Here is a 56,863-nt window from a genome sequence, read left to right on the forward strand (position 1 = left end):
TCCCTTCGATTGGTGAAACGATTGTTTCATTTTCATCAACTTTTTGAGGAGCTTCTTCTACCTTTACTGCTTCTTCTTTTTCTACGTGAGGTGTACGACCTGACATAATATCATGAATTTGTGATTTTAATGTGTCAGATTTCGGTCCAAAGATTGCTTGAATGTTATTTCCAACTTCAAGTACACCGGCTGCACCAAGCTCTTTTAAACGATCTTTGTTTACATTTTTTTGTTCGTTAACTTGAACACGTAAACGAGTAATACAAGCATCTAATGACGCAATGTTTTCTTTACCACCAAGTGCTACTAATACTTCGCGAGGAAGTTCTCCTGCTTCTGTTTTCCCTGCACCGTCATTAGCATTTGCTACTTCACGACCAGGTGTTTTTAAATCCCATTTACGGATTGCAAAACGGAATCCGAAGTAGTAAATAACTGCTAGTACAAGACCAACAACAATTACCCACCACCATGCTGTACGGCCTGGTAGTACACCGAATAAGATAAAGTCGATTAAACCACCAGAGAATGTCATACCAATTTTAACACCTAAAATTTGCATTGTCATAAATGATAGACCCGCAAATACAGCGTGAATTCCGAATAGTACTGGCGCTACGAATAAGAATGAAAATTCAAGTGGTTCTGTAATACCTGTTAAGAAAGATGTTAATGCAGCAGATCCTAAAATACCAGCTGCTAATTTTTTATTTTCTGGACGTGCTTCATGGTACATTGCTAACGCTGCTGCTGGAAGACCGAACATCATGAACGGATACTTACCAGTTGTAAATGTACCAGCTGTTAATTCTACACCATCTTTTAACTGTGCCATAAAGATTTTTTGGTCACCACGGATTAATTCGCCAGCTGCATTTGTATACTGACCGAATTCGAACCAGAACGGTGAATAGAAAATGTGATGTAGTCCAAATGGAATTAATGAACGTTCAATTAAACCAAAAATAAATGCTGCTAACGTTCTATTTGCATCAATCATTTGATGTGAGAACGTATTTAAGCCACCTTGAATGTATGGCCAAACGAAACACATGATAATACCTACTACTAATGAGAATGTTGCAGTTGCGATCGGTACGAAACGCTTACCTGCAAAGAAACCTAAGTATGATGGTAATTCAATATTAAAGTATTTATTATAGCAATATGCCGCTACTATACCGATGATAATACCACCAAATACCCCGGTTTGCAGTGTTGGAATTCCTAATACATTGGCATATGCAGGATCTGCAAATCCAATTTTCACTGGATCTGTTCCAGTGCTTGTTACTTTCACTAACTTATCTACTTCTAAGAACACACTCATCGTTTTGTTCATAATTAAGTAACCAACGAATGCTGCTAAACCAGCTACTCCGTCACCGCCAGCTAAACCGATTGCTACCCCAACTGCGAATAGTAATGCAAGGTTAGCGAAAATAATATCACCAGATTGTTCCATAATTTTTGCAACCATTACGAACCAATCTGCTTTTAAAGCAGGAATAACATTTGTTAACTGTGGATTTTGAAATGCATTACCAAATCCAAGTAAAATACCTGCCGCCGGTAAAATCGCTACTGGAAGCATAAGCGCTTTTCCGACTTTTTGAAGAACACCAAAGATCTTCTTAAACATGGAAACCCTTCCTCTCTTATCTATATTGATACTTTTCGACAAACGCCAAAAAGGCATGAGGAAAAAAAGATAGAACGATAGCTATACAAAGGGTAGTATATCCCTTTCTCTAGCTTACATTCCTTACTTTTCTCCACTCATGCCTGATCGAATCAGTAACACGTGTCAAAAATAGGTTTACGTATAAGTTCACTATAACTAAGGCAAACGTTTTCGTTACTCACCTTAATGTGTTTGTCGAAATTTGTATAACTTTGCAATAGTTATTATACCTAACTATTGTAAGCGATTCAATGATTTTTTTTAACGTTTTCATTTTAGACAAAAATATATGTCTTTTTACACATGCTCCGCTTTTACTAATCGTTGCAAATGCATCGTTAAATATATGCTCTCCGCCTCATATACAGGAAGTTGCAACTCTTTTTGCATGACCTTAACTAGCTTCCAAGCTAAGTTATAACAGACTGGATATTCTGCTTTTAATAAATCAGCAAAACTTTGTGATTCCTCTACCTCTTCTCCTTTTTTCACCCGTTCAATAGCATATTGCAGATGACGAATAAGGCGTAAATAGTGAATACTTTCTTGATCTAATGTAATTTGTAAGTTTGTCTCAATTAAAGACACAAGCTGCGCAATGAGACGGGAGTTTTGATTAATCGAAGATAAATCCGAATTTGTAAGTGAACTGTAAATATGAAGTGCGATAAAACCAATTTCTCCTTCTGGCAATGTAATTTGCAAACGAGAATTTAAAAGGTCTACAACACCTTCAGCAATTTCATATTCCTCCGGATAGAGCATTTTCGTTTCAACTAAAAAAGGATTATCAATTGTAAGTCCTTGTTTTAACCGCTTAATTGCAAAAGAAATATGATCTGTTAAAGCGATATGAATATGTTCATTTAATGGAGATTTTGCCTTTTCTTGAATGTAGAACATAATGTCATTCATCAATTCAATTAATTTTTCACTCACATGTGGCACTAACAATTTGTATTGCTCACGATCACGTTCATTTTTTAATATAAACATTTTTTCAACTTGTTCTTGCTCTAGCACATCTTTCGCTTTTTTTCCAAAACCAATCCCTTTACCAATCACTACTACTTCCTCGTGTTCAGGATGGCTAGCAATGATGACATTATTATTTAAAACTTTTTTAATTTCTAGATAATTATTCATATAACACCACCCTCGTACTTAAATAGCCTACTTTTATGTTACAGAACATTCTTCTTTGTCGTCAATGTAAAACATCTACCATTTAATGAAAATTCATTTTTTAGACATGTTTGTATATGATGCGTATAATGTAAGGGCAACTGTACATAGAAAGGAGACCGCAATATGATAAAAATGTTTGTGAGTGATATCGATGGTACAATGATGCAACACGGAGGTCTAATTGACGAACAGGATATCGTCGCACTTCGTAGTCTGGCTGAGCAAAATGTGATTCTTTGTTTCGCTTCTGGCCGACTTGATAATGAAATTGCAAATTTAATGCAAGCTGTAAATACAAATTTCCATCGCATTAGTGTAAATGGCGTTTTCGTATATACACATGAAAATAAGCAGCTGTTATCTGCGACATTCGACTCGAGTATTCTACCTGATTTGTTAGCAATGACAAATGAAGATCCTTATTTCCGTTATATAAGTGATGAGCATAATTATTACATTGAAGAGAAAACACCGTTTATTCATGAACTGGAACAACAAGTAACAATGACTTCTGTTGAAGAACCTAATTTATTACAGAAAATAGATGATACAATTTTTCCAAATAAAATTTCTGTTGGCGGAACAAAAGAAAGCTTACAACTCCTTCAGAAAAAGATTGATGAAAAATTCCATGGAAAAGTTAGTACGTTCATTTCCGCAGAACAATGTTTAGATGTAATGCCACCAAATATTAGTAAAGGTTCTGCTATTTCTGTTTTATTAAAAGAATTTCAATTACAACCAGAGGAAATTGCTTGCATAGGGGATTCTTACAATGATATTCCAATGTTTTCTTTAACTCCTCACAGTTTTGCTATGTCTCAAGCAGATGACGCAGTAAAAAAACACGCTCACTATGTAGTAGATGCGGTTAAAGATGCCGTTAACCACGTGATTGCTCATAATAAAAATACGACTCACTCCTTATAAGGAGTGAGTCGTATTTTTATTTCTTTACATGTTAAACACTTTAAAATTCACTGTACTTCACAAACTGAAATATATTATTTGTTACGTGCGATATTTGTAATAAATTTATAACGATCTCCACGATAAATACATTTCACATACTCTAACGGTGTCTCACCTTCTGAATATGACCATTGACGCATTACAAGAACAGGCGCCTTTTTAGGAATATGCAGATGTTCAGCTTCATTATCCGTTGCAATTGAAGCCTCAATTGATTGAGTAGCGCTAACAAGCTTAAAGCCCAGTTTTTTCTCTAAATGTTCATATAAAGATTGTTGCAATATTTCTTCATTAATATCCTTTACAAGAGTTGGCGACAAATATGTCGTCTCAAAAGCAATCGGCTCATCATCAGCTAAGCGAATACGCCTCACTTCATAAACCGACTCTCCCTCTTGTATTCTAAGCCGGTCTGCTATTTTCACAGTAGCTGGAACGAGGCGGAAACTAAGTAATTGACTACTTGGATTCATCCCGCGAGATATCATATCTTCTGTGAATCCCGTCATTCCTTGCAATTTTTGCTCCACTTTCGGAAGTTGGACAAACGTTCCAATTCCACGTTTCCGATATAAATAGCCTTGTTCCACTAAATTATTAATCGCCTGTCTGATTGTCATACGACTCACTTCGAACTTATCACAAAGTTCATTCTCAGATGGGATTTTATCTCCCGGCTTCCATTCGCCGGCCTCAATTAGCTGTTTCACCCACTCTTGAATCTGATAATAGATCGGAAATGGTGAATACTTGTCGATGTTCATCAGCAATCGCCTCACTGCATAAAGTTAGAGCTTCTTGATCAGCAATTACGGTTACATTCGGATGACGTTGTAAAACTGTAGCAGGACACGCTTCATTATATTCGCCTTGTAATAACTCTTTAACAGCTTCTGCCTTTTTAGAACCCATAGCAACAAGTAGAATTTGTTTCGCTTTCATAATACTTCCGATTCCCATTGTGATCGCATGAGTTGGCACATCTTCTTCTTTTTCGAAGAAACGAAGGTTTGCTTGGCGTGTAGACTCTGTTAATTCAACAATATTCGTTGGAGAATTAAACGATGTTCCTGGCTCGTTAAATCCGATGTGACCGTTTTCACCGATTCCAAGAATCTGTAGGTCAACTGGGTTAGCAACTAGAGTGCTCTCGTAACGTTTGCACTCTTCCTCTAAATCACTTGCCATCCCGTTTGGTACATAAGTTTGTTTAAATGGAAGATGATTAAACAACTGTTCTTGCATGAAATAGTGATAGCTGTTTTTATCTTCGTGTGGTAAATTTACGTACTCATCTAAGTTTACAGTGGTTGTATGGCTTGTATCAAGTTTATTTTTTCGCATTTCTGCATAAATACCTAATGGAGAGCTTCCTGTAGCCATTCCTAATGTTGGATTTTCTTTTGTTTTTACAACTTCTTCAATTAATTTATAGCCTGCTTCTGCTAATTCTTCTGGAGTTTTTACAACAAGAATATTCATTTAATTACTTCCCTTCCTTCATATGAATTCCTAAACGAACCGTATCATATACATGTAATTTATCAGTCATGACAACAAAGTCTGCATCTTTTCCTACCGCTAACGCACCTTTATTGTTTAATCCAAACTCTTCTGCCTGGTTAACTGATGTCATGAGTACTGCATCCTCGATTGAGCATCCTGTAAACTCAATTACATTTCGGAAAGCCTGATCCATTTTTAGAATACTACCAGCTAACGTTCCATCCTCTAATCGAGCACTACCATCTTTTACATGTACTGGCTGTCCGCCAAGCTCATATAATCCATCTTCAAGACCTTTTGCACGCATTGCGTCAGTAATGACACTTACTTTTTTCGGCCCTTTTAATTTATATGCTAATTTCACCATATCAGGGTGAATATGAATACCATCTGTAATTACTTCGACCATTACATCTGGATTTAATAACACATGACCAACAACTCCTGGTTCACGGTGATGTAATCCACGCATTTGATTGTACAAATGTGTTGCATGTGTAATTTTTCTATTTTTTAGTTGTGCATCAATTGCATCTGTATGCCCCATTGTGCCAACAACACCAGTTTCAGCAAGATACTGTTCAAACTCTAATGCGCCCTCTTCTTCTGGTGCATATGTTACTAATTTAATTAGATTCCCGCTTGCTTCCTGCCATTGTTTAAGTTGTTCAATATTCGCAGGAACAATATGTTCAAGTGGTTGTGCACCTGCACGTTTTTTTGAAACATACGGTCCTTCTAAGTGAATATATTCGAAATGCGCCCCTTTTTCTTTCGCTTCCTTCGCAGCACTTAGCGCCGCTTCGATCGCTTCTGGAGCTTGTGTCATTGTTGTTGGGAAGTAAGTTGTAACTCCTTCTTGTAACATTTCTTTACCTAGAGTTACTAACCCATCGCTATTTGCATCCATCGCATCAATATCGTATCCACCGTGAATATGAACATCAATCATACCTGGAATGACAATCTTCCCTGTAGCATCAAAAACAGTTTCATTTTCTTGTGGTACATATTGAGCCATCAAACCAATTTCTTGAATTGTTTCTGCGTAACGAATAAATCCGTTTTCCACTACTTCTTGACCTGTATAAATTTTGGCATTGATGACAATTTGCGTTTTCATTTTCATCGATCCTTTCCCATGAAATACCTACTTGTTCTTATTACCTTATTCGCCTAATTCTATCTTAATATATGCACGAGTAGTTGTCTATACATTATAGTGAAATTTCCATTTTCCTTAACAAAAACGGAAACGGAAACTTATTACGTCTCTCATAAATTATAATATATGTTATTCATTTTTTCCAAAAAAGGACAGTATCCACCTCTATTATATAAAGGGAAACTATAATCAGTGGGGGTTTTGTTCATCCCCACTGATTATTAACCCACACCAATCGGGCGTTTACCGGCAGCAGGGCTCCCGGGATAAATCACTTCAATAATGGCATTAATCCACTAGACCCTGTCGTAATATGTTCACCATCTGTTTCCATTTCTACAGTTCGTTTATTTGTGCCATATATCATTATACCATGCCGTTTTAATCGCTTTACTACACTTTGGTGAGGATGTCCATACGGATTGCTGCTCCCGTATGAAAGAATAGCGAACTGCGGTTCTACTTTTTTTATAAACAATTCATTTGTTGAAGTATATGAGCCATGATGTCCCACTTTTAACACATCAGCATGGACATCAAATTGCTTTATTATTTCCGTTTCCGTCCGCACATCAGCATCGCCCATTAATAAAAAATCTGCTTTTCCATATCGAACCTTTAACACGATTGAAGATTCATTATTTTCATCTTTTGATTTCCCATTGTTTAATACTTGTATGGAGACATGTGGATCTAGCGGTATGTATTGCCCTTCTTTCACAGAAACAAATGGAATTCCTCTTTTTTTAATATTGTTACGATACGTATGATAAGTAAAAGAACTATATGTTTTCCCACTATCTAATATAAGGGAAACCGGCATCTGTTCTACAATCGGAATTAGTCCTCCTATATGGTCCATATCAGGATGCGTACTGACGATAACATCTAAATGGTTAATCCCTTTCTCGATTAGTTTTTGAATGATAACCTCTCCTGCTTCATAAGGTCCACCATCAATTAACATCGTTTGTCCATTTGGCAAGATGATAAGGGTCGCATCCCCTTGTCCAACTTTTAAAAAACTCACTTTCATTTTACTGAGATGCTGCCGCTGCATATGTAAAGAAGACGCAGTATGAATAGACATCATGTACCTTTGAGCCGATGCGCTATTTAAAGAAAAGCATAACAAAACAGAAACTAATAATAATATATTTCGCATACCTTTCATAACTCGTCTCCTTTTTTCACTTAGTATGGCACGGTATATAATTGATATACAAAAAAAGCTTAGCAAAATGCTAAGCTTTTATTTTGATATTTCTTGTAAAGAACCGAAGAATAAATCCGCTTCATTCATTTGTTCGTTTTCTTCAGAAAGCGACGGTAAATCATCTAATGTTTTCAATCCGAATGTGTCCAAAAATTCTTTCGTCGTTCCATATAAAATAGGACGCCCTGGCCCTTCTGCTCTTCCTGTTTCTTTAATAAGTAAGTGGGAAACTAACGTTTGTAACGCCTTGTCCGTTTTCACTCCTCGAATCTCTTCCATTTCAGTCCTTGTAATCGGTTGGCGATATGCAACAATCGCTAACGTTTCAAGAGCAGCTTGAGAGAGTGAAGCAGCTGTTGGGATATCTATTAATTTTTGATAGTACGAAGCGTGTTCTTTCTTTGTAGCAAAGCGAAATACTTTTGCATACTGTACAATTTGCAAACCACGATGTGCACCTTCACATTCTTTTTGCATTTCTTCTAAAGTACTGATTACTTCGGTTACTTCAATTTCAAGAACTTTCGCTATTTGTTCTGGATAAATCCCTTCATCACCAGAAACAAATAAAAGCCCTTCAATAATCGATTTTTGTTCTTTCTTATCCATTTTACAAGCTCCTTCCTCCTATTTTCCCATAAAAATACACATCAAAAAACCGAATCACAGTTAATGCGTTCGGTTCAATATTTCTTCTCTTGTTCCAAACGATACATTAAAACTTAGCATGAGATAACATGTTCCTATCCCATTTTCACATGCTGGCTCTATGCAGATTTATTAGAGCTTGATACGAAAATTTCATCAAAATTATGTTCTTGCTCAATTATGATTTGTTGATTTTTCATAAGCTCAAGAACCGCTAAAAATGTTACAACCATTATTTCACGTTCATCATCAGCAAACAAATCATAAAAACTTTGACGACCACCTTGTATTTCTAACTGCTTTAAAATATCAGTCATTCGCTGTTCAATTGGTATTTCTTGACGAGTAATACGTGTTGTTACAGGTTTTTTTGCTTTTTTACGGCGCATTAGTTTTTGAAATGCCGCTAGCATATCATATAACGTAACATCAAGAGGTAAGTTTGTATCCTCTTCTTGTTGCAACGATGTAAAATCAATTGGTGGACGTGTATATAGCTGTGCTCTTTCTTGTTCTCTTTCTTTTAACTCAGTAGCAACTTGCTTATATTTCTTATATTCAATTAACCTCTCCATCAATTCTTGACGAGGATCATCTATAAAGTCATCACCGTTATCAAGTACATCTTCTTCGTGTTTCGGCAACAACATTTTACTTTTAATTTGTAATAACGTTGCAGCCATTACTAAATACTCACTTGCAACATCTAATTGTAGTTCCTTCATCGTATGAACATAAGATAAATATTGCTCTGTAATTTCCGCTACAGGAATATTATATATGTCAATTTCATAACGATGTATTAAATGTAACAATAAATCTAAAGGCCCTTCAAAAGCCTCTACTTTAAAATTATACTGCACAAAGCATCCCACCACATTTTTTCTATAACAACATAAGTATAGAGCATACTCATGTTCTATCCAACCTTTTTAAGAAATTTAATTAAAAATAGACCTATGCCTATGTCATCATGCCCACCGCTTCATATGATAACAGTGTAGTAAGAACAATGTAGGAGGTCAAAAAACTATGGGTCACGTTGATTGCGGTTTTAGCGGTGGGTTCGCATTACTTGTTGTATTGTTTATTTTACTAATTATTGTAGGGGCAGCTTGCTTCTGCTAATATGAACAATAACGGCTAGGGAAATCCCCTAGTCGTTTATTGTTTGTATTTCTATGATACACTTGTATTTATAACCGTTAGACAGGAGCGAAAAAAATGTATCCTACTGAATACATACAATTTTTAATTCATTTTCACGGAGATTATGATTATTTTGAATGTCATGAAATACTTGAAGAGTATTGGAAGACAAAACCTAGAGGAAATCGCGATACTTACTTAGTTGGTCTCATTCAAATTGCAGTTTCCTTATACCATCAAAGACGCTCTAACTGGAATGGCGCAGAGAAAATGATGAAAAGCGCAATCACAATTTTAGAAAAAAACAATGCACCTTTACTACGTTTAGGAATAGATCAAACACAACTTCTATTCTTACTCAACGAAAGAGTGCAATCTATACATAAAAAAGAAGGTTTTACACCGTTATTTTTACCGTTATCAGATGCGTCGTTAGAAAAGCGCTGTGTACAGTTATGCCAGAAACAAAACCTACTTTGGAAAAACGTGAATGCTACTCCTAGTGAATATATCATTCATAAGCACACGTTACGTGATCGAACAGAAGTCATCACTGAACGAAACGAACAATTACAAAAAAGAAAGCAGAGATAATAAACTACTTATCCCTGCTTTCACGAATGTATATTTTGTTCAAGCCCTTTACACTTTTCGCAAAAACTTGCCGTTTGCTCATTCCCACAAATTGTAAACTCAAGAAACTTACCCTTTAACTCTTGAACCATCTTCGTCCCAATTCCCATATGGCGGTGAGACGGGTTCACACTCAAATGCTGAATTTCTAATACTTGATTCTCTTTCTTTACAATCCCCATTATTCCAACAAAATCTTCATTTTGTTTCCACAAATACAATTGCCAATCATCTTTTGCTTCATATTCTTTCATTGTCAATTGTAATGTTTTCACATCTTTTTCAGTTGGCATAAACGAAAGAAGCCCCATTGCAATTTTTTCATAACTTTTTTTAAAACGAATTAACATAACCCTTATCCCTTCTTACAAAAGTTACAAACTATGAATCCCCTCAATCACTCTTTTCATATCACATTCATTTTACAATATTTTCAACAGAGTGAGAAGAGTCTAAAACAACTTGATAATCATACAAAGTGAAAAGAAGAAAGTCAAATAGATGTTTCCACACTATTTCTTTAATAAGTAGATTCCAAAAACAAGACAATTTTATATAAAGTGAAACTTTAATCAATAGGGGTTTTGTTCATCCCCACTGATTATTAGCCCTCACCAATCGGGTATTTACGGGCAGCCTGCCTCCCATCTAACTTCTTTGCTCCAGCCGAATTTTGAGGTGGGAGTTTTACTGCCCACAAATAGCGGGATAAAAAAGAGGAGAAATCTTTCATCTAGCAGCACTTCATTATTAGTCAAGCATAATTCTAGCAAAATTAATATAATAAAAAATATTTATTGAAACATATAAATTTAATGTATTCTATGTAATTTGTTAAAAGTTTGTTCTCATGAACAATATATTTTCACAACAATACTACTCGTATCATGTACTGCAATGGAAATATCCATTCCTATTTAAAAATAAAAAAGAGAGCAAAAGCTCTCTTTTTTTCCATAACTTATTCTTCCCAAACTTTAACTTCTTTCATTACATCGCCTTGACGCATGTTTAATACTGTTTCAATACCGCTTGTTGCTTTACCGAATACAGTATGTACACCGTCTAAATGCGGTTGTGGCTCATGAACAACAAAGAATTGGCTACCGCCTGTGTTACGACCAGCATGTGCCATAGAAAGTGAGCCAACAAGATGTCTATGAGGATTTCCATCAGTTTCACATGGAATAGAGTAACCTGGGCCACCTGCTCCTGTACCTGTTGGATCTCCACCTTGGCTTACGAAGCCAGGAATAACGCGGTGGAATGTCACGCCATCATAAAATCCTTGCTCTGCTAATTTTTTAAAGTTTTCTACTGTTTTCGGTGCTTCTTCTGGGAAAAATTCCAACTCGATTTTTTCACCATTTTCCATTAATATGTATCCTAAAGTTTTCATACGTATATGTCTCCTTTCAACTATCTCAGCACTATATTACCACATTCATGACTAGAAACAAAAAGAATCCGACAATCTACATACTTCTTTTTTGAAATGTGGAAAAAGCTAGGTGACAAATAAAAAATATATACTATAATAACTGTGTTGCCCGAAAATTTTAGAAAGAGAAAGGGAGCGATTTTTCGTGAAAACGAAATTACTAGCTCTGCTATTAGCTGTAACGGTATTTATAATGCCAACAGCTTCATTTGCAGACATCATTGAAGGAGAATCAATTGTTACACTAGGAGAAAACTTATCTGAACAACAAAAACAAGATCTGTTAAAAGAAATGAAAGCACCAAAAGATGCTACAATCATTACTGTGTCTAATGCGGAAGAACATAAATTTCTAGATGAAATTGTTCCAAAAGCCCAAATTGGTACGAGAGCAATTTCCTCTTCTATGATTACATACACAAAGCCAGGATCTGGTCTCATTGTACGTTCGAAAAACATTAATTCCATAACAGATGCAATGTACACAAATGCACTTATTACAGCAGGTGTGAAGGATGCAGAGATTCAAATTACTGCGCCATTCAAAGTTTCAGGAACTGCTGCTTTAACAGGTTTAATGAAGGCCTATGAAACAACATCGAACAAAGAAATTCCTGAAGAAGTAAAAAAAGTAGCCAATGAAGAAATGGTGCAAACAGCCCAGCTCGGCGATAAAATTGGTGAAGAAAAAGCAGTTCAACTTGTTGCGAAAATTAAAGAAGAAATTGCAAAAGAACAGCCAAAAACAACAGAAGATTTACGTTCATTAATTCAAAAAATTGCTGATCAACTCGGCATTACATTAACAGATGAACAGCTAGATAACTTAGTAGCGTTATTTGATAAAATGAAAAATCTTAATATCGATTGGAATCAAGTTGGCAGTCAATTAAATAAAGCAAAAGAACACGTTTCTGCCTTTTTAGGATCTGAAGAAGGTCAAGGTTTCTTAGATAAAGTTAAAGATTTCTTCTCTAGTATCATTGATTTTGTTAAATCTTTATTCCAGTAAAAAAGAAGCTCGTCAGTGACGAGCTTCTTTTTATACAAGTAATGGTAATTTCATAACAGCTTCTTCAACCGAACGAACAACATGATTCGCTTTCTCCTTCACATAAGGATGAGCATGATGAAGAGTAAATGAATGTGGGGTTACTTCAAACATAGAAATGTCATTAAAAGAATCTCCAATACATGCCACTTCTCTTGCTTCAATTTGCAAATGTTCCATTAGTTGCTTTAGAGCAGTTCCCTTACTTACGCCTCTTGGCATAATATCAACATAGCGTTTACCTGATATAAAGACTTCCGCTTCACCATGAAACGTATCTCGTAACTCTTGATCTAACGCTACAATTTTTTCTTCTTCCCCAAATACAAATAATTTCGCAGGATGTACCGTTTTCCCAAATTCCTCATCTAACTTTTCTATCTCAGCAATATGCACCCCCATATACTCTTCAAAAGTATGATGATGCTCATTCTTCTTTTTTGTATATCGCTGCTCATTTGCACAAACAATATCTGCTAGTCCTTTTTTATGTATATATCGATATATTTCCTGGGCAACCTGATTTTCAAAACTTGATTCATAAAATACGTTTCCATCTGGTAGTAACATTGTTGCTCCATTTAAACCCGTTGTGTAGTATGGGAATGCAAACCTTTTTACGACTTCATCAATTCGGTGCGTAAAACGTCCAGAGGCAAAACAAATATTTGTCCCTTTTTCAGCTAACCAGCAAAGTGCCCGTTCATCTTCTTTTTGCATATGATTCACATTGTAAACGAGCGTATCATCTAAATCACTTACAAATAATTTAATCATGTCCTCTTCCCCTTCCATACACAATATCTACTCTAAGTGTACACAAAAAATGTTTGGTTTTTGTTAAAAAATAATAAATTTTCAATAAAAAAAATAAACGGGAGTATAATCCCGTTTATTTTTGTCTTCTTACATTTTGAGGTCGCACAATACTAGGACGCACTTTTAAACTAGACATAGTTGGACGGAGTAAAATTTTCGTTAGCGCGCCCCAATCAAACGGTAAAAACGGCCATAAATACGGTGTTTGTAAGCTTTTTATAGACGTTAAAAATAGAATCAATATCGTCATTCCTATTACAAATCCCATTTCATGAAAGATGCCTGTCAAAATAATGACAAACAATTTCCCAACCTTATTCCCAAGCCCTAGTTCATAACTCGGCGTTGCAAATGATCCAATCATAGAAACCGCTACATACAAAATAACTTCTGGTACAAACAAACCTACATCAATTGCAATTTGACCAATTAATATGGCAGAAATTAATCCTGCTGCTGACGACAATGATGTCGGTGTATGAATGGCAGCCATCCTTAAAAATTCGAGTCCGATTTCCGCCATCAAAACTTGTAATAAAATCGGTAAATGTGTCATCTTATTTGGCCCAATGAAAGCCAGGTTTTCCGGTAAAAGAGTTGGATCAAATACAAACACTAACCAAAATGGCAGTAAGAATAGAGAAAATATAACACCTAAAAAACGAACCCAACGTAAAAATGTACCTACAGCTGGATTTTGTCTAAATTCTTCTGCATGCTGTAAATGATGGAAATATGTTGTTGGCGTGATCATAGCACTTGGTGATGTATCAACAAGTACTAACACATGTCCTTCTAACAAATGATTTGCTGCTACATCTGGCCTTTCTGTGTATCGAATAAGCGGGAAGGGATTATAACCTTGTTTGACTACAAATTCTTCTACCGTTTTATCCGCCATCGTAATCCCATCTACTTCAATACTATTTAATTCTTGTTTTATAATCTTCACTAAATCCGGATTTGCAACATCTTGAACGTATGTAATACAAATATCCGTTTGCGATCTATCCCCTACTCGAATCATTTCATTTCGGAGACGTGGATCTCGAATTCTTCTACGAATTAATGCTGTATTTACAACGATATTTTCAACAAATCCATCTCTCGCACCGCGTACTACCTTTTCAGTATCTGGTTCTGTCGGCGTTCGCCCTGGATAACTACGAACATCAATTGCGAACGCTTCCGTTTCACCTTCCACAAATATAACGATAAGTCCTGATAATACTTGGAGCATTACCTCATCCATCGTTTTCACTTTACTTACTTGTTGATGAATTAAACGATTCTCTAAAAGCTTTACTGTATCTTCTTCTACATCCCTTATTTCATTTGTATCCACCGCTTCTTCTAAAATAGGGATAATATAATTCGTATCACAAAGTCCATTTACAAATAACACACCAATCTCTTTGTTTAAAATTTGAAATTTACGAATACCAACATCGTATGTGACACCCAATCCAACTGTTTGCTTTAAATAATTTTCGTTGTCACTGATAAAAGTTGAAATAGGGATATTCACTTTTTTAGGCTTCGTCATAAAATCCACTCCTTTCCAAAATTAATTGAATTGCCTTTTTAGTAATAGGTGACCCTCTCTCCCATTCATCATTGCCACACATCTTTCCAATATCACCAACACCAACAATGACAGGCACATTTAAATCATCTAGACAATAAATCGTATCTCCGCTAATCCTGCCAACTTCACCATCTGGAAGTCCAAATTTATCAACACCGTATTCCGTTAAATTCCCATTCCGATCTACACTTACATCTACACGCGCCCATTCCCAATGATGTGTATTAGATGCAACCGCTAAAATACCAAGTACATCAATTTGTTTATGAGTTGCTACATATTTTAAAGCCTTTTCACCTGAGCCTTCTCCAATAAATCCACTGTCATCAAACATGACAAATACAGGGTCATATGGCGTTTGCATAATAAGCTCAACAACTTTCTTCCCTGTCAATTTGGTTGGATTACTTTGCGATGCTGAAATACACCTTCCCCCAAATTCCTTAGTTAACAGCTCAATTGTCCGCTTTGCATATTCATCTCCATCTGTAACCAAAACAACCCTTCGTCTCATTTGATTTATCCTTTCGGTTTACATATAAGTGCTACAAAAAACGAAAATAATATCGCTGCGGAAATACCCGCAGACGTTAAACTAAACATGCCAATGCCAATTCCTATATATCCATGCTTCTCTGCCGCATGCATGGCCCCGTGCAACAGGGAATGCCCAAAACTTGTAATCGGAACTGTTGCCCCAGCGCCTGCGAATTTTATAAGCTTATCGTACAATCCGAATCCGTCTAAAATAGCTCCAACAACTACAAAAGTTGCCATTAAATGAGCCGGCGTTAACTTTGCAAAATCTAGCAACACTTGTCCAATTACACAAATAGCTCCTCCTACAAGAAATGCATATATAAAATCCACAATTCACTCTCCTTTAACTCTTTCAAACACAACACCATGCGCAATCGTTGGAATCGATTCCTTTTGTTGTATCATCATTGGGCTTAATAAAGCTCCCGTTGCAACGACAAGAATGCGTTGTAAATTCCCTTTTTGCATTTCACGTAATAAGTGGCCGTATGTTACAACAGCTGAACAAGCACAACCACTACCTCCAGCAAACACCTCTTCTTGATTTGAATTGTAAATCATTAACCCACAATCGTTATATATATTGCCTAAATCATACCCTTCCTCAAGTAAAAGTTGCTTCGCGATTGGTGTCCCAACAGCTGATAAATCACCCGTAACAATCAAATCATAATCAGCTGCACTTCTCCTCAAATCATCAAAATGCTGTTGGATTGTATGAGCAGCAGCTGGCGCCATCGCCGATCCCATATCTAAAGGATTCACAATTCCTAAATCCTGCACTTTCCCAATCGTAGCTGCCGTAATTTTAATTGCACTTTTTTCTTTGCTAATTAATATGGATCCTGCACCTGTGACAGTTGAATTTGCTGTTCCCGGCTTTTGCCCCCCGTATTCTGTTGGATAACGAAACTGCCTTTCAGCCGTTGCATTATGACTACTTACCGTAGCTAAGACACGATTCGCAAATCCACCGTCTATAAAAGCTGATCCAACCGCTAAAGTTTCCATTGATGTCGCACAAGCGCTAAACATTCCTAAAAAAGGAATCCCCCACTTACGCGCAACATAATTTGCTGTCACTGTTTGATTTAATAAATCGCCAGCTAAAAAGAAATCAATTTGTGATGTTGTTATATTTCCTTTTTGCACCGCTTGTTGAATTGAGTCTGACATTAACCTTCGTTCCGCAAGTTCCCAGTTTTCCTCTCCACAATGTAAGTCATCATATGAAATATCAAAATCCTTCCCAAGGGGGCCTTCAGCTTCTTTCGGACCGACAGCAGTACCAGTTGCATTCACGTAAATATCATTTTGAAATACCCACGTTTGTTTTCCTGTCAATCTCATACCTATCCCTCCTTTAAGACATAAAAATTTTAAAAGTATATCTTATTAATCCAATAATGTATGCACCAACAACGCCAAACACGATAACACTTCCTGCAAGCTTAAACATATTAGTAGCAATCCCTAGAACAATGCCCTCACTCTTATGTTCTAGCGCAGCACTCGCCATAGAATTCGCGAATCCCGTAACTGGTACTGCCGATCCTGCTCCAGCAAATTGACCGATTTTATCATATACACCACATCCTGTTAAAATCGCCGATAATAAAACAAGAGTTGCAACTGTCGGATTTCCTGCCTCTTGTTCACTAAAGTGAAAATAATGTATATAAAATTTCATCAATACTTCTCCGACTGTACAAATGAGCCCACCTACAAGAAATGCCTTGACACAATTTATGAGATAGTTTGGTTTTGGATGGTACTCCTTCACTTTATTTATGTAATCATCCTTCAGTTTTCGCCTTGTCATTTATATATTGCCTCCTACTTTACGAAATAAATCCAGTGAAACAATGAGCCTATTACTTTTCCAAGTACAAGAGCAACGAGTAAAATAACAATTTTCCCCTCTACCCCGACTCGTTTCGCTAAAATAGGTAAAACATTTAATACTTCTGTTAATGCCGCCGCAAGCATTCCAATGAATGTGCCACAAAATAACCCTAATATTACGAGCCAATATTGCGATGTTTGAAATGTAATGTTTTTCAAACTACACCAAGCTCCTGTTAAAGTACCCGCAATGACAGCCCACTCAAAATATTGAATATGCTTTCCACTTCTCGTTAATTGAGCTAAACGAGGGATTATACCGAGTACGGCTAAAAAGGCAACATATCCGCTACCTACTGCAATCCCGCCAGCTAAACCAATTAATATAACAAACCCACATTCAATCATCGGCAAGCTGTTTCGTGTTATCCTTGTTTTCATTCACAATTACATATTGATCAAGCGACTGTTGATATTGAAACATTTCGACTTCTAACGGACTGGGCTCTTCATTAATTCTCTTTTGAAATACATGATTAAAAAATAAAACCATACCTAATCCAAGTCCTACTGAATATGGAACTTGAAATAATAGTGGTTGCTCCTTAAACTCTCCAGTAATCATGTAATATAACCGTTGATGCACTTGTTGCATACTTACATCCTCATGGAAATAAATGATGGCAAGAGCTGCTCCAATAAAAAGTAATAACCAGACAAGTCCAAAGAAAACCGGGTGCACTTTCTTTTTTTCGTATATAATTTCAACAAGAGTTTGTCCAGAACCGAGTAAATTAATTTGTATGTGCTCCGCTTTTTGTTGAATAATCTCAATCACTTTCATAACATCAATTACAACATGCGTTTTATCAAGCGCTGTTATGTTGTAAACTATCTCATTTTGTAACGAACCAACTATTTCAGAATCACCAGCAAGTTGAGCCACATCGCTCAGCTTTACTTCATAAGTAGGAGAAACTTTTAAGCGATTGCGCATTTTAATATAAATCGTTCGTTCCAATTTCGATCCACCCCTTCACTCTTCCTCGTAGTTGTAGTATGGTTATTGGAATTTTTTCTAATACAATTTTTTCATAAAAAAAACATCTGTACCGTCTCGGTACAGATGTTTTTAGCTTACGCCTTTTTCTTAAATAAATTTGCGATGCTTAATGCAAGTCCTCCCCAAATGACTACCATTCCAATAACCATCATCATAATCGCTGATCCACTCATCATGAAACACCTCGATCTTTCCATTCTTTTTCAAGCTTAGCAGAATCTGAATGTATTTGTGCATCCCATTTTTTCAGACTAATGATTATTGCAACTATTAGGAATGCCGCTGCAATTAACCAACCATAAGTTATAACAAACTCGGTTGGGTAATCTCCGTAGTTCTTTTTAATATTTTGGATTGTGCCATCAATTAACATATACCCTAACATAAGCGGGGTAATAACGAGTAAACTCACTCTCCAAAACGTCCCTAACTTTATATCAGATACAAAGTTTGCGTGATTTTGATAAACTGGTAAACGGCGCAAGATAAGTCCTATTGTCACTACTTCAACAAGTGCTATTGAAATTAATCCAAAATTGTTAGCGAAATAATCAACAACATCTAGGAACATAAGTCCACCACGCGTTGCAAATACAAGAGAAACTAACACGAGAAGCGTTCCCATAATTCCAATCGTTTTTTGACGACTTAAGCTGAATTTTTCAGATACAGCCGCAAAACATACTTCCGCAAGTGAAATGAGTGATGTAATTCCAGCAACCGTTAACGATAAGAAGAATAATACACCAAACAACTGTGACATCGGCAGCTCATTAATAATTTGTGGGAATACTACAAACGCAAGTCCCACACCAGCACTAGCTACTTTATCAACCGGTACCCCCATGTTATTCGCCATAAATCCAAGAGCTGCAAAGACCCCAATACCTGCTAATAATTCAAATCCTGAATTTGCAAATCCAGTAATAAAAGCATTATTTGTTGTGTCTGAGTTTTTCGGTAAATAACTAGAATACGTAATCATAATTCCGAATGCTAACGATAAACTAAAGAAAATTTGACCGTAAGCAGCAAGCCATACTTTTCCATCAAAAATACGACTCCAATCTGGTTTGAAGAATGCATCTAATCCTTGCATCGCACCTTCCATTGTCACTGCACGAACAACGATAATAAGGAACATAACAACTAATAACGGAATAAAAATGCGGTTAACAACTTCGATTCCTTTCTTAACGCCTTTAAATGCAACACCTAGTACAATAATCCAAACGAGCGCTAATGGAATTAATACTTCTGGCACAAGCCCTCCAAACTGCCCTGGCTTATCTGCAACATGTAAATATTCTTTAAATAAAAATGATTGCGTGTCTTTCCCCCATGCCCCAGTAATTGCAAAGTACGTATATGAAATAGACCAAGCAATAATTACTGCATAATATGTTGAAACGATAAACGTTACACACATTTGCCACCATCCAATAAACTCAGCACGTGGATGGATACGGAAGAACGTAAGTGGTGCCGAACCACGATGGCGATGCCCAAGAGCAAATTCGAATGCTAACAATGAAATACCAGTCGTTAATAATGCGAATAAGTACGGTAAAAAGAATGCGCCTCCTCCATTTTCATACGCTGTATAAGGAAAACGCCATATATTCCCTAATCCAACTGCAGAGCCGACCGCTGCGAAAATAAATCCGGCCCTCGTTCCCCATTGTTGCCTTGTTTCCATGTTTCCTTCCCCCTTTGTGACAAGTTCATACTTGGATTATATTTTAAATTTACTAAATTATCAATAAATTCTGTAAACTCTTTAACAATAATTGGAACCTTATCCTTTTCATCACAATAAAAAAATCGAATAGATAGCTATTCATCTATTCGATCTTTCATCTGTTTTAATATTTTCTTTTCAAGTCTTGAAACTTGTACTTGAGAAATGCCTATGCGCTCAGCTACTTCTGATTGGGTTTGGTCTTTATAATAGCGCAAATACACAATGAGGCGTTCTCGTTCATCCAATTCTCTAATCGCTTCTTTTAAAGCAATTTTATCAAACCATTTCGTTTCAGATTGATCTGCAATTTGATCTAAAATAGTGATCGGATCTCCATCGTTTTCATACACCGTTTCATGTATCGATGAAGGGGCCCGGCTCGCTTCTTGTGCCAGAACAACTTCTTCCGGCGTTAGTTCTAGCGCCTCTGCTACTTCATTAATCGTTGGATTCCTTCCGAACTCTTTCGAAAGCTCGTCTCTCATCTTTCGAATTTTATTTCCAGTTTCTTTTAAAGACCTACTTACTTTCACTGATCCATCATCACGTAAAAAACGCTGTATTTCACCAATAATCATTGGAACTGCATATGTTGAAAATTTCACGTCGAAAGATAAATCAAATTTATCCACCGATTTTAAGAGTCCAATACATCCAATTTGAAATAAATCGTCTGGTTCGTATCCTCGATTAAGAAACCGTTGCACAACCGACCATACGAGACGCATATTACTTTGAACAATTGTATCTCTCGCTTGTTGATCTCCATCTTGACTTTTTTGAATTAACGCTTTTAGCTCGTGGTCCTTTAACTGAGGTTTCTTCTTTTCATTTTTGACCTCGATGTCCATAGGCTATTCTCCTTAATTGCATAGAGCGCTACTATTTGATAAGTATTTTGTCAAATGGATTGTTGTCCCGAAAGATTCGTTTGAAATAACTTCTACTTCATCCATAAAATTTTCCATGATAGTAAATCCCATTCCGGAACGCTCTAATTCAGGTTTAGTTGTAAAAAGGGGTTGTCTCGCTTCATCTAAATTAAAGATGCCAATCCCTTCATCTCGAATCGTGAGTTTCACCATTGCTTCTTCCAAAATCACTGAAATATAAACAACACCTTCTGCATTTCCTTCGTACCCATGAATAATTGCATTTGTAACTGCTTCGGATATAACTGTTTTAATCTCTGTTATTTCTTCCATCGTCGGGTCTAGTTGTGCAATAAAAGCAGCTACTGTAACGCGAGCGAATGATTCATTCTGACTTAACGCTGAAAATTGAAGGTTCATTTCATTTCTCATTTATGCCACCCCCAACGTCGCGAGCGCATGCGCTTCACTTTCTTCTAAACGAACAATTTTAAATAGACCTGACATTTCAAATAAACGTTTAACAGGCGGTGAAATTGCACAAACAACCATTTCTCCACCTAATCCCTTTACATGTTTATATCGGCCTAATATAACACCTAAACCAGAACTATCCATAAATGATAAGTTCTCTAGGCTCAAAACAATATGATGAACACCATGCGTCTCAATCATATCTGTTACTTTCGTTCGCAACTCTTCAGCAGTATGATGATCTAATTCACCCGCTAGCCTCACACATAAGACGTCACGTTTTACTTCTAATTGCATGGAAAGACTCACACGATTTCCTCCTTATGCTCAAACTTTACTCATTAGCATACATAAGATTTTCGTGACAAAAAATAAGAATCCTTCCTACTGACAAAAGAAGTACTATTTCGCCATAATGTGAAACCTTTCAGCAATTATTCACTTACATAAGAATAGAAAAGCGGCAAGATTCCCGCCGCTATTTTGATGTTGAAAACATCCCAAAACTTCTTTTAAATAACTCCCACCAGCTTGCTGCAGCAACATCTTCTTTTGCTACAATTGTTTGTTTTAATAAAACATCTTTATCTTTTTTAATAACAAGTGTGCCAAGTGCATCACCTTTTTTGATCGGCGCTTTCACTTTCTTTTCAGCAATTACTTCTTGTTTTACTTTGTCCATATTTTCGCCCTTCTTCATAAGAAGAGATACATTGTCTGACGCAACTAAATCTACTTTTTCTTCTTTCCCTTTTCCTACTTGGACAGTCTTAATTTTTTCGCCACGCGTATACAATTTCTTTGTCATATATTGTCCAAATGCATAATCAAGAAGCTTTGTCACTTGATTGTTCCGTTCTTTTGATGTAGGTGCTCCCATAACAACTGAAATGACACGCATTCCATTTTTTTCAGCCGATGCTGTTAAACAATATTTTGCTTCTGTCGTAAAGCCTGTTTTCACACCATCTACTCCAGGATAAAAACGTACTAGCTTATTCGTATTTACGAGCCAAAACTTCTTATCCGTATCTTCACGTAAATAGTCTTCGTATTTACCTGTGTATTTGCGAATAAGTGGATATTTCATCAATTCTTTCGCCATTATAGCCATATCATTTGCTGTAGAATAATGATTTTTCGCTGGGAGACCTGTTGGGTTTTGAAAATGAGTATTTTTCAGTCCTAAATCTTTCGCTTTTTTGTTCATCATATTTACAAAACCTTCTTCTGAACCAGCGATATGCTCCGCCACTGCAACAGACGCATCATTTCCGGATGCAATTGCAATACCCTTTAGCATTTCATTTACAGTCATCTCTTCCCCAGGCTCTAAAAAGATTTGTGATCCACCCATTGAAGCTGCATGTTCACTTGCTCTAACTTTATCGTTTAGTTTTAGTTTTCCTTTTTCAACTTGTTCCATGATTAATAGCATTGTCATAATCTTTGTCATACTAGCAGGTGGTAACTTTTCATTCGGATTTTTATCAAACAAAACTTTACCGGTATCTTGCTCAATTACGATTGCTGACGACGCTTGTTCCGCTAACTTTGGCGCGGTTTCTTCTGTTTTCTCCTGCTTCGTTTTCTCAGATTGTGCGAAACTAACTGAAGTACCAGAAAGCAATAACATGAAACAAACAAGTATTCCAAAAACTCGCTTCATGACTAACCCTCCATTCTATATCAAACCTATTTTTTCCAATTTATTCGTTTTTAATACCATATTTTTCTATCATTTTCAGTTGACAAATAAATTCATTGCTTATATTGTATTAAGTGTATTACACACAGTAGTACACTTAATACTCATCAGGAAGGAGACATTGCTCTTGCATATTCAACTTGATCCAAGAAGCAACACTCCGATATGGGAACAAATTGTTCAAAACATAAAAGAACTCGTATTAAAAAACATGTTATCTCCAAGTGATAAGCTTCCTTCTGTACGCGAGCTTGCTTCTTTACTCGTTATAAATCCAAATACAGTTAGTAAAGCGTATCAAGAATTAGAGCGACAAGGGATTATTGAAACATTACGAGGAAAAGGAACATTTGTAGCCCAATCGATTACCCCAACATTAGACGAAAGGAAAATCGCTATGGTTGAAAAGCAATTTCATCAATTACTACTAGAAGCCTCTTATCTTGGGATTACGAAAGATAAAATTCACGATTGGATAGATTCATACTATAAAGAGATTGGAGGAAATACAGATGTTGAAAGTAACAAACCTGAAGAAAACAATTGATAATCAAACTATTTTAGACGATGTTTCTTTCACATTACAAAAAGGTAGTATCGTCGGATTACTCGGAAGAAACGGGGCGGGGAAAACAACTTTATTACGAACAATGGTCGGCATTTTAGACCCTGATGCAGGAACTGTTACATATGAGGATACGGATATTCATCAGCATCCTGAAATGAAGCAAAAAATCGTATATGTTCCGGATTCTACTAACATACTGAACGGATATACAATAAAAGAAATTGTAAAGTTTTATAAAGCTGTTTATACAGCATTTGATGAATCATATTTCTACGAATTGCTAGAACGTTTCAACTTACCAAACAAGCGAATTCGTAGTTTTTCAAAAGGAATGAAAGCACTACTTGCGATCATTTTAGCCGTTGCTGCAAAAGCAGAATATATCATTTTAGATGAACCGACAAACGGGCTGGATCCTATCGTTAAAAGACAAATCCTCCAATTTCTCGTTGGAGAAGTTGCGGAAAAAGAGATTACTATTTTCATCTCAACTCATCATTTAGATGAAGTTGAACAAATTGCAGATACAATCATTATATTAAAAGGCCATACCGTATCTTCTATTACATCACTAGACGATGCAAAATCAAGATTTGCAAAAATACAAGTAGCTTACGAACGATCACTACCTCAAAAACTAGAAAACTTAAGCAATATTAAAATATTAAATCTAACAGGAAAAGTATATACAATCTTAATCGAAGGAAATGTTGCTACAACGCTTGAGAAGTTTTATAAAGAGCAACCAATACTCATTGAAGAATTAACGATGTCACTTGAAGATGTCTTCGTTACGACACTTGAGGAGGATGAGTATGTTTCATAAGGCGTTATGGATGTGGAATTGGAAACGCGGGAAATATGCTGTGTTACTGTTTTTCTTTAGTTCGCTTTATCTTTTATCTTTCGGATACTATGAAGCAGCCGAGCGACAACTTGCTAATTATTATAGATTACAAGAAAAGGGAACGTTCTATTACTATTATGAATTTTGGTCAAAGACAGGTAATAGTGTTTGGCTAACTCTTCTTATTATTTGCTTAGCCTGTCTATTTATAGGATGGGAACGTAATAACCAGTCTAATGCCCTACTGGCAATGCCATTTACAAGAAAAGATATTTTCTTTTCTAAATGGGCTTTTGGTTCATTCTGGATTATAGGATCTCTCCTTGTAAACTGGATCCTTATGTACGTTATTTATAAAACAACCATTCATTTTGAGTACCAATCATTTAGTCCGTTTCATCGATACTTTCTTTATGCGATTGTTTCTTATGTTGCAGTATATACAACTGCACTATGCATCGGTACGTTTACTGGAAGCATAGTTTCGCAAGTAGTCTTTTGTATTCCGTGGCTTCTAATGGGACTTACATTCATTTCATTAGTGTACAACCTTACATTACAACATTTAGATGCTATAGATCCTAAAAATAATGACTTATATCAACAACTTGATGAAATCAATCAAAAAACAAATATAGTTGCACCAATATATCGGTTTTCTATCACTTACGACTATGATCCAGCATCACGAAAGAAAGAAAAAGACCCAACCACTTTAAGAGATCCAGCATCTTATCAATATTATTCGGCTAAGTCAATGTTAGTCCCTATTTTTTATACAATAGTTAACCTACTACTTGGCGCATATTTATATACACGATCACCAAATGAAAACACTCAAAAAATATTTATTTTCCATAAACATTTAAAAATATGGATATGGGGGACAACCATTTACTTTGCATTACTAGGTGGCTATAAAATGAATCAATTTAATTTCTTACCTAGCTACTATATCAGTTTGTTTCTCGCTGGACTCATTACTTATGTTGTATTATCACGACTAACAAATTATAAAGTTTTTTAAAGGAGGAATCCTATGTTTCAAAAAGCATTATGGCTAAGAACGTATCAACAAAGTAAATATGTTGTATGGCTATTGTGGCTCGTTAGCTTCTATACTTTATCATATAAGTACTATATGACTTCTATTGAACAACAACAATATCTAAAGATGCACAAAGCGTGGAACTATACATATCATTATCACTTTAATTTAACACTTATAGACCCTGTCATACTGTTAGGTAGTGTACTGATCGTTCTAGCCTGTACGTTAATTGGATGGGAAAGACAAAATAACTCTAGTGACTTGTTATGGTCTATGCCCTTTAAACGTTCGCACCTGTATATAACAAAGTGGTTGTTTGGAGTCTGTAACATTGCAGCAATCGTCGTTTTAAACTGGGGATTATTCGCCATTATGAAAAAAACAACTTTTCATAATAAATATCAAATATTTTCGCCATTCCATACGTACTTTCTATACATGTTAATTGTGCTAATCGCTATTTATACACTTGCATTATGTATAGGCACGATTGCTGGAAATATCGTCTCCCAAGGAATTATCACTACTATTATAATCGTTTTTCCATTCTTACTTCCATCTCTTATCGTAGGGGTGATTAGTGTTCATTCACACGCGGATGGGGAAAAGATTTATACTAAAATAAACACTATGACGGAAAAGATACGTATTTCTAGTCCAGTAGAAGATTTTCAGATTCACTTTAATTATGATCCACAAAATGCTTTTACCGATTCTAACGGCGTGCGTCATAATGAACCAAATTTTTCAACCATTCCTTCAGCAAAAACATTGATTGGACCTATTGCAAATATAATTATTTTATTACCACTCGGTATATATTTATATGTTCGTTCCGTCAATGAGCGAAATGGTAACTTCATATTATATCCGAAACTACAAAAAGCAGTTATCATATGTGCTATTTTACTTATTGGAATCGTTGGAGGTTTAACATTAAGTAGTACTCATTCATTGGTTAGTTTCTACATTGGATTTTTGGGGACTAGTTTAATTACGTATTTCCTTCTACCTAAAATATTGAAATGGAAAGTCTCTTGGAATTTCAAATAAAATAGCCTCCTCATAGTGAGGAGGCTATTTCACATTCTCTCTTCTTTTCCCATATTCTTTTTCTTGCTTCGTTCCAAACCCGTCACCATTTGCTACGATTTGATCTGTTGGAGCAACTATACTTTCAGCAATTCTCCATTCTCCCCCTTGTTGAATAAACACTTGCATAAAATAATTCATTCCATTTAATTGGTACGGGTTCTCTTTTTTCACTTCATAACGAGCTGCCACATAATACACCTGCACATTTTCAGCCTCAAACTTAGAAATATACTGTGATAATCTCGGGATGTACTGTGATGCTTTCTGAAGTGGAAGTTGTTTTACTTTTACAAGAGAAGACTTTGTCACATTGCTTATCGTATCTTCATGCCGAACGTTATCGCTATGATGAAATAAAATCGTATTCTGCATAGAGCGAATCCATAGTTTCGAATATAACACAGGTTGCTTATTTGAAATATGTTGTAATTCTTTTTGGACGACTTGAATTGGCGTTGCAGCATCCACGAACTTATTAAAGCAGAAAATGCTTCCAATCATAATGAGAAGCGTAAACATACGTTTCATAATTTTTCACTCCGATTCTTTTTAATTAAAGTATTGGAGTTTCAAAATATTTTTATTCAAAAGAAAAAGGATAGGAAAGCTTTCGCTTCCTATCCTCATTTATTATAATACGCGGCCAAATAGCTCTAACACCATTTCTATTTCTTGGTCGCTCCAACCTTTAAATCTCTCTTTATAATATTCTTTACGCACAGCTTCAAGTTTCTCAGTTACTTCTCTTCCGTGTTCTGTAATTTCTAAATACACGATACGACGATCTGAATTAGAACGTTTTCTTTCTACAAACCCTTTTCGTACGAGACGATCTGTAACAGCTGTAATATGACTGGAGGTTACGTTTACTTCACTCGCAATTTGCGAAGCCATTTGTGGACTTTTTAAAAATAACGCACGCAATACAGAGAATTCATTATATGGCATATGTTCTGCAAAACGTGTATTAATATCATTTTGTAATAAACGTATCATCTTTCGAAATGATGCGGATAAATCTAAAATCAGTGTTTCTCTGTTTTCGTTCACTAGCCTCGTCCCTTTTTTATCATATTTACACATATTATAATCTATAAATACCCATGTTGTATATGCTTTCTTTCCTTAACATTCTCATTTATGTAACTTTTTCATACAAATTTCTTTTTTGTTCACACATATACATATAAAAAAGGATGGTGATGGAAAATGCAAGGTGGAATGAATCCGTACTTACATAATATGCGTACGGCAAATACCGGTAAAGAAGCGACTATTACTGTACAAGGAGAAGGAATTGTAAAAGCAAAGCCAAATGTTGTCATATTAACACTCGGAATTCGAACAGATAGTAAAAATGTAAAACAAGCGCAAGAAGAAAATGCAGTGCAATCAAAACAATTGCTGGATGCACTGAAACAGCTAGGTATTGCCGACAAAGATATCGAAACCATTTCGTATACAATTACTCCTCAGTACGAATATGTAAATGATAAAGCATTACTACAGGGATACCGCGTGGAGCATTTGTATGAAATTACCGTTTTAAATGTACAAAAAGCAGGGGAAGTATATGATATAGCTGTTTCAAATGGTGCAAATGTAGCAAAAGGATTACGTTTTCGAATATCTCATCCAAATAAATATTATGAGCAAGCTCTCATTCAGGCCCTGCAACAAGCAGTAGAAAAAGCTCGTGCTATTGCGAGTACATACAATTTAAACATTAATCCTGTTCCACTCTCATTCGTTGAAGAATCCGCCCAATTACCAAGAGAAATTACATCTTATGCTACATTACATGCGCAAGCAGCTCCGCCCATTCAATCGGGAGAATTAGAAATTATATCTTCTATCCGGGCTATTTTTACGTATTTATAAGTAATTTCACTTGTAAGTAACCGTTATCATTTTTATTGTTGTAAAAACATGATGTTCTGATATAATAAAGGTCGGTGAGCTCTTACAGAAGAGATATCACGGGTGGGAGAGGGATATGAAAAAGAAGGTTTAACATGAAAGGAATACTTGAAAGAACATTTAAATTAGGTTTACATGAAACATCACCAAAACAAGAAGTTTTAGCTGGCGTTACGTCATTTTTCACGATCGTATATATTATGATTGTAAATGCATCCATCTTATCAGATGCTGGCATTCCTCTTGAAGCTGGAATTTTAGCAACTGTTTTCAGTTCATTCGTCGGATGTCTGCTCATGGCATTTTGGGCAAATGCACCTGTTATTCTTGTTCCTGGTATGGGTGTAAATGCATTCTTCACGTACACTGCTGTCCATACGCTCGGGTTAACTTGGCAGGAAGCGTTAGCAGCTGTCTTTATCTCTGGTATTATTTTTGCAATTGCTGCTTTTACACCAATCGCTCGCGCGCTCTCGGTATCGATTCCAAAGTCATTAAAGGAAGCTATTACTGTCGGCATCGGATTGTTTCTAGCATTTATCGGATTGCAAAAAGGTGGTTTAGTCGTTTCGAATCCAAATACTGCTGTTGCAATGGGGAAATTAAGTAATCCTGTCGTTCTTGCGACATTACTGACTCTTATCGTTGCACTTGTGTTATTTATTCGTAATGTACGTGGAAACTTTTTATGGACGATTGCAATAGGAACTGGTATCGCATGGCTATTTGGTCTTGTTGATACGAGTCAAATGGGAAATAGTTCATTCTCATTCGCTAATTACGGTGATGTGTTTGGAGCTATGTCATTTGGGAAACTTTCTTCCTTACCGTTTTGGATTGCAACATTCTCCTTAAGCATGGTGCTTATTTTCGAGAACATGGGACTATTGCACGGTTTATTAGAAGATGACCGTAAATTCCCACGTGCTTACCAAGCCAATGCAATTTCAGCAATGACATGTGGTCTATTTGGCACAAGCCCTACCGTTTCAACAGTAGAAAGTGCCGCAGGTATTACTGCAGGCGGTAAGACAGGTCTGACGTCTATCGTTACAGGGTTGTTATTTTTCGCATCACTGTTCGCGCTTCCGTTTGTCAAATTAATTCCTGATAGTGCCATTGCACCAATCTTAATTATTATTGGCGGTCTGATGATTACAAGCATTCAACAAATTCCTCTGAACGACTTTTCAGAAGGATTTCCAGCGTTCTTAATTATCGTCATGATCCCGCTCACATATAGTATCGCGGATGGCATTGCGTTCGGATTTATTGCTTATCCTATCTTAAAAGTTGCCCTTGGGAAGCGTAAAGAAGTCGCACCGTCTATGTATATCATTACATGCTTATTCTTAGCCATGTTTGTATTACATGCCATTGGTTAAGTAAAAAACACCGAGGATTTCCCTCGGTGTTTTTTACTTAAACCATCCTTTTTTATAAAACCAAGCCATCATTCCGCCGCCAATTAGCGCCATGATAAGTAGGCAAATAAAATAACTATACTGTCCGCCTAACTCTGGCATATGCGAAAAGTTCATTCCGTATACTCCCGCAATAAATGTTAATGGCATAAAAATAGTTGAGAAAACAGTTAATGTTTTCATAATATTATTCATATGGTGCGAGTTTAATGAAAAATAGCTATCTCTAATATCTGCCGTTAACTCTCGGCTCGCTTCAATCATTTCAGTCAGTTTAAGTAAATGATCATGTATATCTTTAAAATAAATTTCATGATCACTTATACCGTAAAATCGAGTTGAATTTAAAATACGATATAATAAATCACGCATTGGAATAATCGTACGCCTTAGCTTAGATAAATCTGCACGTATATCAAATACCTCTTCTAGCACACTTCCTGCTGTCTCACCCGTTAAATTATCATCAATTGCATTTAAATGATCCTCAATGTAGTAAACAGGTGCAAAATAGTCATCGACAATTTGGTCTGTAATCGTATGCGCTACATGTAAAGGCCCCTTCTTAATCCGTTTTTTTTCACCAAGCGTTTTCCATACTCTTTCAATCGCATTGTTATGAGAAAAATGGAAAGAAACAATATAGCGATCACTAACAAATAAATCGATTTCATGTGGTTCAAGCCCATCCTCACCAAACGCATGGAGAACTAAAAAGTTATATCCATCATAAAAATCAACTTTTGGCCTCTGTACATATTCTATACAGTCTTCAATTGCCAGGGGATGGAACTTAAAATGATCTTGCAAAATATATGTATACTCTTCTTTCGTTGGCTTATATAAATCGAGCCAATACCATACAATATGGTCTTTCGTTGTTTCTTCTAGCGAAACATCATATAATACTTCATCTGTTTTTGTTATTGCACAAATTCTAATCATAATTTCACCCATTATTATTATAAACAAAAAATAGTAAAAAAAGCCAAGGAGAAATCTCCTCAGCCTTTTTTATTATTTCGTTACGATACCGTGTACTAAAGTTGGTGCATCTACGTGTTCTTTAGAGATTTTCATGTTCTCATAAATTTTCGCTTTCACATCTTCAACATTTTCGCGGTTTGCATAAATTGTAACTAGTGAGTCACCTTGTTTCACGCTATCGCCTACTTTTTTGCGAAGCATTAAACCAACTGCTAAATCAATTTCAGACTCTTTCGTTGCACGTCCTGCTCCTAGAAGCATTGCTGCTGTTCCGATTTCGTCTGCAACGATTTCTGATACATATCCATCTTCTTTCGCTTCCACTTCAATTTTAAATTGTGCTTGTGGCAATTTAGAAGAATCATCAACAACAGATGCGTCGCCGCCTTGCGCTGATAAGAACGTTTTAAATGATTCTAACGCTTTACCGTTGTTCATTACTTCAATTAGTTTTTCACGTGCATCTTCTAAAGATGAAGCTTGTCCAGCAAGGTATACCATTTGACTTCCAAGCGTTAAACATAGCTCTTCTAAATCTTTCGGCCCTTTACCTTGTAATGTATCAATTGCTTCTTGTACTTCTAATGCGTTACCAATTGCTTCACCAAGTGGCTGACTCATATCAGAAATAACTGCCATCGTATTACGACCAACGTTATTACCGATGCGTACCATTGCTTCTGCTAAACGTTTTGCATCTTCATCTGTTTTCATAAATGCGCCTGCTCCAGTTTTTACATCAAGAACAATTGCATCTGCACCAGCAGCAATTTTTTTACTCATAATCGAGCTCGCGATAAGCGGAATTGAGTTTACTGTCGCCGTTACATCACGAAGCGCATATAACTTTTTATCGGCAGGTGTTAAGTTTCCGCTTTGACCGATAACAGCAATTTTATTTTCATTAACAAGACGCATGAATTCATCATTTTCAATTTCCACATGGAATCCTGGAACCGCTTCTAATTTATCAATTGTACCACCCGTATGCCCTAAACCACGTCCAGACATTTTCGCTACTGGTACACCTAAAGCAGCTACTAATGGACCTAATACAAGTGTCGTAGTATCACCAACACCACCTGTTGAATGCTTATCTACTTTTACCCCTTCAATGGCTGATAAGTCAATTGTATCACCGCTATTTACCATTGCCATCGTTAAATCAGCACGCTCTTGGTCGTTCATATCTTGGAAGAAAATTGCCATTGCAAGTGAACTTACTTGATAATCAGGAATATCACCATTTGTATATCCTTCAACGATAAAGTTGATTTCTTCTGTCGTTAATGCATGTCCATCACGTTTTTTTGCAATTAGGTCCACCATTCTCATTGTGAAGTCACCCCTTCATTTGTTTTACAATTGCTTTTACTAATGCTAAGAAATTAGCCTTAACACGTTCTGTCGTTTCAATTACTTCATCGTGGTGAAGTGGCTGATCTAAAATACCAGCTGCCATATTTGAAATACAAGAAATACCTAGTACTTTCATACCTGCATGACGAGCTACAATTACTTCAGGTACTGTTGACATACCAACTGCATCTCCGCCAAGTGTACGAAGCATACGAATTTCAGCAGGTGTTTCATATACAGGACCTGTCATTCCAACGTATACACCTTCTTGTACTTTAATATTTAAATCTGCTGCAACTTGTTTCGCCATTTCGCGAAGTTCTGTTGTATATGATGTAGACATATCAGGGAAACGTACGCCCATTTCAGAATCGTTTGGTCCAATTAATGGATTCGTACCCATGAAGTTGATGTGATCTGAAATTAACATAAGATCACCTGGTTCGAATGATGTATTTACACCACCAGCTGCGTTCGTTACAACAACTGTTTCTACCCCTAGTTCTTTCATAACACGAACTGGGAATGTTACTTTTTGCATGTCATATCCTTCATAGAAATGGAAACGTCCTTGCATTGCTACGACTGTTACACCTTGAAGTGTACCGAATACTAGTTGACCTGCATGGCCTTCTACAGTTGATACTGGGAATTCAGGGATTTCACTGTAAGGTACTGTTACTGCATTCTCGATTTCATCTGCTAATACACCTAGTCCAGATCCAAGGATTAGTCCTACTTGTGGTGTCTCTTGAAATTTCTCTTTTAAGTATGAAGCTGATTTTGTAATAAGTTCACGATTCATTTGTTTATCCCCCTATTTCTTTAGCTCGTTTAAGAAGCTTGTTCCGTATTCTGGCATTTTCACACCGAAGTTTTCTGCTACTGTTGCACCAATATCAGCAAATGTTTGACGAATTGATAATTCTTGTCCGCCTTCTTTCATGCTTGGGCTATATGCTAATAACGGTACATATTCACGTGTATGATCAGTACCAGGATGTACTGGATCATTACCGTGGTCCGCTGTAATTAATAATAAATCATCTTCTTTTAGTTTTTCGAATACTTCAGGAAGACGTGCATCATATTCTTGCAGAGCTTCTCCATATCCTTGTGGATCACGGCGGTGGCCAAATAATGCATCAAAGTCAACTAAGTTTAAGAAGCTAAGACCTGTAAAGTCCATGTTTAATGTATCTACAAGTTTATCCATTCCATCCATATTAGACTTCGTACGAAGTGATTCCGTTACCCCTTCACCATCATATATGTCAGAAATTTTACCGATAGCAATTACATCATAGTCACTATCTTTTAATTCATTCATTACTGTGCGGCCAAATGGCTTTAACGCATAGTCATGACGATTTGGTGTACGTGTGAATTTACCTGGTTCTCCAACGAACGGACGAGCAATAACACGTCCTACCATGTACTTCTCATCTAACGTTAATTCACGGGCAATTTTACAAATTTTATATAACTCATCAAGTGGCACTACTTCTTCGTGTGCTGCAATTTGTAATACGCTATCTGCAGAAGTGTAAACGATTAAAGAGCCTGTTTCCATTTGCTCTTGACCAAGCTCATCAAGAATTTCAGTTCCAGAAGCTGGCTTATTACCGATAATTTTACGGCCTGTTTTTTCTTCTAATTCATCAAGTAATTCTTTCGGGAACCCTTCAGGGAACACTTGGAATGGTGTATCAATGTAAAGACCCATGATTTCCCAGTGGCCAGTCATTGTATCTTTACCAGTAGATTTCTCTTGCATTTTTGTATAATATCCAAGTGGCTTTTCTACTTTTGAAATACCCTTCATTTCGCGAATGTTACCAAGACCTAATTTCACCATGTTTGGCATTTGTAATCCATTCATATGTTCAGCAATATGACCAATTGTATCAGAACCTAAATCACCAAATTGTTCAGCATCCGGTGCTTCACCAATTCCCACTGAGTCCATTACGACTAAGAATATACGTTTATATTTATTCATAACTGCGACCTCCTATAAGTTCCGTTCTACTTCTTGTAGTATGTTCAAAACGCTATAAAGTGAAACTGTTATCCATAAGAATTATCTTTCGTTCTCGTTGTCAAACAGTGCTTCTTTAAATCATTCTCTAACCTATTTTGGTTTACTTTAAACGGCTCAAAAATATTTCTAGTTTTTTCTAAGTCAGATGTCAGACATCTGATATTGATATCATAACATGTTTACGCTTTCTTTTTAATACATTTTCATAGAATTTCTCATTTTCTTCACACTTCTATTGTAATCCATTATGCAAAGAAGTGCTAATTATTTTGTGACTTATTTCTTAATACAAAATAAAAAGCAGCTCTAAAGAGCTACTTTTTATTTTACTTCTACTGTTTCTTCTTTATGTTCATGCAGTTCGCCTTTTCTTACATGCACTTTCACTTTATAAGCACCATTCTCTTTGAAAGTATATTTACTTTCATATTCCCCTTTATTCCCCTCTTTTGCTGGAATAAATTCATGCTTTTCAACGCCGTCTTTCCAAATTTCAAGTTGTACTTCAGCACCAGTTAATGCTTCTTCTTTTTGCTTTAAATGAACTTTCATTGTTGACTCAGCATTTGCTTTAATATCACCAGCCATTAGATGAATCATTGTGTCACTTTTATGGTCGCCATGTCCTGCACCGTGATCGCCATTTTCTTTCTTCGCATCTTCTACTTTCGCATTTCCTACAGCAACTTTTACTTCTGGCATAACGTGCATCTCACGAGCATTTGTATGAGCAATAATATGATATACTCCGTCCGTCTCGAATGTTTTCTCTACAGCATAAACACCTTTTCCTTTATGCTTACCTTCTAACATCTCGTGCTTTTCATCGCCATCTTTCCAAATTTCAAACTTTACATCATCAGCGTCTGTTACTTTTTCTTTTCCTTGTGTAACAAGTGCTTGTACTTCTGTTTTTTCACCTGGTTTAATTTCTTTCGGATTTGTTTGAACTGCTACTTTTACAGCTTCAAGTTTCTGTTCTTTTTTCGGTTCTTCTTTGTTTGTATTACAGCCAGCCAATGCTAGCATCGCGATAAATAAAGTCATAATAAGTTTTTTCATCATCATTTCCTCCTTCATACTATTATTTAGTATAGAGGAAACACATTGTAATATTCCAGTCTTCCGCTGAAAACAATATACGAAATGTTTGTGAAGTTTTTGTGAAGCGTTTTCCCTTTTGAATCTATGAAAAAAAGAGCATAGTCACTATGCTCTCGGATGAAACTGCTTATACACATCTTTTAATCTAGTTTTTGAAACGTGCGTATAAATTTGCGTCGTCGAAATGTCTGCATGTCCAAGCATTTCTTGTACAGCACGTAAATCTGCCCCATTTTCTAATAAATGCGTAGCAAAAGAGTGACGCAACGTATGAGGTGTAAGCTCTTTTTCAATATTCGCTTCTTTCGCTAAGCGTTTTAAAATTTTCCAGAACCCTTGTCTTGATAATCGATTACCATGATGGTTTAAAAAGAGTGCATCTACTATTTTTTTTCCCATCAATTCTCTTCTTCCTTTTTCAATATACTTTTGAATCGCTTCCGTCGCTAAACTTCCTAACGGAATAATTCTTTCTTTATTCCCTTTCCCTATGCAACGAACAAATCCCATCGTTAAATGTACATCTTCTAAATTTAATGCGATTAATTCCGAGACACGAAGCCCTGTCGCATACAATAACTCCAGCATCGCCTTATCACGAACCCCAAAAGCACTCGTCATTTTTGGTGTCTGAAGTAACGCCTCTACTTCATCAACTGATAATACTTTCGGTAATTTCCGTTCCCCTTGCGGCGTTTCAATATGTACTGATGGATCGTGCTCTACCACTCTTTCACGAAGTAAAAATTGGTGGAACGAACGAATCGATGCAATATGACGTGCTAATGTTTTCGAAGATTTCCCATTTTCTTTTAAGTGCTGCAGAAAGTTAACAATGTGTAAGCGTGTCACTTCATGAAAGGTTTTTGCCTGTTCTACATTTTGCAAATACTTTACATAACTTTTCAAATCACGTTCATAAGATACTACTGTATTTTTCGCTAATCCTTTTTCTACAACCATATAATGAATAAAATCTTTTAATTGATCTTCCAATCTACACTACTCCCCATTTTCATAGAAAAACATCATTCTATTTACGAAAGCATCCTTTGCCGGTTCTTCATTCCCTGATACTTTTTCTACAGTCTCTTCTTTTGGCTTTTCATAACGATGATAGCTTTCATATTCTTCATTTATCCATAGTATAGCGAAATAAAACAAAATCGTACAACTTGTAAATAATAAAAATACTTTTATTCCATCAAAAGTTATTTTTAAAGCTCGGCGCATTGTAAATTCCTCCAAAATATAAGTTATTACAACATATGCCAAGCTTTCACCAATTTATACCTTATTCAAATAAAAAACCTCTTCCTAGATAAATAGGAAAAGGTTATTTTTCATCCGTTTCATTTTCTTGACAATTTTTACAAATCCCATGGAATGTTAAACGATGATCTTTCACCTTAAAGCTCCAGTCTCGTTCTACTTTCCTCTCCACTTCACCAAGTAAATCTTCTTGTATTTCTTGTACAGCACCACATTGTGTACAAATCAAATGATGGTGGAAACGCTGCGCACCTTCTTGGCGTAAGTCATAGCGTGAAACACCGTCTCCGAAGTTAATCTTATCGACAACTTTCAACTCAGATAATAGTTCTAAAGTTCGATAGACGGTTGCTAATCCGATCTCTGGCGACTTTTCTTTTACAAGGAGGTAAACATCTTCTGCGCTTAAATGATCTTCTTCATTTTCTAGCAGCACACGAACTGTTGCTTCACGTTGCGGTGTTAATTTATAGCTCGCTGCATGTAATTGCTTCTTAATTCGTTCAATTCTTTCTTCCATTCGGTACTACTCCCTCCTCGCCACTCTTACACCATTATATCAGAAGAAGGGCTTCTGTCAAAAGAAAAAACAATAAAAACAAACTGATAATTATTCTCAAAAAGTATTTATTTTTTATTAATAGTTTCAACGACTTCTTTCATTAAAACTGGCGATGCATAAGCCTCTACACTAGAAGCGAGCGCTAACACCACCCCAATCACAAGAAAGAAGCATGTGTAGCGAATTAATAAAGGTAACAGTGGTTCGGTTATTTTCCGGATAAATTGATGCCTAATCATGCGTAAGGAAAAACTTGCAGCAATTGTTGTCATAACGAGAAATACTGGAATTATAATTAGGTTTTGTGGCAATACAGATACAAATGCTAATAATAATCCGTTCCATCCATGCTGACTTACTAAAAAGCCTACTGTAAAACCAACAACAACTCCTTTTACAAATAATAAAATAAAAATGAGTGGCAACCCAATAATTGAAATCCCTAAAATCCAAATAAATCCAATGTATTTTAACTGCGAAAAGTAACTTTCTCGAAACATTTCGCCCGCGATAGCAAATTCTCCTTTAGAAACTTGTCCAAAAAAACGCTGTAAATAAAAAGATAAATCTTGTTTTTGATTTATTTGTAAACTATTCACAAGGATGGCTCCAAATATTACTCCCATCAATAATAAAACAGCGTTAAATATATATAATGAAGAGTTTTCCTGTATATGAGACATTACACGGTCTTGCCAAGTTTTTCTCCACATTTTTCTTCCCTCCGTTCACACTATTACTAAAAATGTATGAAAGAAAGAAAAAAAGTATGACGAATTAACATTGAAATTCCGCTCTACTTTGCTAAACTAAAAGGTAGAGAATAGGAGGGATTTCTCTTGAAACCATTATTATTAGATTTTCCAACATTATTTCAAACTGAACGCTTACAAGTTCGTAAACCGTTTCCAGGTGATGGTGCCGAAGTGTATGAAGCAATCCAAGCTTCTCTAGAAGACTTAGTACCGTGGATACCAATTAACGCTGAAACAGAAGAGAGTGCTGAAGAAATTGTTCGTAACGCTCATGGACAGTTTTTACTTCGTGAAACACTTGATTTTCACTTATACGATAAAGTATCTGGTACATTCATCGGAGCTATTACGCTCAAGCCTGAAAACTGGGATATTCCAAAGTTTTCACTTCACTTCTGGCTACATAGCGCTTATACAAAACAAGGCTATATGACCGAAGCTGTTAAAGGGGCGATTCAATTTGCCTTTGATAAGCTAGGTGCTAGAAGAATTGAAATTCGTACTGATGCAACAAATGCAAATGCATGTAACTTAGCAGAACGTTTAGAATTTATTTTAGAAGGTACAATGGAAAATGATTTCCTAGCGCCAGATGGTAGCTTACGTGATGCACGTGTATACGCAAAAATCAATTAAAAAACACTCGCCTTTGGCGAGTGTTTATTTTTGTAATTGTAAATATTGTACTGCAAACATCGTCTTCGCATCATGAATACGAAGATCTTTCATAAGTGTAATCGCTTCTTCTAATGATACTTCCATTAATTCCACAAACTCATCTTCATCTAAAGCCGCTTTATTTTCTTTTTTTGTCAAACCTGTCGCTTTATATACATATAAAATTTCATCTGCGAACCCTGGAGATGTATAGAAAGAAGTAATGAGCTCCATATTTTCACATACATACCCTGTTTCCTCTTCTAATTCACGAACTGCTGTCACCTCAGGTTTTTCACCAGGTTCTAGCTTACCAGCTGGAATTTCTATAATCGCCTTTTCAAGCGCTTTACGATACTGCTCAACAAGCACAATTTTCCCCTCATCAGTAATAGCAATAATAGCAACTGCACCAGGATGATTTACAATTTCACGTTTACTCATTTCTCCATTTGGTAATACTACATCATCAACACGAACTTTTATAACTCTACCATCAAAAATCGGCTCAGTTTTTACCGTTCTCTCTGCAAGATTACTCATACTACTTCATCTCCCTGTTCTATTTCCTATTCTTTCTTCATACATTTTACCACATTGAAAGGAGCGTGATAGAAATGAAAGTTTATATTTTACCAAATCGCGTCACTTTAGTCGGCAAAGCATGGCAAATTCGCCATAAGCTAAAACAATATGGCAAAGAGTATACAACCGTACAAGAGTGGATTACAGCAAATAAAAAGTAAACGTTTGTCAACCTCTTTTCCCTTTCGTACAATAAAGATAAGGAGGTTGACCTATGAAAAAACGTCAATTAGGAAACTCAGATTTGTTTGTTACAGAAATGGGCCTTGGCTGTATGTCTCTCGGTACATCTGAAGCTGAAGCTATGCGTATTATCGATGAGGCAATCGATTTAGGTATTAACTTTTTTGATACAGCCGATTTATACGATTATGGATTAAATGAAGAATTTGTTGGAAAATCCTTAAAGGGAAAACGGGACCAAATTGTTCTTACAACTAAGGTTGGAAATCGATGGACAGAAGAAAAAAATGGCTGGTCTTGGGACCCTTCTAAAGCTTACATAAAGGCTGAAGTAAAAGAAAGTTTGCGTAGACTTCAAACAGATTATATTGATCTTTATCAACTACATGGCGGTACGATTGAAGATCCTATAGATGAAGCAATTGAAGCTTTTGAAGAATTAAAAAAAGAAGGTGTCATTCGCTATTACGGTATTTCTTCTATACGTCCAAATGTCATCCGTGAGTATGCAAAGCGATCAAATATCGTTAGTGTTTTAATGGAGTACAGCCTTTTAAATCGTCGTCCTGAAGAATGGTTCCCGATGCTTAATGAGCATCAAATTAGCGTTATTGCTCGCGGACCACTTGCGAAAGGCATTTTAACTGACGACAATGCAAGAAAGATAGAACGAGTAAAAGAAAAAGATTACCTCTCTTATTCTTACGATGAATTAAATACAACACTCGAGAGTGTAAAAAAAGTTATCGGAGAAAACTCTTTAACAGAAACAGCTATTCAATATTGCTTACATAACGAAACTGTTGCAGCCGTTATACCTGGTGCAAGCTCTATTCAACAACTACAGGCAAATGTACGAGCTAGCCAACAGTCGCCTTTAACAAAAGAAAAGTACGTACAGCTTCAAAAAATCGCCAAATATGATTCATATGCTTTGCATCGTTAAAAATATCGATTTACCGATAAAACAGAAGACTGCCCCAACATTAGGAGGCAGTCTTTTTTTATAACGTATCATATTTATCAGGATTCGTTCCTACATGTAAATTACGATTTAACGTATTAATTTGATCCATCTCTTCTTCAGTTAATGAGAAATCAAAAATAGTAAAATTCTCCTGAATGCGAGATGGTGTAACAGATTTAGGAATTGTAACAATTCCACTTTGAATATCCCATCTTAATATAACTTGCGCAGGTGTTTTTTCATATTTATTAGCAATCGTTTGAATGATTGGGTGCTGGAACACTTCGCCGCCTCTCATTAATGGACTCCATGCTTCCATTTGAATTTGCTCACTTTGACAGAAATTACGCAATTCAAATTGCGCTAACATTGGATGAAGTTCCACTTGGTTTACCATCGGCTTTACTTTGCAATTTGGTAATAACAGCTCTAAATGATGTTTATGAAAATTAGAAACACCGATCGCGCGCACTTTTCCTTCTTCATATAATTTTTCTAAAGCACGGTACGTATCAACATACTTCCCTCTAATTGGCCAGTGGATTAAGTATAAATCTACATAGTCCATTTGTAATTTTTTTAAACTTTTTTCAAAAGCCTCGAGCGTCTCTTCATATCCTTGATCGTCGTTCCAAACTTTTGTCGTAATAAATATGTCTTCTCTCGGAATTCCTGATTCACGAATCGCTTCTCCGACACCGCTTTCATTTCCATATACAGTTGCTGTATCAATTGAACGGTATCCAACTTCTAACGCTGTTTTTACTGCCTGTTTTACTTCGTCGCCTTCTTTCGCTTTATAAACGCCTAGGCCAATCATTGGCATTTTCACGCCATTATGAAGTGTAATTGTTGGAATATGCACAGTCGTCTCCCTTTCATTCTTACATTTTTATAAACCACAACTTTATTTCAACAATATTCATCCAAAAAGTCAAAACATACGTACAGTTTACATAATAATTTTATACCCTTTTAAAAAGTAACATGAATTCAGTCGTTCACGTTACTTTCTATCCATTCTTTCGCTTTTTCATCCACATTACGTACAAACTCATTTTTTCCTTCTGTATACAACGTGCCATCATATGTATATTTTTCAGCTAGTTCTTTCTTTAAAGTTGCATATGCCTCTGCTTCTTCACAATGAGCCATCATATAATCACGAAATGCTAAATGCCTTGTAATCTCAGGATTTCCTTTTTCAAATACATGCAAATGATACGAGCGTTTCTCCTCAGTTCCATGAATAAAAAAACGACGACCTGAAATACCATTTTCCCCTTTCACAATGTAACCAAGCTCATCAAATTTTTCATTCCAATGATCTACTCTTTCAATATTATCTACTTCCATTATCATATCAATGATAGGCTTTGCCGCAAGCCCCGGCACTGACGTACTACCAATATGATAGATTTTCACCGTTTCTGGCATCGCTGATTTTAATCTTTCGGACTCTATTTGAAATTTTTCACCCCAATGATTTTCATGCGGAACGACTACAATTTTTCTCATTTAAACTCCCCTTTTCTTACAAGCTCGTCAAAAAAATGATCAGCGGTATTTCACTGATCATTTTCGTTATTATTTAAAGTCTTTCCAAGTAAGGTTACTTTCACTTAACAGTTCTTCAAATGATTTATTCTTTTCACGCTCTTTTTGTTCCTGACGCTTTCTTTCTAGTTCTGCTGCCTCTTTTTTCTCTTCTCTCACTTGCAACTCTTTTTTCTTATTCTTTAATTGCTGCATGAGTGAATCATTTAATTGATCACCTAATGTAAGCGATTCTTTCTTTGGTTGATTCACTTGCGATTGTCTTTGCATTTGTTTTTGTTTCTTTTTCTTCATACTGCTCACCTTTTACTTTTTTCTCCATTATAGAGGATACACGATGAAATCGACAACAAAAAAGGTCACTACTCTATTATTCATTTTTTGTAAATGTGTTAATTTTTCGAAAAAACAAAATTTTTATATGGATATAATCCTATGAATCTATTAAAATTATGTCGTATGATGTCAGATTATAAAAAAAGGAGAAATGAATCATGTGGAAAAAAATTATTCCTGCTGTTGCTATTTTAAGTACCATTACCTTTTCAAACGTATTCGCCGCTCCCCCATCTCAGACTCCAGCTGAACAAAACCGCTACATAGATGTACAAATGCTTGGTATTAATGATTTTCATGGACAACTAGATACTGTTAAAAAAATTAATAACAAAGAAGCTGGTGGCGCTGATTACTTAGCCACTTATTTAAAAGAACGTAAAAAACAAAACCCTAACACCCTTCTCGTGCATGCTGGCGATGTCGTCGGAGCTAGTCCACCAGTTTCAGCATTGTTACAAGATGAACCGACTATTGAATTTTTAAATGACTTAAAATTTGATGTTGGTACAATTGGAAACCATGAATTTGATGAAGGCATCGATGAAATGAAACGCCTCATTTATGGTGGATATCACGAAAAAACAGGGAATTTCAAAGGTGCTAACTTCCCTTATGTCGCTGCAAACTTCTATAACAAATCAACTGGTCGCTTATTTTTACCACCATTTACTGTAAAAATGGTAAATGGTGTTCCTGTAGGATTCATTGGCGTTGTTACAACTGATACACCCAATGTCGTTATGCCTACTATGCTTAAAAATGTACAGATCACTGACGAAGTGGAAGCAATTAATAAATCAACGCAACAATTAAAACGTCTCGGCGTTAAATCCATCGTTGTCCTTGCACATGTCGGCGGAACAACTGATGAGTCTGGTATAACAAATGGCGATCTTAACCGAATTGCAAATGAAACAGATCCAGAAGTTGATGTTATTTTCGGTGGGCATAGTCATACGTATGTAAACGGTACAGTAAATAATAAACTAATTGTCCAAGCGAACTCTTACGGAATGGCTTTCTCTGATGTAGATGTAACGATTGATAGAAAAACAAAAGATATTGTGAAGAAAAAAGCTGAAGTTATTACAACATACCATGAAGGTGTAGAACCTGATAAACAAGTAAAACAAAAGTTAGATCAATATAAAGAAAAAATTGCACCACTTGTAAATGAAGTTGTTGGAAAATCTACAGCACCTATCGATCGTAAACAAAACGATGCTGGCGAGTCTACTCTTGGAAATTTAATTGCCGATGCCCAGCGTCAAACGATGCAAGCTCAAATCGCACTTATGAATCCGGGCGGCATTCGTAATGACTTAGATGCTGGTGATATTACATGGGGCGAATTGTACGGCATTCAGCCTTTTGGAAATCAATTAATTAAAGTAGATTTAACAGGTCAAGATATTCGCGATATTTTAAATCAACAATGGCAAAAAGGAACAACAAGAATGCTTCAAATTTCAGGTATTCAATATACTTGGGATGCAAATAAACCAAACGGTGAAAAGGTTACAAATATTCGCTTAACAAAGGGCGAAGAGTTATCACCATCTAAAACGTATAGCGTAGTTGCAAATGCTTTCTTAGCTTCTGGCGGTGACGGATTCGTATCATTTACAAATGGTAAAAATGCAGAAACTGGTCCAAACGACTTTGAAGCGCTAGTCGATTATGTAAAACAAGTAAAAGAGCCAATTCAACCAGTTATTGATGGAAGGATTCAAAAAGTAAATTAAGTATTTTCCTAACAATTGATCCATATTTTTTCATTGCAAAGGATATGCACTTACCCTTTATTTTATCCGTAATATACATGAAACAAAGAAAAGGATACTCGTTCTTACAATGAACATAGTATCCTTTTCTTTAGTTATCAAAATGTGATGTTTCGTTAAAGTCATATTGCTGTAAAAATTGCTGCAGTGCCTCTTCGACAAGTTTAGATTTTTGAACTCCTTTCGATTCTGATATAACGTCTAATCTTGCTAATACTTCTTTATTAATAGAAAAGGTTCGTTTCTTTTTCTCTGTACTTTTACTCATAATTGGTGCACTTACTTCTTCTCTTTTTCTTAGTAATTCATAAATGCTTTGTAATTGCTCATAAATTAATAATTGATAATCTGTTTTCTCATGTTGAAGGGCGGTCGCTTCTTGGAGTTGTAAGTGACGTGGTTCTTCTCCATCTCCTACAAAAATACGTTTCTTCTGCTCTCCGTCATATTCATATCCAATTAATCTTAATTTCTTCGATAGTGTATATGGACTTATTTCAAGGCGTTTCGCTATAATAGCGATTGATTCACGTCTATTTAAACAATCTATAATTTCTCCAATCGTCACAATTTCCCCTCCTCCCATGTTGAAATGACACTAGTATGGTATGTTACAATGATTTTCTAACAGTATATGCAAAATAAATAGCCTGTGCGATTCATACGATTTCAGAAAAGGAGGTTTTCAATATGCTTTTTCGTAGCTATACCCCACAGTTCTATAATGAAAAGAAACAACTCATTCCTAATAGTATCGCTACGATGGAAAGCGTTATGATTAATAATCGAAAACAATCTCTCCTTATGCGCGGGCAAAACATAGAACAGCCTATTTTATTATGCTGTCACGGTGGACCTGGCATGGCACAAATCGGATTTATTCGCCATTTTCAAAAAGAATTAGAGAAACACTTTATCGTTATTAATTGGGATCAACGCGGGGCAGGTAAATCCTTTTCAATGAAAGATTTCGGGGCAAATTTTACAATCGAACAATTCGTTTCCGATGCACAAGAAGTTATTCAGTATGTACTCAAAAGGTTCAACAAACAAAAACTATTTCTCGCTGGTCATTCTTGGGGAAGTATTATCGGGCTTAAAATCGCACATCGCTACCCAAAGTATATCGAGGCTTACATTGGTATTGGGCAGATTGTACATATGAAACAAAACGAAGAATTGCTATATCAACATTTAATTAATTCTGCAAAAAAGCATGATCATAAAAAAGCATTAGCTTCCCTTTTAAAATTAGGTAAACCACCATTTTTAGATACGAGACGTCTCATTATTCAAAGAAAGTGGCTTGGCACATTCGGAGGAGCAATCCAAAATGGATCTTCCTTTTCTTTCATACGAAAAGGTTTCTTTTCTCCTGAATACACGCTATTAGATTGGCTCAAGTTTCTCGCAGGAAACTTAAAATCTGGCGTTTTATGGGAAGAAATGCTAACAATCGATTTCTTTTCGTCCATTTCAAGTTTATCTATTCCTGTTTACTTTTGTTCTGGTCGCTATGATTATCAAACTCCTTATGCACTCGTTCAAGAATACTGTGATGTTATTGAAGCACCCATAAAAAAAATGATTTGGTTCCCAAATTCAGCACATTCTCCTGATCTAGAAGAACCAGAACTATTTGCTAATTCTTTACGATCCATCAAACAAGAGCTATCTTTTCAACATTAAATACAAAAGGCTCTTTTACATTTCATAGAAAACATTTTATAATAATATGTCGCAAGTATGTATAAATATAGCAAACTGCTTCATATTTACTTGCCTTAACAGAATAAAAATTAGGGAGATTATATCTATTATGAACGCTGTACTCGTCGCAGTAGCAGTCATGCTATCGCTTAGTTTGTTACGTGTCCAAGTCATTGTCGCCATCATTATTGGAGCTCTAACAGGCGGACTTATCGGCGGACTCGGTATTTCAGAAACAATTAACACTTTTACAACCGGTCTCGGAAACAGTGCTCCAATCGCATTAAGCTATGCAATGCTTGGCGGTTTCGCTATTTCTCTTTCTAAAACAGGACTTCCAGATGCCATGATTCAAACCGCATTAAAATGGGTTGGCAACGAACAAGACACAAAAAAACAAGTTTATTCTAAAATACTTATTTTATTCATCATTTTAACAATGGCTTGTTTCTCACAAAATGTTATCCCTGTTCATATCGCTTTCATCCCAATCTTAATTCCAGCACTTTTAAAAGTATTAAACGAGCTGAAAGTGGATCGCAGACTTGTTACATGTATTATTACATTCGGATTAATTACACCTTATATGTGGATTCCTGCAGGATTCGGAAAAATTTATCATGACGTATTGCAAACAAATGCTGCCCAAAGCGGTCTTACATTTGATGTCGCGCTTATCCCAAAAGCGATGACTATTCCGGCAATCGGTATGATTATCGGATTATGTGTAGCGGTATTCATTACGTACCGAAAACCTCGTACGTATGAAACAGAACAAATTCATACTGCCGAAAATGAAATCGTTCCCTATACAAAGCGAAGTATTACTTTCGGATTATTATCTATCATAGCTACATTAACAGTTCAATTAGCAACAGAATCAATGATTTTCGGTGCTTTAGCAGGGATTATTGTCTTATCAATTAGTGGTAGTCTCCCTCTTAAAGAAGCAGATGCAATATTAACAAGTGGAATGCGTATGATGTCCTTTATCGGATTTGTTATGATTTCTGCCGCTGGATTTAGCGCTGTGCTTCGAAAAACAGGACATGTTGAATCGCTTGTGCAAACGAGTGCACATATAATTGGAAATAACAAACCACTTGCTGCGTTTCTTATGCTCGTTATTGGGCTTCTCATTACGATGGGAATCGGTTCATCTTTTTCAACCATCCCTATCTTAACAACAATTTTTGTACCTCTTTGCATCCAGCTTGGATTTAGTCCAATGGCCACAATCTCAATTATCGGTACAGCAGGAGCGCTAGGTGATGCAGGATCTCCAGCATCTGATAGTACACTTGGACCAACATCAGGTTTAAACGCTGACGGTCAACACCATCATATATGGGATACATGTGTACCAACTTTTCTGCATTATAATATACCGTTACTTATATTTGGCTTTATTGCCGCAATTACATTGTAAAAGGTGCGTATAAAACGCACCTTTTACTTTTTTATTTTTCCCTTTAATTGTTGAAAAGCTATTTTCGCTTCTTCTTCGACGTAATTTTCAATTGCTGGTAGTGATGGACCTATCCATTCGCACTCTATACTCCCATTAGGTCCAATAATTTTTAATTTATCTGGTATATGTATTTTTAGAAATTTCGCTGCTCGGATTAACTCAATAGCAACCTTATCACTTGAGACTACAATCCCATCTATATACGGATGATTTTGTAATAATGTAATGAACTGCTTATTCGTATACCCTTGTACACTTTCTTCTCGATAAGAGATTCCTTCCTCCCAAACAGCGTCTAAAAATCCTGATACATGTTCTTCCATTTCTTCGCTTTCATCTCTCTCACTGATATAAGCAAGAAAATGACAGCCTTTCTCTTTCAATAAAGAAACAGCTCTCTGTCCACTTTCAAAATAATTTGCAGGAGATTGTTTTTCCTCAATCACTACAAATGGAAATGAAATTTCTCCTATACTTTTAAAAACTGATTTTGTCAAAATAACACCCGCAACGTTATTTTGCTTCAACATATGTATGTACCTATCTTTATTCTCTATATTACAAACAATTATTTGATATCCTTCTTTATATGCTATTTCCTCAATACAATGTAGCAAAGTAATGTTTGATAGATTACGTAAATTATCTACAAGTAATGCAATTATCGTTGAATTTTGCTTAAATAATGGCTTTGCTGCACTGTTTGGCCTATAGCGTAATTCCTCAATTGCTTCCTTTACTTGTTTTACTGTATCTTCATGGACGTATCCTTTTTCATTAATAACTCGTGAAACGGTTGCGACTGAAACACCTGCCAATTTTGCAACATCACGTATAGTTGCCACATCGTCACCCCTTAATATGGTAATAGATTACAATTTTACGGTAACCTAAATTATAATATTCGTCAAGGTTAATAACTTATATTTCTGAAAATTGTTACATCAATTCACTAAACGCTGCTCCAACTGAATTTCATGTAAAATTGGGATATTATCATACCCAATGCGTGGAATTTCTTCCTTTATTTTTCGTGCCTCTTCCACTGCATTCACATATAAATTAGTCATCATGAAATTACGTTTTTGGTAAAAACGTAACGCGTTCATATTATCATTTGTTGTAATGAGCCAAACCTTCAGGCACTGCCTTTCTTTTGCAACTTGCAATACACAATTTACAAGCTTCGTCCCTATTCCCTTTCTTTCTTCAAAGCTATCTAACGATACGATTTCACACATATTTCCGATCACTTCATACGTTATAATTCCGATTATTCTGTCATCAAAGAATGCAACAAATCCTGATAACTCTTCTAACTGATGCGCCCTCCCACGTGAAACCATCAATGAGCTCCCCCAGTTCTCACACATGAACATCCGGATTGTTTCTTTCATTGCTGGCGTAATTTTTTGTATATGCACCATTTCCTATTTCTCCCCTTTTCTATCATTGTGATACAATGTAAGTGTATCACATGTAACGGTATTTGGAGGATGAGGTAAAGTATGAAACGTTTTTTTGCAGCATTGTTTACTATACTAGGTGCGATAACTGCTCTTGGGATTTTCTTTACAAATAAAGTGATGTACTTAAAGAAAAAAACAGAGGAAGAAGTACTTGAAAGAGAAACGAAAAAACATTTTCGTATAGAAGATTTTGATGCTCTTCATAAAGAAGAAATTCATATCCCTTCACAATTCGGATATGATCTTCACGGATATTACATTCCTGCTGGTCATTCCAACAAATTTATGGTTTTTTGTCACGGTGTAACTGTAAATAAAATGAACTCTGTGAAATATGCAAACTTATTTTTAAGCAGAGGATATAACGTCCTTATTTACGATCATCGTCGTCATGGTAAAACTGGTGGAAAAACAACAAGCTATGGATACTATGAAAAACATGATTTAAAATCCGTAGTTGACTGGCTAAAAAGTCGTTTTGGCACAAATATAACACTTGGTATTCATGGTGAATCTATGGGAGCTGCAACACTTCTTCAATACGCGGGATTTGTAGAAGATGGTGCTGATTTTTATATTGCAGATTGTCCTTTTTCTGATTTCTACGGACAATTACAGCACCGTTTAAAAGTTGAATTCCATTTACCAAAGTGGCCTTTATTACCTTTAGCAAATGCTTTTTTAAAAGTTCGTGACGGTTATACAATTCGTGAAGTTTCACCAATCGACTGTATAAAAAATATTAACAATCCCGTTCTCTTTATCCATAGTAAAGATGACGATTATATTTTAGCTGATATGACAAAAGCGTTATATGAAGCAAAAGAAAATAATAAACAACTTTATATTGCAGAACACGGTGCACACGCTTGCTCTTATAACGAAAATAAAGAAGAGTATGAAGCAGCCGTTGACCAATTTTTAAACACATATGTAAAAGAAACAAAAAACAGGCTTGCATAAGCCTGTTTTTTTTATTGCGCCAAAACATCTGTAACTTGTTCCATATTTTCAGAGATCCATTGCACCGCTTCATCTAGCGTTGGAAATTCTGTCGTTTGAAACGTTACCTCATCTTGAAGTAACCAAACATCTTTCACTTCTTGTCCTACACCTGCAATGGACCAGTGCAACAAGCTATAAGGATGATTATCATTCAAAAATGATGCCCACGTGCGCTCATTTACAATATTTCGTAATGTATGTAATTGTTTATCCATCTTTCGTCACCTTACTCTAGTCAGTTATAAAAAACATTATAACACTCTCTTCTACATCAAACAAAGTGCTCTTTTTATCCCGCTATTTGCGGGCAGTAAGACTCCCACCTCAAAATTTGGCTGAGGCAAAGAAGTTAGGCACTGCCCGTAAACGCCCGATTGGCGTGGGCTAATAATCAGCGGGGGATGAACAAAACCCCCACTGATTAAAGTTTCACTTTATATTGCCAAGTACTTCCCTTGATTATATGATGAAATTAAGCGTTTGGGAAGGAGGGATAACATTGACAAAAGTACAAATTAAAGTAAATGATAATGGCTCTTTTCGCGTTACAGGGGACGTGGAACTAGTTGACTCACAAGGGAATGTATTTCCTGCAAAACCGGCATTTTCTTTATGTCGTTGTGGTTTATCGAAAAATATGCCTTATTGCGATGCTTCGCATAAAGGTAAATTCGAATCTGTTGTTAGAGCACCAGCGGCAGAATAGTTTTGTACGTAACATGCACATTTTTTTGTGCATGTTTTTTCTTTCTATTAACACCGCATACTTACAACATTTCTACTGATTTTATCTCCATTCCTATTACATCTATTTTCACACAATTCTTCACATTCGAATATTTTTTACTAGCCTTTTTCCTTTTTTGTGCTATAATTTGAGCAAACAACATCCTTCGGGGTCGGGTGAAATTCCCAACCGGCGGTGATGAAGCCAACGCTTCTAAGTCCGTGACCCGTTTTCAACTCGAAAACGGTGGATCTAGTGAAAATCTAGGGCCGACAGTATAGTCTGGATGGGAGAAGGATATGTTTTCTAGTAATTTTATATAGCGAATACACTTTTATTTCAGCATGCATATTTTTAAAGATTCAATTTGAGTCTCTATATATGTTTTATTTTATATGCTTTTGTTTCTATGCTGAAATAAAAAGATGCGACTAGCGTTTGAAAAACTCGATATTTTGCTAGGTTTTTTCCTTATGCAAAAATATCAGTCATCGTTAGGTTTCTTTCCTATACTTTCGTATTCGAACTATATTTCTAGAAATCACGTCTCCCAAACCCCAAGGATTTTATATCCTTGGGGTTTTTTGATTTTTTCAGGAGAGGTGAAGAGAATGACAGATCAAGAATATATGAGGATTGCCTTGCAGTTAGCACAAGGGACATCAGGACAAACGAGTCCAAATCCTATGGTTGGTGCTGTTGTTGTAAAAGATGGAAACATCGTCGGTATGGGCGCTCATTTACGTGCTGGTAAAGAACACGCAGAAGTTCATGCCCTTCAAATGGCTGGTGAGAATGCAAAAAACGCTACCGTTTATGTAACACTTGAACCGTGTAGCCACTTTGGAAAAACACCACCTTGCTGTGAATTGCTCATCGAAAAGGAAGTTAAGCGCGTTGTCATTGCTACCCTTGATTGTAACCCGCTCGTTTCTGGTAATGGAAAAAGGAGATTAGAAGAAGCTGGAATCGAAGTAACTACCGGTGTTCTTGAAGCGGAAGCAGTTTTACTAAATCGCTACTTTTTTCACTACATGAAAACGAAACGCCCATTTGTAACAATAAAAACAGCAATGAGCTTAGATGGAAAAACAGCAACTGTAACTGGTGAAAGCAAATGGATTACAGGTGAAAAAGCACGAGCTGATGTTCACCAGTATCGCCATACTCATGATGCGATTCTTGTAGGGGTGAATACAGTTATAGCTGATAATCCCCATTTAACAACAAGAATTCCTAACGGGGGTAAACATCCTATACGCGTTATTTTAGATACCCATTTACGAACGCCACCATCTTCCCATGTCATGACAGATGGTTTAGCACCGACATGGATTATTGTCGGTAAGGATGTAAATAAAGAGAAAATAGCTTCTTATGAATCTGAAAATATAGCTATATTCCAAATGAAAACGAAACAAATTGAAATCCAAGATGTCTTATACCTACTCGGCGAGAAACAGATACTTTCTCTGTTCGTCGAAGGTGGTCAAACAGTACATGCAAGTTTCCTACAATCAAACAATTTCAATGAAATTGTAACGTATATAAGCCCGAAATTAATTGGCGGGAAAGATGCTCCTACTTTATTTGGAGGAAATGGTTTTTCAAAATTACAAGATGCACTTCCCTTGAAAATTCAAGAGATGAAACAAATTGGCGATGATATAAAAATTGTTGCGAATGCTCAAAGTGAGGTGACGAAATGTTTACAGGAATTGTAGAAGAATTAGGAACGATAACAAACATGCAACAAAGCGGAGAAGCGATGAAGTTAACGATCCATGCAAACAAAATTTTATCAGATGTGAAGTTAGGCGATAGTATCGCGGTTAACGGTATTTGTTTAACCGTAACGAGTTTTACACCTACTTCCTTTACAGTTGATGCAATGCCTGAAACGATGAAATCAACATCACTTCGCCTACTTAAATCACACTCTAAAGTAAATTTAGAGCGGGCCATGGCTGCAAATGGACGATTCGGTGGACATTTCGTTTCAGGACATATTGATGGCATCGGAACGATTTTAACTAAAAAACAACACTACAATGCCGTCTATTATAAAATAGCAATTTCTGATGAATTACTACGCTATTGTTTGCATAAAGGATCCGTTGCTGTCGATGGAACGAGTTTAACGATATTTGATATAGACGATTCTTCTATTACCATTTCACTCATCCCGCACACAGTAAGCGAATCTGTTATCGGGGACAAGAATGCTGGAGATATCGTAAACATTGAGTGTGACATGATTGGTAAATATATCGAACGCTTCATTACTAAACCTGTAAAAAGAACAGGCTCAATGACCGAAAGCTTTTTACAAGAAAACGGATTTCTATAAGGGGGAAGTATAATGTTTCATCGTATTGAAGAAGCTCTAGAAGATTTAAAACAAGGAAAAGTCGTTATCGTATGTGATGATGAAAATCGAGAAAATGAAGGCGATTTTATTGCTTTAGCAGAGCATATTACACCAGAAACAATTAATTTTATGATTACACATGGTCGTGGTCTCGTTTGTGTGCCGATTACAGAACAATACGCAGAACGTCTACAATTAGAACCAATGGTATCTCATAATACAGATTCGCATCATACTGCGTTTACAGTGAGCATTGATCATGTTTCTACAACAACAGGGATTAGCGCTCACGAACGTGCAACTACGATACAAGAATTGTTAAACCCGGCATCAAAAGGTGCTGATTTCAATCGTCCTGGACATATCTTTCCATTAATCGCGAAAGAAGGCGGTGTCCTTCGCCGCGCGGGTCATACAGAAGCTGCTGTCGATTTAGCAAAGCTTTGCGGAGCAGAACCAGCTGGGGTCATTTGCGAGATTATAAATGAAGACGGCACGATGGCACGTGTACCTGATTTAATAGAGTGCGCAAAACAATTTGATATAAAAATGATTACAATAGAAGATTTAATCGCTTATCGCCGCCATCATGAAACACTTGTGACAAGAGAAGTTGAAATTACTTTACCTACAGATTTCGGTACATTCCATGCAATTGGCTATTCTAACTCATTGGATACGAAAGAACATATCGCGCTCGTAAAAGGTGATATTTCAACAGGCGAACCTGTACTCGTGCGCGTTCATTCCGAATGCTTAACAGGAGATGTATTTGGTTCGTGTCGCTGTGATTGCGGGCCACAGCTTCATGCTGCACTTTCTCAAATTGAAAGTGAAGGAAAAGGTGTTCTTCTCTATATGAGGCAAGAAGGACGAGGCATTGGCCTTCTTAATAAGCTTCGTGCTTATAAATTACAAGAAGAAGGCTTTGATACTGTAGAAGCAAATGAAAAGCTCGGATTCCCAGCTGATCTTCGTGATTACGGTATTGGCGCTCAAATTTTAAAAGATTTAGGCTTACAAAGTTTACGATTATTAACGAATAATCCACGAAAAATTGCTGGCTTACAAGGTTACGACTTAGAAGTAGTCGAGCGTGTACCATTGCAAATGCCAACAAAAGAAGAGAATAAAACATATTTACAAACGAAAGTAAACAAATTAGGACATTTATTAAATTTATAATTAAAGGAGAGATTTATTATGGTATTCGAAGGTCATTTAGTTGGTACAGGATTAAAAGTTGGGGTTGTTGTTGGACGTTTTAATGAGTTTATTACAAGCAAGTTACTTGGCGGAGCTTTAGATGGATTAAAGCGTCACGGTGTAGAAGAAAATGATATCGATGTTGCTTGGGTTCCAGGTGCATTTGAAATTCCTTTAATCGCAAAAAAAATGGCGAATAGCGGAAAGTATGATGCCGTTATTACATTAGGTACAGTAATTCGAGGTGCTACAACGCATTACGATTACGTTTGTAATGAAGTAGCAAAAGGTGTTGCATCTTTATCACTACAAACAGACATCCCAGTTATTTTCGGTGTATTAACAACAGAAACAATCGAGCAAGCAATTGAACGCGCGGGTACAAAAGCTGGTAATAAAGGCTATGAATCGGCAGTTGCTGCCATTGAAATGGCTCACTTATCAAAACAATGGGCGTAATAAAAAAAGAGGCCACGGCCTCTTTTTTATTTTTCCACCTTTTTCCGTAAATCTTTTATTAATTCATCCATCGTTTTTCCTTCTGTTTGTATACGAAGAGTTTGCGCTGTTCTCCATACATTCTCTCTTTTTTTTGCTTCTTCTATAATAGTAATTTCTTTTCGTACTTCTTTTAAATCTTTCCCTTCCGTTTTCAAGCCAAAATGTTCAGCTTTCGTTCGAAAATGTTGTTCAATTCTTTGTTGCATTTCTTTTTGTTCAGGATTTTTGGCGGCCTTAACTGGATCAGCACTTATTGCTTTTATTAAAATTAGACAAATCATAATCGCTAATATGTATTTATGCATGTAAAATCCTCCAACCCAATATAAATTACATATTTACTATGTACAACTAGGGCTTGGAAAATTCGTCCACAAAAATTCTTTTTTTCGCTCAAAAACCAATGGTATCAAGTGTTAATGGCTTGTTATTACATTTTATTTACAAAAAAGCAAACCCTTTAAAGAGTTTGCTTTTCATCTATTTTATAACGCACATTCCTCAATCTCGAATCCTAAATCTTCAATCATACCCCAGTCTGCAGTCGGCTCCTGTCCAGCTGTCGTTAAGTAATCGCCAACAAAGATAGAGTTTGCTGCGAATAAACCGAGCGGCTGTACAGAACGTAAATTAATTTCGCGTCCTCCTGAAATACGAATTTCTTTTGTTGGGTTTACAAAACGCATCATCGCCAGCACTTTTAAACATTCTACAGGTGTTAACTCTTTTTGTCCTTCAAGCGGTGTACCCTTTACAGCAACAAGGAAATTACAAGGAATAGAATCTGCATCTATACGTTGTAATTCAAATGCAATTTCAGCACGCTCTTCAATTGTTTCTCCCATTCCAAAAATCGCTCCTGAGCATGGTGAAATACCAGCTTGTTTCGCTTTTTGAACTGTATCAACACGATCGTCATACGTATGAGTTGAGCAAATGCTCTCGTAATTGTTTTCATGTGTATTTAAGTTGTGATTATAACGATGCACACCAGCTTCTGCTAAACGCCCTGCTTGATCTTCGTTTAAAAAACCTAAACAACAACAAATCTTCAAATCTGTCGTTTCACGAATCTCCTTCACTGCTCCAATTACGTGATTAACTTCTTTATCCGTCGGACGACGTCCAGATGCTACAATACAATATGTACCCGCTTTACGGCGAATTGCTTCGTGTGCTCCTTCTACAATTTTTTCCTGCGTTAACCATGCATATTTATCAATTGGCGCTTCAGAAATAATAGACTGTGAACAATACCCGCAATCTTCAGGACATAAGCCAGATTTCGTATTAATAATCATGTTCAACTTGATCTTCTTACCAAAATGATGATGGCGAATGATGTAGGCCGCATTCATAATTTCTAAAACCTCTGTATCGTCAGCTTCTAATATTGCTATTGCATCCTCTTTCGTAATCATTTTTTCTTCTACTACGTCGTATGCAAGTTTTTTCCAATCCCTTTTTGTTTGTACTTGTTTCATTTCATCTCTTCCCCTCTTTTGTTATATGCACAAATAAAGCATGATACGTTGCCATTATCCCTTCATTTCCCGTGAAGTCTCTTTCGTATATACGAAGCATTGCACGAAAGAGTGAGGGACTTTGACAATATGATCCTTCATTACTATTAGTCGCTCCTACTTTTCGAATAGAATGTAGAAATTCCTTAACTTCTGTAAAACTCTCTATGTAACATGTTTCAGAAACATGTACATCCCCTGTTTCTATCTCGCATATATGAAGCAACTGATCTTTCGAATAAAAACGTTGACCAATCGCTGTTTCATTTCTTATATTTTTTTCTTCTTTCGCCCGACGGAACGAAGTGTGAAGCTCTTGAAAAGTTTCTTGTCCAAACGTTGAAAAGAGTAATATGCCATCTATAGACAAATGATGAAATAAATTTCTTATCACTTGTTTTACATTATTAAGCCATTGAAATGTGGCATTTGAAATTATGACATCATATGATTCTTCTAATTTTAATTGTTCAATATCTTCACATCGAAACATCACATTCCCCACATTATGTCT

General features: G+C 36.2%; 68 protein-coding genes and 1 riboswitch (2 of these 69 only partly in view). Of the genes, 22 read left to right on the plus strand and 46 right to left on the minus strand.

Annotation, left to right across the window (positions count from 1 at the left end; all coding sequences use genetic code 11):
- Both ptsG and glcT read right to left on the minus strand, forming a co-directional pair.
- A protein-coding gene (ptsG, locus tag MR065_RS00650; protein WP_242212123.1) for a PTS glucose transporter subunit IIABC crosses the window boundary here: on the minus strand, positions 1-1,642 show its 5' portion. 422 nt of this gene lie to the left of the window's left edge; 1,642 of the gene's 2,064 nt are visible here — the first part of the coding sequence; it begins with the start codon at positions 1,640-1,642; its stop codon lies off the left edge, out of view.
- A 339-nt stretch (positions 1,643-1,981) separates the two neighbouring features.
- Complete coding sequence (gene glcT, locus MR065_RS00655; protein WP_097904546.1) at positions 1,982-2,830, minus strand: glucose PTS transporter transcription antiterminator GlcT; 849 nt, start codon at positions 2,828-2,830, stop codon at positions 1,982-1,984.
- A gap of 165 nt (positions 2,831-2,995) precedes the next feature.
- Between glcT and MR065_RS00660 the strand changes: the two genes are divergently transcribed.
- Positions 2,996-3,802, plus strand: a complete 807-nt coding sequence (locus MR065_RS00660; protein WP_242212124.1) for an HAD family hydrolase — start codon at positions 2,996-2,998, stop codon at positions 3,800-3,802.
- Positions 3,803-3,876: 74 nt separating this feature from the next.
- Here the strand turns inward: MR065_RS00660 and MR065_RS00665 are convergent, their stop codons facing one another.
- From MR065_RS00665 to scpA, 6 genes are all read right to left on the minus strand, one after another.
- Positions 3,877-4,608, minus strand: coding sequence for a GntR family transcriptional regulator (locus MR065_RS00665; protein WP_277927207.1), 732 nt, complete (start codon positions 4,606-4,608; stop codon positions 3,877-3,879).
- Positions 4,538-5,326 carry a glucosamine-6-phosphate deaminase gene (gene nagB, locus MR065_RS00675; protein ID WP_242212125.1) on the minus strand — a complete coding sequence of 263 codons (789 nt, stop codon included), beginning with the start codon at positions 5,324-5,326 and terminating at the stop codon, positions 4,538-4,540. The genes MR065_RS00665 and nagB overlap by 71 nt, the downstream gene beginning before the upstream one ends.
- Positions 5,327-5,330: 4 nt before the next feature.
- Positions 5,331-6,473 carry an N-acetylglucosamine-6-phosphate deacetylase gene (gene nagA / locus MR065_RS00680; protein ID WP_242212307.1) on the minus strand — a complete coding sequence of 381 codons (1,143 nt, stop codon included), beginning with the start codon at positions 6,471-6,473 and terminating at the stop codon, positions 5,331-5,333.
- 313 nt (positions 6,474-6,786) lie between these two features.
- Positions 6,787-7,689 carry a ComEC/Rec2 family competence protein gene (locus tag MR065_RS00685; RefSeq protein WP_242212126.1) on the minus strand — a complete coding sequence of 301 codons (903 nt, stop codon included), beginning with the start codon at positions 7,687-7,689 and terminating at the stop codon, positions 6,787-6,789.
- A gap of 78 nt (positions 7,690-7,767) precedes the next feature.
- Positions 7,768-8,340, minus strand: coding sequence for a segregation/condensation protein ScpB (gene scpB, locus MR065_RS00690; protein WP_242212127.1), 573 nt, complete (start codon positions 8,338-8,340; stop codon positions 7,768-7,770).
- Between the two features lie 158 nt (positions 8,341-8,498).
- Positions 8,499-9,242 (minus strand): segregation/condensation protein A, encoded by a 744-nt coding sequence (gene scpA, locus MR065_RS00695; RefSeq protein ID WP_097904552.1) that lies wholly within the window; start codon positions 9,240-9,242, stop codon positions 8,499-8,501.
- A 169-nt stretch (positions 9,243-9,411) separates the two neighbouring features.
- Between scpA and MR065_RS00700 the strand changes: the two genes are divergently transcribed.
- Entirely contained in the window at positions 9,412-9,507 is a 96-nt protein-coding gene (locus MR065_RS00700) for a YjcZ family sporulation protein (RefSeq protein ID WP_000510194.1), read from the plus strand.
- A 96-nt stretch (positions 9,508-9,603) separates the two neighbouring features.
- Entirely contained in the window at positions 9,604-10,122 is a 519-nt protein-coding gene (locus MR065_RS00705; RefSeq protein ID WP_097904553.1) for a DUF309 domain-containing protein, read from the plus strand.
- A 20-nt stretch (positions 10,123-10,142) separates the two neighbouring features.
- Here the strand turns inward: MR065_RS00705 and ribT are convergent, their stop codons facing one another.
- Together ribT and MR065_RS00715 are read right to left on the minus strand one after the other, a co-directional pair.
- Positions 10,143-10,511: a GNAT family N-acetyltransferase RibT gene (gene ribT / locus MR065_RS00710; protein WP_242212128.1), complete on the minus strand. Its 369-nt coding sequence runs from the start codon at positions 10,509-10,511 to the stop codon at positions 10,143-10,145.
- Between the two features lie 611 nt (positions 10,512-11,122).
- Positions 11,123-11,560: a peptidylprolyl isomerase gene (locus MR065_RS00715; RefSeq protein WP_000853789.1), complete on the minus strand. Its 438-nt coding sequence runs from the start codon at positions 11,558-11,560 to the stop codon at positions 11,123-11,125.
- Between the two features lie 187 nt (positions 11,561-11,747).
- Here MR065_RS00715 and MR065_RS00720 point away from each other — a divergent pair, with 187 nt between their 5' ends.
- Positions 11,748-12,614 carry a DUF1002 domain-containing protein gene (locus MR065_RS00720; protein WP_242212129.1) on the plus strand — a complete coding sequence of 289 codons (867 nt, stop codon included), beginning with the start codon at positions 11,748-11,750 and terminating at the stop codon, positions 12,612-12,614.
- Between the two features lie 30 nt (positions 12,615-12,644).
- Here the strand turns inward: MR065_RS00720 and MR065_RS00725 are convergent, their stop codons facing one another.
- From MR065_RS00725 to dacF, 14 genes are all read right to left on the minus strand, one after another.
- Positions 12,645-13,448: an HAD family hydrolase gene (locus tag MR065_RS00725; protein WP_242212133.1), complete on the minus strand. Its 804-nt coding sequence runs from the start codon at positions 13,446-13,448 to the stop codon at positions 12,645-12,647.
- A gap of 97 nt (positions 13,449-13,545) precedes the next feature.
- Positions 13,546-15,018, minus strand: coding sequence for a spore germination protein SpoVAF (gene spoVAF, locus MR065_RS00730; RefSeq protein ID WP_242212135.1), 1,473 nt, complete (start codon positions 15,016-15,018; stop codon positions 13,546-13,548).
- Positions 15,005-15,574: a stage V sporulation protein SpoVABEA gene (gene spoVAEA / locus MR065_RS00735; RefSeq protein WP_098356848.1), complete on the minus strand. Its 570-nt coding sequence runs from the start codon at positions 15,572-15,574 to the stop codon at positions 15,005-15,007. The genes spoVAF and spoVAEA overlap by 14 nt, the downstream gene beginning before the upstream one ends.
- A 5-nt stretch (positions 15,575-15,579) precedes the next feature.
- On the minus strand, positions 15,580-15,930 hold the full coding sequence (gene spoVAE / locus MR065_RS00740; protein ID WP_097904559.1) for a stage V sporulation protein AE: 351 nt from the start codon (positions 15,928-15,930) through the stop codon (positions 15,580-15,582).
- 3 nt (positions 15,931-15,933) lie between these two features.
- Positions 15,934-16,950: a stage V sporulation protein AD gene (gene spoVAD / locus MR065_RS00745; protein WP_097904560.1), complete on the minus strand. Its 1,017-nt coding sequence runs from the start codon at positions 16,948-16,950 to the stop codon at positions 15,934-15,936.
- A gap of 13 nt (positions 16,951-16,963) precedes the next feature.
- Positions 16,964-17,422 carry a stage V sporulation protein AC gene (gene spoVAC / locus MR065_RS00750; RefSeq protein WP_097904561.1) on the minus strand — a complete coding sequence of 153 codons (459 nt, stop codon included), beginning with the start codon at positions 17,420-17,422 and terminating at the stop codon, positions 16,964-16,966.
- Positions 17,423-17,436: 14 nt separating this feature from the next.
- Positions 17,437-17,853 carry a stage V sporulation protein SpoVAB gene (gene spoVAB / locus MR065_RS00755; RefSeq protein ID WP_070144741.1) on the minus strand — a complete coding sequence of 139 codons (417 nt, stop codon included), beginning with the start codon at positions 17,851-17,853 and terminating at the stop codon, positions 17,437-17,439.
- Positions 17,846-18,466 (minus strand): stage V sporulation protein AA, encoded by a 621-nt coding sequence (locus MR065_RS00760; RefSeq protein WP_277927208.1) that lies wholly within the window; start codon positions 18,464-18,466, stop codon positions 17,846-17,848. Before MR065_RS00760 ends, spoVAB begins: the two co-directional genes overlap by 8 nt.
- 116 nt (positions 18,467-18,582) lie before the next feature.
- The gene (locus tag MR065_RS00765) at positions 18,583-18,684 is read right to left on the minus strand and encodes a methionine/alanine import family NSS transporter small subunit (protein ID WP_002094424.1); all 102 of its coding nucleotides are present in this window, start codon (positions 18,682-18,684) and stop codon (positions 18,583-18,585) included.
- Positions 18,681-20,207 carry a sodium-dependent transporter gene (locus MR065_RS00770; protein WP_242212136.1) on the minus strand — a complete coding sequence of 509 codons (1,527 nt, stop codon included), beginning with the start codon at positions 20,205-20,207 and terminating at the stop codon, positions 18,681-18,683. Before MR065_RS00770 ends, MR065_RS00765 begins: the two co-directional genes overlap by 4 nt.
- 137 nt (positions 20,208-20,344) lie before the next feature.
- On the minus strand, positions 20,345-21,103 hold the full coding sequence (sigF, locus tag MR065_RS00775) for an RNA polymerase sporulation sigma factor SigF (RefSeq protein WP_097904564.1): 759 nt from the start codon (positions 21,101-21,103) through the stop codon (positions 20,345-20,347).
- 12 nt (positions 21,104-21,115) lie between these two features.
- Positions 21,116-21,556 (minus strand): anti-sigma F factor, encoded by a 441-nt coding sequence (spoIIAB, locus tag MR065_RS00780; RefSeq protein ID WP_242212137.1) that lies wholly within the window; start codon positions 21,554-21,556, stop codon positions 21,116-21,118.
- On the minus strand, positions 21,557-21,907 hold the full coding sequence (gene spoIIAA / locus MR065_RS00785) for an anti-sigma F factor antagonist (protein WP_000059133.1): 351 nt from the start codon (positions 21,905-21,907) through the stop codon (positions 21,557-21,559).
- A gap of 169 nt (positions 21,908-22,076) precedes the next feature.
- Positions 22,077-23,267 carry a serine-type D-Ala-D-Ala carboxypeptidase DacF gene (gene dacF, locus MR065_RS00790; RefSeq protein ID WP_242212138.1) on the minus strand — a complete coding sequence of 397 codons (1,191 nt, stop codon included), beginning with the start codon at positions 23,265-23,267 and terminating at the stop codon, positions 22,077-22,079.
- A 166-nt stretch (positions 23,268-23,433) separates the two neighbouring features.
- On the opposite strand from dacF, the gene MR065_RS00795 reads away from it, so the two are divergent.
- Genes MR065_RS00795 through MR065_RS00810 form a run of 4 tightly spaced genes read left to right on the plus strand, consistent with a single transcriptional unit; the run spans position 23,434 to position 26,825 of the window.
- Positions 23,434-23,853, plus strand: a complete 420-nt coding sequence (locus MR065_RS00795) for a GntR family transcriptional regulator (protein WP_242212140.1) — start codon at positions 23,434-23,436, stop codon at positions 23,851-23,853.
- Complete coding sequence (locus MR065_RS00800; RefSeq protein ID WP_242212142.1) at positions 23,819-24,700, plus strand: ABC transporter ATP-binding protein; 882 nt, start codon at positions 23,819-23,821, stop codon at positions 24,698-24,700. Before MR065_RS00795 ends, MR065_RS00800 begins: the two co-directional genes overlap by 35 nt.
- Positions 24,690-25,748 carry an ABC transporter permease subunit gene (locus MR065_RS00805; RefSeq protein ID WP_242212144.1) on the plus strand — a complete coding sequence of 353 codons (1,059 nt, stop codon included), beginning with the start codon at positions 24,690-24,692 and terminating at the stop codon, positions 25,746-25,748. Before MR065_RS00800 ends, MR065_RS00805 begins: the two co-directional genes overlap by 11 nt.
- 12 nt (positions 25,749-25,760) lie before the next feature.
- The gene (locus MR065_RS00810; RefSeq protein ID WP_242212146.1) at positions 25,761-26,825 is read left to right on the plus strand and encodes an ABC-2 transporter permease; all 1,065 of its coding nucleotides are present in this window, start codon (positions 25,761-25,763) and stop codon (positions 26,823-26,825) included.
- Between the two features lie 24 nt (positions 26,826-26,849).
- Here the strand turns inward: MR065_RS00810 and MR065_RS00815 are convergent, their stop codons facing one another.
- A complete protein-coding gene (locus MR065_RS00815) occupies positions 26,850-27,395 on the minus strand; it encodes a hypothetical protein (protein WP_242212147.1) in 546 nt (181 codons plus the stop codon).
- 102 nt (positions 27,396-27,497) lie between these two features.
- On the minus strand, positions 27,498-27,917 hold the full coding sequence (locus MR065_RS00820; RefSeq protein ID WP_141436234.1) for a MarR family winged helix-turn-helix transcriptional regulator: 420 nt from the start codon (positions 27,915-27,917) through the stop codon (positions 27,498-27,500).
- A gap of 159 nt (positions 27,918-28,076) precedes the next feature.
- Between MR065_RS00820 and MR065_RS00825 the strand changes: the two genes are divergently transcribed.
- Both MR065_RS00825 and MR065_RS00830 read left to right on the plus strand, forming a co-directional pair.
- Entirely contained in the window at positions 28,077-28,748 is a 672-nt protein-coding gene (locus MR065_RS00825; protein ID WP_242212149.1) for an SIMPL domain-containing protein, read from the plus strand.
- A 134-nt stretch (positions 28,749-28,882) separates the two neighbouring features.
- Positions 28,883-30,172 (plus strand): NCS2 family permease, encoded by a 1,290-nt coding sequence (locus MR065_RS00830; protein ID WP_098267995.1) that lies wholly within the window; start codon positions 28,883-28,885, stop codon positions 30,170-30,172.
- Positions 30,173-30,205: 33 nt separating this feature from the next.
- On the opposite strand, the gene corA is transcribed toward MR065_RS00830, so the two are convergent.
- From corA to spoIIM, 9 genes are all read right to left on the minus strand, one after another.
- Positions 30,206-31,168: a magnesium/cobalt transporter CorA gene (corA, locus tag MR065_RS00835; protein WP_141436235.1), complete on the minus strand. Its 963-nt coding sequence runs from the start codon at positions 31,166-31,168 to the stop codon at positions 30,206-30,208.
- Positions 31,169-31,228: 60 nt separating this feature from the next.
- Complete coding sequence (locus tag MR065_RS00840) at positions 31,229-32,533, minus strand: pyrimidine-nucleoside phosphorylase (protein WP_242212151.1); 1,305 nt, start codon at positions 32,531-32,533, stop codon at positions 31,229-31,231.
- A 7-nt stretch (positions 32,534-32,540) separates the two neighbouring features.
- The gene (locus MR065_RS00845; protein WP_001078444.1) at positions 32,541-33,362 is read right to left on the minus strand and encodes a purine-nucleoside phosphorylase; all 822 of its coding nucleotides are present in this window, start codon (positions 33,360-33,362) and stop codon (positions 32,541-32,543) included.
- Between the two features lie 12 nt (positions 33,363-33,374).
- Entirely contained in the window at positions 33,375-34,559 is a 1,185-nt protein-coding gene (gene deoB / locus MR065_RS00850; RefSeq protein ID WP_242212153.1) for a phosphopentomutase, read from the minus strand.
- Positions 34,560-34,922: 363 nt separating this feature from the next.
- Entirely contained in the window at positions 34,923-35,666 is a 744-nt protein-coding gene (locus MR065_RS00855; protein ID WP_242212155.1) for a FixH family protein, read from the minus strand.
- Between the two features lie 144 nt (positions 35,667-35,810).
- Positions 35,811-36,701: a site-specific tyrosine recombinase XerD gene (gene xerD / locus MR065_RS00860; RefSeq protein WP_242212157.1), complete on the minus strand. Its 891-nt coding sequence runs from the start codon at positions 36,699-36,701 to the stop codon at positions 35,811-35,813.
- Between the two features lie 6 nt (positions 36,702-36,707).
- Positions 36,708-36,938 (minus strand): YqzK family protein, encoded by a 231-nt coding sequence (locus MR065_RS00865; protein WP_141436237.1) that lies wholly within the window; start codon positions 36,936-36,938, stop codon positions 36,708-36,710.
- Between the two features lie 103 nt (positions 36,939-37,041).
- A complete protein-coding gene (gene fur / locus MR065_RS00870; RefSeq protein WP_000392657.1) occupies positions 37,042-37,497 on the minus strand; it encodes a ferric iron uptake transcriptional regulator in 456 nt (151 codons plus the stop codon).
- Positions 37,498-37,604: 107 nt separating this feature from the next.
- Positions 37,605-38,252, minus strand: a complete 648-nt coding sequence (gene spoIIM / locus MR065_RS00875; protein ID WP_242212158.1) for a stage II sporulation protein M — start codon at positions 38,250-38,252, stop codon at positions 37,605-37,607.
- Positions 38,253-38,378: 126 nt separating this feature from the next.
- Between spoIIM and MR065_RS00880 the strand changes: the two genes are divergently transcribed.
- The gene (locus MR065_RS00880) at positions 38,379-38,930 is read left to right on the plus strand and encodes a GNAT family N-acetyltransferase (protein ID WP_097902548.1); all 552 of its coding nucleotides are present in this window, start codon (positions 38,379-38,381) and stop codon (positions 38,928-38,930) included.
- 24 nt (positions 38,931-38,954) lie between these two features.
- Here MR065_RS00880 and MR065_RS00885 read toward each other — a convergent pair whose 3' ends face one another.
- A complete protein-coding gene (locus MR065_RS00885; protein WP_088231056.1) occupies positions 38,955-39,494 on the minus strand; it encodes an NUDIX domain-containing protein in 540 nt (179 codons plus the stop codon).
- Between the two features lie 74 nt (positions 39,495-39,568).
- Between MR065_RS00885 and mciZ the strand changes: the two genes are divergently transcribed.
- Together mciZ and MR065_RS00895 are read left to right on the plus strand one after the other, a co-directional pair.
- Positions 39,569-39,697, plus strand: a complete 129-nt coding sequence (gene mciZ, locus MR065_RS00890; RefSeq protein WP_000870295.1) for a Z-ring formation inhibitor MciZ — start codon at positions 39,569-39,571, stop codon at positions 39,695-39,697.
- A gap of 53 nt (positions 39,698-39,750) precedes the next feature.
- The gene (locus tag MR065_RS00895; RefSeq protein ID WP_242212160.1) at positions 39,751-40,665 is read left to right on the plus strand and encodes an aldo/keto reductase; all 915 of its coding nucleotides are present in this window, start codon (positions 39,751-39,753) and stop codon (positions 40,663-40,665) included.
- A 58-nt stretch (positions 40,666-40,723) separates the two neighbouring features.
- Here the strand turns inward: MR065_RS00895 and MR065_RS00900 are convergent, their stop codons facing one another.
- The 3 genes from MR065_RS00900 to MR065_RS00910 form a co-directional block, all read right to left on the minus strand.
- Positions 40,724-41,551: an aldo/keto reductase gene (locus MR065_RS00900; RefSeq protein WP_242212162.1), complete on the minus strand. Its 828-nt coding sequence runs from the start codon at positions 41,549-41,551 to the stop codon at positions 40,724-40,726.
- A gap of 128 nt (positions 41,552-41,679) precedes the next feature.
- Positions 41,680-42,204 (minus strand): GrpB family protein, encoded by a 525-nt coding sequence (locus MR065_RS00905; protein ID WP_242212164.1) that lies wholly within the window; start codon positions 42,202-42,204, stop codon positions 41,680-41,682.
- Positions 42,205-42,273: 69 nt separating this feature from the next.
- Positions 42,274-42,537, minus strand: a complete 264-nt coding sequence (locus MR065_RS00910; RefSeq protein WP_141436238.1) for a YqkE family protein — start codon at positions 42,535-42,537, stop codon at positions 42,274-42,276.
- A gap of 200 nt (positions 42,538-42,737) precedes the next feature.
- Between MR065_RS00910 and MR065_RS00915 the strand changes: the two genes are divergently transcribed.
- Positions 42,738-44,327, plus strand: coding sequence for a bifunctional metallophosphatase/5'-nucleotidase (locus tag MR065_RS00915; RefSeq protein ID WP_242212166.1), 1,590 nt, complete (start codon positions 42,738-42,740; stop codon positions 44,325-44,327).
- A gap of 130 nt (positions 44,328-44,457) precedes the next feature.
- On the opposite strand, the gene MR065_RS00920 is transcribed toward MR065_RS00915, so the two are convergent.
- Complete coding sequence (locus MR065_RS00920; protein ID WP_098268003.1) at positions 44,458-44,934, minus strand: ribbon-helix-helix domain-containing protein; 477 nt, start codon at positions 44,932-44,934, stop codon at positions 44,458-44,460.
- A gap of 122 nt (positions 44,935-45,056) precedes the next feature.
- Between MR065_RS00920 and MR065_RS00925 the strand changes: the two genes are divergently transcribed.
- Together MR065_RS00925 and MR065_RS00930 are read left to right on the plus strand one after the other, a co-directional pair.
- Entirely contained in the window at positions 45,057-46,055 is a 999-nt protein-coding gene (locus tag MR065_RS00925) for an alpha/beta fold hydrolase (protein ID WP_242212167.1), read from the plus strand.
- A 130-nt stretch (positions 46,056-46,185) separates the two neighbouring features.
- On the plus strand, positions 46,186-47,505 hold the full coding sequence (locus MR065_RS00930; RefSeq protein WP_098268005.1) for a Na+/H+ antiporter family protein: 1,320 nt from the start codon (positions 46,186-46,188) through the stop codon (positions 47,503-47,505).
- A gap of 23 nt (positions 47,506-47,528) precedes the next feature.
- Here MR065_RS00930 and MR065_RS00935 read toward each other — a convergent pair whose 3' ends face one another.
- On the minus strand, positions 47,529-48,392 hold the full coding sequence (locus MR065_RS00935) for a LacI family DNA-binding transcriptional regulator (RefSeq protein WP_242212169.1): 864 nt from the start codon (positions 48,390-48,392) through the stop codon (positions 47,529-47,531).
- A gap of 99 nt (positions 48,393-48,491) precedes the next feature.
- Positions 48,492-48,974 carry a GNAT family N-acetyltransferase gene (locus tag MR065_RS00940; protein ID WP_242212172.1) on the minus strand — a complete coding sequence of 161 codons (483 nt, stop codon included), beginning with the start codon at positions 48,972-48,974 and terminating at the stop codon, positions 48,492-48,494.
- A gap of 81 nt (positions 48,975-49,055) precedes the next feature.
- Here MR065_RS00940 and MR065_RS00945 point away from each other — a divergent pair, with 81 nt between their 5' ends.
- Positions 49,056-49,979 (plus strand): alpha/beta hydrolase, encoded by a 924-nt coding sequence (locus tag MR065_RS00945; RefSeq protein ID WP_098268008.1) that lies wholly within the window; start codon positions 49,056-49,058, stop codon positions 49,977-49,979.
- A gap of 11 nt (positions 49,980-49,990) precedes the next feature.
- On the opposite strand, the gene MR065_RS00950 is transcribed toward MR065_RS00945, so the two are convergent.
- The gene (locus MR065_RS00950; protein WP_242212174.1) at positions 49,991-50,236 is read right to left on the minus strand and encodes a DUF2552 family protein; all 246 of its coding nucleotides are present in this window, start codon (positions 50,234-50,236) and stop codon (positions 49,991-49,993) included.
- A gap of 248 nt (positions 50,237-50,484) precedes the next feature.
- On the opposite strand from MR065_RS00950, the gene MR065_RS00955 reads away from it, so the two are divergent.
- The 5 genes from MR065_RS00955 to ribH all read left to right on the plus strand — a co-directional run bounded on the left by MR065_RS00955 (position 50,485) and on the right by ribH (position 54,784).
- Positions 50,485-50,727: a CDGSH iron-sulfur domain-containing protein gene (locus MR065_RS00955; protein ID WP_242212309.1), complete on the plus strand. Its 243-nt coding sequence runs from the start codon at positions 50,485-50,487 to the stop codon at positions 50,725-50,727.
- Positions 50,728-50,906: 179 nt separating this feature from the next.
- A riboswitch (FMN riboswitch) is annotated at positions 50,907-51,050 on the plus strand.
- A gap of 309 nt (positions 51,051-51,359) precedes the next feature.
- Positions 51,360-52,472 carry a bifunctional diaminohydroxyphosphoribosylaminopyrimidine deaminase/5-amino-6-(5-phosphoribosylamino)uracil reductase RibD gene (gene ribD, locus MR065_RS00960; protein WP_242212176.1) on the plus strand — a complete coding sequence of 371 codons (1,113 nt, stop codon included), beginning with the start codon at positions 51,360-51,362 and terminating at the stop codon, positions 52,470-52,472.
- Entirely contained in the window at positions 52,454-53,098 is a 645-nt protein-coding gene (ribE, locus tag MR065_RS00965) for a riboflavin synthase subunit alpha (RefSeq protein ID WP_242212178.1), read from the plus strand. Before ribD ends, ribE begins: the two co-directional genes overlap by 19 nt.
- Before the next feature lie 12 nt (positions 53,099-53,110).
- Positions 53,111-54,304, plus strand: a complete 1,194-nt coding sequence (gene ribBA / locus MR065_RS00970; protein WP_242212179.1) for a bifunctional 3,4-dihydroxy-2-butanone 4-phosphate synthase/GTP cyclohydrolase II — start codon at positions 53,111-53,113, stop codon at positions 54,302-54,304.
- An 18-nt stretch (positions 54,305-54,322) separates the two neighbouring features.
- A complete protein-coding gene (gene ribH / locus MR065_RS00975) occupies positions 54,323-54,784 on the plus strand; it encodes a 6,7-dimethyl-8-ribityllumazine synthase (protein WP_000230892.1) in 462 nt (153 codons plus the stop codon).
- A gap of 26 nt (positions 54,785-54,810) precedes the next feature.
- Here the strand turns inward: ribH and MR065_RS00980 are convergent, their stop codons facing one another.
- From MR065_RS00980 to bioC, 3 genes are all read right to left on the minus strand, one after another.
- Positions 54,811-55,131 (minus strand): hypothetical protein, encoded by a 321-nt coding sequence (locus tag MR065_RS00980; protein WP_242212181.1) that lies wholly within the window; start codon positions 55,129-55,131, stop codon positions 54,811-54,813.
- A 180-nt stretch (positions 55,132-55,311) separates the two neighbouring features.
- Positions 55,312-56,310: a biotin synthase gene (bioB, locus tag MR065_RS00985; RefSeq protein WP_000815851.1), complete on the minus strand. Its 999-nt coding sequence runs from the start codon at positions 56,308-56,310 to the stop codon at positions 55,312-55,314.
- Between the two features lies 1 nt (position 56,311).
- On the minus strand, positions 56,312-56,863 hold the 3' portion of the coding sequence (bioC, locus tag MR065_RS00990) for a malonyl-ACP O-methyltransferase BioC (RefSeq protein ID WP_242212183.1). The gene runs 258 nt beyond the window's last position; 552 of the gene's 810 nt are visible here — the last part of the coding sequence; its start codon lies beyond the right edge, outside the window — the gene reads right to left on this strand; its stop codon occupies positions 56,312-56,314.

This window comes from Bacillus cereus group sp. BfR-BA-01383 (genome assembly GCF_022663495.1).
In the GTDB taxonomy this organism is placed as follows: Bacteria; Bacillota; Bacilli; order Bacillales; family Bacillaceae_G; genus Bacillus_A; species Bacillus_A cereus_AU.

Excerpts from the sequence above, each read along its gene's own strand:
- glcT (WP_097904546.1), bottom strand. The coding sequence starts at position 2,830 with ATGAATAATTATCTAGAAATTAAAAAAGTTTTAAATAATAATGTCATC.
- MR065_RS00660 (WP_242212124.1), top strand. The coding sequence starts at position 2,996 with ATGATAAAAATGTTTGTGAGTGATATCGATGGTACAATGATGCAACAC.
- MR065_RS00665 (WP_277927207.1), bottom strand. The coding sequence starts at position 4,608 with ATGAACATCGACAAGTATTCACCATTTCCGATCTATTATCAGATTCAA.
- nagB (WP_242212125.1), bottom strand. The coding sequence starts at position 5,326 with ATGAATATTCTTGTTGTAAAAACTCCAGAAGAATTAGCAGAAGCAGGC.
- nagA (WP_242212307.1), bottom strand. The coding sequence starts at position 6,473 with ATGAAAACGCAAATTGTCATCAATGCCAAAATTTATACAGGTCAAGAA.
- MR065_RS00685 (WP_242212126.1), bottom strand. The coding sequence starts at position 7,689 with ATGAAAGGTATGCGAAATATATTATTATTAGTTTCTGTTTTGTTATGC.
- scpB (WP_242212127.1), bottom strand. The coding sequence starts at position 8,340 with ATGGATAAGAAAGAACAAAAATCGATTATTGAAGGGCTTTTATTTGTT.
- MR065_RS00700 (WP_000510194.1), top strand. The coding sequence starts at position 9,412 with ATGGGTCACGTTGATTGCGGTTTTAGCGGTGGGTTCGCATTACTTGTT.
- MR065_RS00705 (WP_097904553.1), top strand. The coding sequence starts at position 9,604 with ATGTATCCTACTGAATACATACAATTTTTAATTCATTTTCACGGAGAT.
- ribT (WP_242212128.1), bottom strand. The coding sequence starts at position 10,511 with ATGTTAATTCGTTTTAAAAAAAGTTATGAAAAAATTGCAATGGGGCTT.
- MR065_RS00715 (WP_000853789.1), bottom strand. The coding sequence starts at position 11,560 with ATGAAAACTTTAGGATACATATTAATGGAAAATGGTGAAAAAATCGAG.
- MR065_RS00725 (WP_242212133.1), bottom strand. The coding sequence starts at position 13,448 with ATGGAAGGGGAAGAGGACATGATTAAATTATTTGTAAGTGATTTAGAT.
- spoVAF (WP_242212135.1), bottom strand. The coding sequence starts at position 15,018 with ATGACGAAGCCTAAAAAAGTGAATATCCCTATTTCAACTTTTATCAGT.
- spoVAEA (WP_098356848.1), bottom strand. The coding sequence starts at position 15,574 with ATGAGACGAAGGGTTGTTTTGGTTACAGATGGAGATGAATATGCAAAG.
- spoVAD (WP_097904560.1), bottom strand. The coding sequence starts at position 16,950 with ATGAGATTGACAGGAAAACAAACGTGGGTATTTCAAAATGATATTTAC.
- spoVAC (WP_097904561.1), bottom strand. The coding sequence starts at position 17,422 with ATGACAAGGCGAAAACTGAAGGATGATTACATAAATAAAGTGAAGGAG.
- spoVAB (WP_070144741.1), bottom strand. The coding sequence starts at position 17,853 with ATGATTGAATGTGGGTTTGTTATATTAATTGGTTTAGCTGGCGGGATT.
- MR065_RS00765 (WP_002094424.1), bottom strand. The coding sequence starts at position 18,684 with ATGATGAGTGGATCAGCGATTATGATGATGGTTATTGGAATGGTAGTC.
- MR065_RS00770 (WP_242212136.1), bottom strand. The coding sequence starts at position 20,207 with ATGGAAACAAGGCAACAATGGGGAACGAGGGCCGGATTTATTTTCGCA.
- sigF (WP_097904564.1), bottom strand. The coding sequence starts at position 21,103 with ATGGACATCGAGGTCAAAAATGAAAAGAAGAAACCTCAGTTAAAGGAC.
- spoIIAB (WP_242212137.1), bottom strand. The coding sequence starts at position 21,556 with ATGAGAAATGAAATGAACCTTCAATTTTCAGCGTTAAGTCAGAATGAA.
- dacF (WP_242212138.1), bottom strand. The coding sequence starts at position 23,267 with ATGAAGCGAGTTTTTGGAATACTTGTTTGTTTCATGTTATTGCTTTCT.
- MR065_RS00800 (WP_242212142.1), top strand. The coding sequence starts at position 23,819 with ATGTTGAAAGTAACAAACCTGAAGAAAACAATTGATAATCAAACTATT.
- MR065_RS00805 (WP_242212144.1), top strand. The coding sequence starts at position 24,690 with ATGTTTCATAAGGCGTTATGGATGTGGAATTGGAAACGCGGGAAATAT.
- MR065_RS00810 (WP_242212146.1), top strand. The coding sequence starts at position 25,761 with ATGTTTCAAAAAGCATTATGGCTAAGAACGTATCAACAAAGTAAATAT.
- MR065_RS00815 (WP_242212147.1), bottom strand. The coding sequence starts at position 27,395 with ATGAAACGTATGTTTACGCTTCTCATTATGATTGGAAGCATTTTCTGC.
- MR065_RS00825 (WP_242212149.1), top strand. The coding sequence starts at position 28,077 with ATGCAAGGTGGAATGAATCCGTACTTACATAATATGCGTACGGCAAAT.
- MR065_RS00830 (WP_098267995.1), top strand. The coding sequence starts at position 28,883 with ATGAAAGGAATACTTGAAAGAACATTTAAATTAGGTTTACATGAAACA.
- corA (WP_141436235.1), bottom strand. The coding sequence starts at position 31,168 with ATGGGTGAAATTATGATTAGAATTTGTGCAATAACAAAAACAGATGAA.
- MR065_RS00840 (WP_242212151.1), bottom strand. The coding sequence starts at position 32,533 with ATGAGAATGGTGGACCTAATTGCAAAAAAACGTGATGGACATGCATTA.
- MR065_RS00845 (WP_001078444.1), bottom strand. The coding sequence starts at position 33,362 with ATGAATCGTGAACTTATTACAAAATCAGCTTCATACTTAAAAGAGAAA.
- deoB (WP_242212153.1), bottom strand. The coding sequence starts at position 34,559 with ATGAATAAATATAAACGTATATTCTTAGTCGTAATGGACTCAGTGGGA.
- MR065_RS00855 (WP_242212155.1), bottom strand. The coding sequence starts at position 35,666 with ATGATGAAAAAACTTATTATGACTTTATTTATCGCGATGCTAGCATTG.
- MR065_RS00865 (WP_141436237.1), bottom strand. The coding sequence starts at position 36,938 with ATGCGCCGAGCTTTAAAAATAACTTTTGATGGAATAAAAGTATTTTTA.
- fur (WP_000392657.1), bottom strand. The coding sequence starts at position 37,497 with ATGGAAGAAAGAATTGAACGAATTAAGAAGCAATTACATGCAGCGAGC.
- spoIIM (WP_242212158.1), bottom strand. The coding sequence starts at position 38,252 with ATGTGGAGAAAAACTTGGCAAGACCGTGTAATGTCTCATATACAGGAA.
- MR065_RS00885 (WP_088231056.1), bottom strand. The coding sequence starts at position 39,494 with ATGAGTAATCTTGCAGAGAGAACGGTAAAAACTGAGCCGATTTTTGAT.
- mciZ (WP_000870295.1), top strand. The coding sequence starts at position 39,569 with ATGAAAGTTTATATTTTACCAAATCGCGTCACTTTAGTCGGCAAAGCA.
- MR065_RS00895 (WP_242212160.1), top strand. The coding sequence starts at position 39,751 with ATGAAAAAACGTCAATTAGGAAACTCAGATTTGTTTGTTACAGAAATG.
- MR065_RS00905 (WP_242212164.1), bottom strand. The coding sequence starts at position 42,204 with ATGAGAAAAATTGTAGTCGTTCCGCATGAAAATCATTGGGGTGAAAAA.
- MR065_RS00910 (WP_141436238.1), bottom strand. The coding sequence starts at position 42,537 with ATGAAGAAAAAGAAACAAAAACAAATGCAAAGACAATCGCAAGTGAAT.
- MR065_RS00915 (WP_242212166.1), top strand. The coding sequence starts at position 42,738 with ATGTGGAAAAAAATTATTCCTGCTGTTGCTATTTTAAGTACCATTACC.
- MR065_RS00925 (WP_242212167.1), top strand. The coding sequence starts at position 45,057 with ATGCTTTTTCGTAGCTATACCCCACAGTTCTATAATGAAAAGAAACAA.
- MR065_RS00930 (WP_098268005.1), top strand. The coding sequence starts at position 46,186 with ATGAACGCTGTACTCGTCGCAGTAGCAGTCATGCTATCGCTTAGTTTG.
- MR065_RS00940 (WP_242212172.1), bottom strand. The coding sequence starts at position 48,974 with ATGGTGCATATACAAAAAATTACGCCAGCAATGAAAGAAACAATCCGG.
- MR065_RS00945 (WP_098268008.1), top strand. The coding sequence starts at position 49,056 with ATGAAACGTTTTTTTGCAGCATTGTTTACTATACTAGGTGCGATAACT.
- MR065_RS00950 (WP_242212174.1), bottom strand. The coding sequence starts at position 50,236 with ATGGATAAACAATTACATACATTACGAAATATTGTAAATGAGCGCACG.
- MR065_RS00955 (WP_242212309.1), top strand. The coding sequence starts at position 50,485 with ATGATGAAATTAAGCGTTTGGGAAGGAGGGATAACATTGACAAAAGTA.
- ribD (WP_242212176.1), top strand. The coding sequence starts at position 51,360 with ATGACAGATCAAGAATATATGAGGATTGCCTTGCAGTTAGCACAAGGG.
- ribE (WP_242212178.1), top strand. The coding sequence starts at position 52,454 with ATGTTTACAGGAATTGTAGAAGAATTAGGAACGATAACAAACATGCAA.
- ribBA (WP_242212179.1), top strand. The coding sequence starts at position 53,111 with ATGTTTCATCGTATTGAAGAAGCTCTAGAAGATTTAAAACAAGGAAAA.
- ribH (WP_000230892.1), top strand. The coding sequence starts at position 54,323 with ATGGTATTCGAAGGTCATTTAGTTGGTACAGGATTAAAAGTTGGGGTT.
- MR065_RS00980 (WP_242212181.1), bottom strand. The coding sequence starts at position 55,131 with ATGCATAAATACATATTAGCGATTATGATTTGTCTAATTTTAATAAAA.
- bioB (WP_000815851.1), bottom strand. The coding sequence starts at position 56,310 with ATGAAACAAGTACAAACAAAAAGGGATTGGAAAAAACTTGCATACGAC.